This window comes from Halalkalibacillus sediminis, from assembly GCF_002844535.1.
Classification (GTDB): Bacteria; Bacillota; Bacilli; order Bacillales; family Alkalibacillaceae; genus Halalkalibacillus_A; species Halalkalibacillus_A sediminis.
Map to the genome: position 1 here is coordinate 576,716 of NZ_PJNH01000001.1, position 57,671 is coordinate 634,386.

The 57,671-nt window shown below is 36.3% G+C and carries 64 protein-coding genes (2 of these 64 running past the window's edge); 20 read left to right on the forward strand and 44 right to left on the reverse strand.

The genetic code is table 11. The annotated features are described in order from the left end of the window. From CEY16_RS03005 to CEY16_RS03045, 9 genes are all read left to right on the forward strand, one after another. Window positions 1–967, forward strand: the 3' portion of a protein-coding gene (locus tag CEY16_RS03005) for an acyl-CoA dehydrogenase family protein (RefSeq protein ID WP_101330484.1). Its footprint begins 176 nt before the window's first position; the window shows 967 of its 1,143 coding nt (coding positions 177–1,143); its start codon lies off the left edge, out of view; the stop codon is at window positions 965–967. 86 nt (window positions 968–1,053) lie between these two features. Then, the gene (locus CEY16_RS03010; protein ID WP_101330485.1) at window positions 1,054–1,365 is read left to right on the forward strand and encodes an AMP-binding enzyme; all 312 of its coding nucleotides are present in this window, start codon (window positions 1,054–1,056) and stop codon (window positions 1,363–1,365) included. A gap of 13 nt (window positions 1,366–1,378) precedes the next feature. Further along, window positions 1,379–2,719 carry an acetyl-CoA carboxylase biotin carboxylase subunit gene (locus CEY16_RS03015; protein ID WP_101330486.1) on the forward strand — a complete coding sequence of 447 codons (1,341 nt, stop codon included), beginning with the start codon at window positions 1,379–1,381 and terminating at the stop codon, window positions 2,717–2,719. Window positions 2,720–2,734: 15 nt separating this feature from the next. Then, window positions 2,735–2,947: an acetyl-CoA carboxylase biotin carboxyl carrier protein subunit gene (locus tag CEY16_RS03020; RefSeq protein WP_101330487.1), complete on the forward strand. Its 213-nt coding sequence runs from the start codon at window positions 2,735–2,737 to the stop codon at window positions 2,945–2,947. Window positions 2,948–2,969: 22 nt separating this feature from the next. Then, the gene (locus CEY16_RS03025; protein ID WP_101330488.1) at window positions 2,970–3,869 is read left to right on the forward strand and encodes a hydroxymethylglutaryl-CoA lyase; all 900 of its coding nucleotides are present in this window, start codon (window positions 2,970–2,972) and stop codon (window positions 3,867–3,869) included. Between the two features lie 15 nt (window positions 3,870–3,884). Continuing rightward, entirely contained in the window at window positions 3,885–4,664 is a 780-nt protein-coding gene (locus tag CEY16_RS03030) for an enoyl-CoA hydratase-related protein (RefSeq protein WP_101330489.1), read from the forward strand. Between the two features lie 24 nt (window positions 4,665–4,688). Next, window positions 4,689–6,212 carry an acyl-CoA carboxylase subunit beta gene (locus tag CEY16_RS03035; RefSeq protein ID WP_101331125.1) on the forward strand — a complete coding sequence of 508 codons (1,524 nt, stop codon included), beginning with the start codon at window positions 4,689–4,691 and terminating at the stop codon, window positions 6,210–6,212. 69 nt (window positions 6,213–6,281) lie between these two features. Next, complete coding sequence (locus CEY16_RS03040; protein ID WP_101330490.1) at window positions 6,282–7,931, forward strand: FAD-binding dehydrogenase; 1,650 nt, start codon at window positions 6,282–6,284, stop codon at window positions 7,929–7,931. A gap of 142 nt (window positions 7,932–8,073) precedes the next feature. Continuing rightward, a complete protein-coding gene (locus CEY16_RS03045) occupies window positions 8,074–8,334 on the forward strand; it encodes a hypothetical protein (RefSeq protein ID WP_101330491.1) in 261 nt (86 codons plus the stop codon). A 118-nt stretch (window positions 8,335–8,452) separates the two neighbouring features. Here CEY16_RS03045 and CEY16_RS03050 read toward each other — a convergent pair whose 3' ends face one another. From CEY16_RS03050 to CEY16_RS03105, 14 genes are all read right to left on the reverse strand, one after another. Next, window positions 8,453–10,330 carry an AMP-binding protein gene (locus tag CEY16_RS03050; RefSeq protein ID WP_101331126.1) on the reverse strand — a complete coding sequence of 626 codons (1,878 nt, stop codon included), beginning with the start codon at window positions 10,328–10,330 and terminating at the stop codon, window positions 8,453–8,455. Window positions 10,331–10,507: 177 nt separating this feature from the next. Then, window positions 10,508–11,581, reverse strand: coding sequence for a nitric oxide synthase oxygenase (locus CEY16_RS03055; protein ID WP_101330492.1), 1,074 nt, complete (start codon window positions 11,579–11,581; stop codon window positions 10,508–10,510). A gap of 892 nt (window positions 11,582–12,473) precedes the next feature. Beyond that, window positions 12,474–12,968, reverse strand: coding sequence for a hypothetical protein (locus tag CEY16_RS03060; protein ID WP_101330493.1), 495 nt, complete (start codon window positions 12,966–12,968; stop codon window positions 12,474–12,476). 53 nt (window positions 12,969–13,021) lie between these two features. Beyond that, entirely contained in the window at window positions 13,022–13,216 is a 195-nt protein-coding gene (locus tag CEY16_RS03065) for a hypothetical protein (protein WP_101330494.1), read from the reverse strand. 119 nt (window positions 13,217–13,335) lie between these two features. Beyond that, complete coding sequence (locus CEY16_RS03070; protein ID WP_101330495.1) at window positions 13,336–14,016, reverse strand: hypothetical protein; 681 nt, start codon at window positions 14,014–14,016, stop codon at window positions 13,336–13,338. Window positions 14,017–14,176: 160 nt separating this feature from the next. Then, the gene (locus CEY16_RS15305) at window positions 14,177–14,347 is read right to left on the reverse strand and encodes a hypothetical protein (protein ID WP_202908590.1); all 171 of its coding nucleotides are present in this window, start codon (window positions 14,345–14,347) and stop codon (window positions 14,177–14,179) included. A 196-nt stretch (window positions 14,348–14,543) separates the two neighbouring features. Continuing rightward, window positions 14,544–15,017 (reverse strand): peptide-methionine (S)-S-oxide reductase, encoded by a 474-nt coding sequence (locus CEY16_RS03075; protein WP_101330496.1) that lies wholly within the window; start codon window positions 15,015–15,017, stop codon window positions 14,544–14,546. 27 nt (window positions 15,018–15,044) lie between these two features. After that, the gene (locus CEY16_RS03080; protein WP_101330497.1) at window positions 15,045–15,602 is read right to left on the reverse strand and encodes a 2'-5' RNA ligase family protein; all 558 of its coding nucleotides are present in this window, start codon (window positions 15,600–15,602) and stop codon (window positions 15,045–15,047) included. Between the two features lie 88 nt (window positions 15,603–15,690). Next, window positions 15,691–16,155 carry a GNAT family N-acetyltransferase gene (locus CEY16_RS03085; protein WP_101330498.1) on the reverse strand — a complete coding sequence of 155 codons (465 nt, stop codon included), beginning with the start codon at window positions 16,153–16,155 and terminating at the stop codon, window positions 15,691–15,693. A gap of 61 nt (window positions 16,156–16,216) precedes the next feature. Then, a complete protein-coding gene (locus CEY16_RS03090; protein WP_101330499.1) occupies window positions 16,217–16,975 on the reverse strand; it encodes an alpha/beta hydrolase family protein in 759 nt (252 codons plus the stop codon). A 30-nt stretch (window positions 16,976–17,005) separates the two neighbouring features. After that, window positions 17,006–17,518, reverse strand: coding sequence for a VanZ family protein (locus tag CEY16_RS03095; protein WP_101330500.1), 513 nt, complete (start codon window positions 17,516–17,518; stop codon window positions 17,006–17,008). Between the two features lie 51 nt (window positions 17,519–17,569). Beyond that, on the reverse strand, window positions 17,570–18,133 hold the full coding sequence (locus tag CEY16_RS03100) for a hypothetical protein (RefSeq protein ID WP_101330501.1): 564 nt from the start codon (window positions 18,131–18,133) through the stop codon (window positions 17,570–17,572). Between the two features lie 68 nt (window positions 18,134–18,201). Continuing rightward, complete coding sequence (locus CEY16_RS15105; protein ID WP_162297830.1) at window positions 18,202–18,366, reverse strand: hypothetical protein; 165 nt, start codon at window positions 18,364–18,366, stop codon at window positions 18,202–18,204. Between the two features lie 63 nt (window positions 18,367–18,429). Continuing rightward, a complete protein-coding gene (locus tag CEY16_RS03105; protein ID WP_101330502.1) occupies window positions 18,430–18,969 on the reverse strand; it encodes a DUF1572 family protein in 540 nt (179 codons plus the stop codon). 485 nt (window positions 18,970–19,454) lie between these two features. Here CEY16_RS03105 and CEY16_RS15545 point away from each other — a divergent pair, with 485 nt between their 5' ends. Continuing rightward, window positions 19,455–20,801, forward strand: a complete 1,347-nt coding sequence (locus tag CEY16_RS15545; protein WP_101330503.1) for an N-acetylmuramoyl-L-alanine amidase — start codon at window positions 19,455–19,457, stop codon at window positions 20,799–20,801. A gap of 88 nt (window positions 20,802–20,889) precedes the next feature. Here the strand turns inward: CEY16_RS15545 and CEY16_RS03115 are convergent, their stop codons facing one another. From CEY16_RS03115 to CEY16_RS03130, 5 genes are all read right to left on the reverse strand, one after another. Then, complete coding sequence (locus tag CEY16_RS03115) at window positions 20,890–21,519, reverse strand: TlpA disulfide reductase family protein (RefSeq protein ID WP_101330504.1); 630 nt, start codon at window positions 21,517–21,519, stop codon at window positions 20,890–20,892. Between the two features lie 15 nt (window positions 21,520–21,534). Beyond that, a complete protein-coding gene (locus CEY16_RS15010) occupies window positions 21,535–21,642 on the reverse strand; it encodes a TlpA family protein disulfide reductase (RefSeq protein ID WP_202908591.1) in 108 nt (35 codons plus the stop codon). Window positions 21,643–21,909: 267 nt separating this feature from the next. After that, window positions 21,910–24,348: a S8 family serine peptidase gene (locus tag CEY16_RS03120; RefSeq protein ID WP_101330505.1), complete on the reverse strand. Its 2,439-nt coding sequence runs from the start codon at window positions 24,346–24,348 to the stop codon at window positions 21,910–21,912. Between the two features lie 400 nt (window positions 24,349–24,748). Beyond that, window positions 24,749–25,051, reverse strand: a complete 303-nt coding sequence (locus CEY16_RS03125; RefSeq protein WP_101330506.1) for a hypothetical protein — start codon at window positions 25,049–25,051, stop codon at window positions 24,749–24,751. Between the two features lie 118 nt (window positions 25,052–25,169). Next, window positions 25,170–25,838: an HAD family hydrolase gene (locus CEY16_RS03130; protein WP_101330507.1), complete on the reverse strand. Its 669-nt coding sequence runs from the start codon at window positions 25,836–25,838 to the stop codon at window positions 25,170–25,172. A 172-nt stretch (window positions 25,839–26,010) separates the two neighbouring features. On the opposite strand from CEY16_RS03130, the gene CEY16_RS03135 reads away from it, so the two are divergent. Further along, window positions 26,011–26,436, forward strand: coding sequence for a hypothetical protein (locus CEY16_RS03135; protein ID WP_101330508.1), 426 nt, complete (start codon window positions 26,011–26,013; stop codon window positions 26,434–26,436). Between the two features lie 97 nt (window positions 26,437–26,533). On the opposite strand, the gene CEY16_RS03140 is transcribed toward CEY16_RS03135, so the two are convergent. Next, window positions 26,534–26,713, reverse strand: a complete 180-nt coding sequence (locus CEY16_RS03140) for a YfhD family protein (RefSeq protein WP_101330509.1) — start codon at window positions 26,711–26,713, stop codon at window positions 26,534–26,536. Window positions 26,714–26,839: 126 nt separating this feature from the next. On the opposite strand from CEY16_RS03140, the gene CEY16_RS03145 reads away from it, so the two are divergent. Continuing rightward, window positions 26,840–27,238 (forward strand): hypothetical protein, encoded by a 399-nt coding sequence (locus CEY16_RS03145; protein WP_101330510.1) that lies wholly within the window; start codon window positions 26,840–26,842, stop codon window positions 27,236–27,238. Between the two features lie 43 nt (window positions 27,239–27,281). Here the strand turns inward: CEY16_RS03145 and CEY16_RS03150 are convergent, their stop codons facing one another. The 3 genes from CEY16_RS03150 to CEY16_RS03160 all read right to left on the reverse strand — a co-directional run bounded on the left by CEY16_RS03150 (window position 27,282) and on the right by CEY16_RS03160 (window position 29,208). Then, window positions 27,282–28,124 carry a DUF3307 domain-containing protein gene (locus CEY16_RS03150; protein WP_101330511.1) on the reverse strand — a complete coding sequence of 281 codons (843 nt, stop codon included), beginning with the start codon at window positions 28,122–28,124 and terminating at the stop codon, window positions 27,282–27,284. A 19-nt stretch (window positions 28,125–28,143) separates the two neighbouring features. Next, a complete protein-coding gene (locus CEY16_RS03155; protein ID WP_101330512.1) occupies window positions 28,144–28,824 on the reverse strand; it encodes a SatD family protein in 681 nt (226 codons plus the stop codon). A gap of 177 nt (window positions 28,825–29,001) precedes the next feature. After that, complete coding sequence (locus tag CEY16_RS03160) at window positions 29,002–29,208, reverse strand: CDGSH iron-sulfur domain-containing protein (RefSeq protein WP_101330513.1); 207 nt, start codon at window positions 29,206–29,208, stop codon at window positions 29,002–29,004. 107 nt (window positions 29,209–29,315) lie between these two features. Here CEY16_RS03160 and CEY16_RS03165 point away from each other — a divergent pair, with 107 nt between their 5' ends. Beyond that, a complete protein-coding gene (locus tag CEY16_RS03165) occupies window positions 29,316–30,341 on the forward strand; it encodes a potassium channel family protein (protein ID WP_101330514.1) in 1,026 nt (341 codons plus the stop codon). Between the two features lie 88 nt (window positions 30,342–30,429). After that, on the forward strand, window positions 30,430–31,464 hold the full coding sequence (locus CEY16_RS03170; RefSeq protein ID WP_238378742.1) for a serine hydrolase domain-containing protein: 1,035 nt from the start codon (window positions 30,430–30,432) through the stop codon (window positions 31,462–31,464). A gap of 37 nt (window positions 31,465–31,501) precedes the next feature. Here CEY16_RS03170 and CEY16_RS15385 read toward each other — a convergent pair whose 3' ends face one another. Next, a complete protein-coding gene (locus CEY16_RS15385; protein WP_238378743.1) occupies window positions 31,502–32,575 on the reverse strand; it encodes a CAP domain-containing protein in 1,074 nt (357 codons plus the stop codon). A 140-nt stretch (window positions 32,576–32,715) separates the two neighbouring features. On the opposite strand from CEY16_RS15385, the gene CEY16_RS03180 reads away from it, so the two are divergent. Continuing rightward, a complete protein-coding gene (locus tag CEY16_RS03180) occupies window positions 32,716–33,084 on the forward strand; it encodes a carboxymuconolactone decarboxylase family protein (protein WP_101331128.1) in 369 nt (122 codons plus the stop codon). 193 nt (window positions 33,085–33,277) lie between these two features. On the opposite strand, the gene CEY16_RS03185 is transcribed toward CEY16_RS03180, so the two are convergent. The 7 genes from CEY16_RS03185 to CEY16_RS03220 form a co-directional block, all read right to left on the reverse strand. Beyond that, window positions 33,278–33,817, reverse strand: coding sequence for a hypothetical protein (locus tag CEY16_RS03185; protein ID WP_101330516.1), 540 nt, complete (start codon window positions 33,815–33,817; stop codon window positions 33,278–33,280). A gap of 110 nt (window positions 33,818–33,927) precedes the next feature. Beyond that, window positions 33,928–34,665 carry a metallophosphoesterase family protein gene (locus tag CEY16_RS03190; RefSeq protein ID WP_101330517.1) on the reverse strand — a complete coding sequence of 246 codons (738 nt, stop codon included), beginning with the start codon at window positions 34,663–34,665 and terminating at the stop codon, window positions 33,928–33,930. A gap of 184 nt (window positions 34,666–34,849) precedes the next feature. Continuing rightward, a complete protein-coding gene (locus CEY16_RS03195; protein WP_101330518.1) occupies window positions 34,850–35,227 on the reverse strand; it encodes an IolE/MocC family protein in 378 nt (125 codons plus the stop codon). A 924-nt stretch (window positions 35,228–36,151) separates the two neighbouring features. Next, a complete protein-coding gene (locus CEY16_RS03205; RefSeq protein ID WP_238378744.1) occupies window positions 36,152–36,616 on the reverse strand; it encodes an Imm30 family immunity protein in 465 nt (154 codons plus the stop codon). Window positions 36,617–36,821: 205 nt separating this feature from the next. Then, entirely contained in the window at window positions 36,822–37,064 is a 243-nt protein-coding gene (locus tag CEY16_RS15575) for a DUF4272 domain-containing protein (RefSeq protein ID WP_162297831.1), read from the reverse strand. Window positions 37,065–37,071: 7 nt separating this feature from the next. Beyond that, on the reverse strand, window positions 37,072–37,371 hold the full coding sequence (locus CEY16_RS03215; RefSeq protein ID WP_101330522.1) for a DUF4272 domain-containing protein: 300 nt from the start codon (window positions 37,369–37,371) through the stop codon (window positions 37,072–37,074). Window positions 37,372–37,722: 351 nt separating this feature from the next. Further along, window positions 37,723–38,055 carry a CHY zinc finger protein gene (locus CEY16_RS03220; RefSeq protein WP_101330523.1) on the reverse strand — a complete coding sequence of 111 codons (333 nt, stop codon included), beginning with the start codon at window positions 38,053–38,055 and terminating at the stop codon, window positions 37,723–37,725. A gap of 108 nt (window positions 38,056–38,163) precedes the next feature. On the opposite strand from CEY16_RS03220, the gene CEY16_RS03225 reads away from it, so the two are divergent. Then, entirely contained in the window at window positions 38,164–39,078 is a 915-nt protein-coding gene (locus tag CEY16_RS03225) for a glycerophosphodiester phosphodiesterase family protein (RefSeq protein ID WP_101330524.1), read from the forward strand. Window positions 39,079–39,116: 38 nt separating this feature from the next. Here CEY16_RS03225 and CEY16_RS03230 read toward each other — a convergent pair whose 3' ends face one another. Genes CEY16_RS03230 through CEY16_RS03240 form a run of 3 tightly spaced genes read right to left on the reverse strand, consistent with a single transcriptional unit; the run spans window position 39,117 to window position 43,500 of the window. Continuing rightward, complete coding sequence (locus CEY16_RS03230; protein WP_101330525.1) at window positions 39,117–41,168, reverse strand: penicillin-binding transpeptidase domain-containing protein; 2,052 nt, start codon at window positions 41,166–41,168, stop codon at window positions 39,117–39,119. 19 nt (window positions 41,169–41,187) lie between these two features. Then, window positions 41,188–43,140, reverse strand: a complete 1,953-nt coding sequence (locus CEY16_RS03235; protein ID WP_162297832.1) for a TRAP transporter permease — start codon at window positions 43,138–43,140, stop codon at window positions 41,188–41,190. Between the two features lie 30 nt (window positions 43,141–43,170). Then, window positions 43,171–43,500 carry an SCP2 sterol-binding domain-containing protein gene (locus tag CEY16_RS03240; protein ID WP_101330527.1) on the reverse strand — a complete coding sequence of 110 codons (330 nt, stop codon included), beginning with the start codon at window positions 43,498–43,500 and terminating at the stop codon, window positions 43,171–43,173. Between the two features lie 130 nt (window positions 43,501–43,630). On the opposite strand from CEY16_RS03240, the gene CEY16_RS15015 reads away from it, so the two are divergent. The 3 genes from CEY16_RS15015 to msrA (CEY16_RS03250) all read left to right on the forward strand — a co-directional run bounded on the left by CEY16_RS15015 (window position 43,631) and on the right by msrA (CEY16_RS03250) (window position 45,487). Then, a complete protein-coding gene (locus CEY16_RS15015; protein WP_143484586.1) occupies window positions 43,631–43,777 on the forward strand; it encodes a lmo0937 family membrane protein in 147 nt (48 codons plus the stop codon). A 450-nt stretch (window positions 43,778–44,227) separates the two neighbouring features. After that, window positions 44,228–44,635, forward strand: coding sequence for a DUF4362 domain-containing protein (locus CEY16_RS03245; protein ID WP_238378745.1), 408 nt, complete (start codon window positions 44,228–44,230; stop codon window positions 44,633–44,635). 321 nt (window positions 44,636–44,956) lie between these two features. Beyond that, window positions 44,957–45,487 carry a peptide-methionine (S)-S-oxide reductase MsrA gene (gene msrA, locus CEY16_RS03250; protein ID WP_101330528.1) on the forward strand — a complete coding sequence of 177 codons (531 nt, stop codon included), beginning with the start codon at window positions 44,957–44,959 and terminating at the stop codon, window positions 45,485–45,487. A 171-nt stretch (window positions 45,488–45,658) separates the two neighbouring features. On the opposite strand, the gene CEY16_RS03255 is transcribed toward msrA (CEY16_RS03250), so the two are convergent. From CEY16_RS03255 to CEY16_RS03275, 5 genes are all read right to left on the reverse strand, one after another. Further along, the gene (locus tag CEY16_RS03255) at window positions 45,659–46,084 is read right to left on the reverse strand and encodes a hypothetical protein (RefSeq protein ID WP_101330529.1); all 426 of its coding nucleotides are present in this window, start codon (window positions 46,082–46,084) and stop codon (window positions 45,659–45,661) included. 185 nt (window positions 46,085–46,269) lie between these two features. Next, window positions 46,270–48,258 carry a S9 family peptidase gene (locus CEY16_RS03260; RefSeq protein WP_101330530.1) on the reverse strand — a complete coding sequence of 663 codons (1,989 nt, stop codon included), beginning with the start codon at window positions 48,256–48,258 and terminating at the stop codon, window positions 46,270–46,272. A 174-nt stretch (window positions 48,259–48,432) separates the two neighbouring features. Next, window positions 48,433–52,014: a dynamin family protein gene (locus tag CEY16_RS03265; RefSeq protein ID WP_101330531.1), complete on the reverse strand. Its 3,582-nt coding sequence runs from the start codon at window positions 52,012–52,014 to the stop codon at window positions 48,433–48,435. Between the two features lie 30 nt (window positions 52,015–52,044). Then, window positions 52,045–53,100: a GGDEF domain-containing protein gene (locus tag CEY16_RS03270; protein ID WP_162297833.1), complete on the reverse strand. Its 1,056-nt coding sequence runs from the start codon at window positions 53,098–53,100 to the stop codon at window positions 52,045–52,047. 258 nt (window positions 53,101–53,358) lie between these two features. Further along, complete coding sequence (locus tag CEY16_RS03275) at window positions 53,359–53,595, reverse strand: indolepyruvate ferredoxin oxidoreductase subunit alpha (RefSeq protein WP_101330533.1); 237 nt, start codon at window positions 53,593–53,595, stop codon at window positions 53,359–53,361. A 146-nt stretch (window positions 53,596–53,741) separates the two neighbouring features. Here CEY16_RS03275 and CEY16_RS03280 point away from each other — a divergent pair, with 146 nt between their 5' ends. After that, the gene (locus CEY16_RS03280; protein WP_101330534.1) at window positions 53,742–54,929 is read left to right on the forward strand and encodes a M14 family zinc carboxypeptidase; all 1,188 of its coding nucleotides are present in this window, start codon (window positions 53,742–53,744) and stop codon (window positions 54,927–54,929) included. A gap of 68 nt (window positions 54,930–54,997) precedes the next feature. On the opposite strand, the gene CEY16_RS03285 is transcribed toward CEY16_RS03280, so the two are convergent. The 5 genes from CEY16_RS03285 to CEY16_RS03305 all read right to left on the reverse strand — a co-directional run. Beyond that, window positions 54,998–55,600, reverse strand: coding sequence for an alpha/beta hydrolase (locus CEY16_RS03285; RefSeq protein ID WP_101330535.1), 603 nt, complete (start codon window positions 55,598–55,600; stop codon window positions 54,998–55,000). A 119-nt stretch (window positions 55,601–55,719) separates the two neighbouring features. Continuing rightward, window positions 55,720–55,923 carry a DUF6501 family protein gene (locus CEY16_RS03290; RefSeq protein ID WP_101330536.1) on the reverse strand — a complete coding sequence of 68 codons (204 nt, stop codon included), beginning with the start codon at window positions 55,921–55,923 and terminating at the stop codon, window positions 55,720–55,722. A gap of 41 nt (window positions 55,924–55,964) precedes the next feature. Continuing rightward, a complete protein-coding gene (msrA, locus tag CEY16_RS03295; protein WP_101330537.1) occupies window positions 55,965–56,921 on the reverse strand; it encodes a peptide-methionine (S)-S-oxide reductase MsrA in 957 nt (318 codons plus the stop codon). A 23-nt stretch (window positions 56,922–56,944) separates the two neighbouring features. Beyond that, complete coding sequence (vrrA, locus tag CEY16_RS03300; RefSeq protein ID WP_101330538.1) at window positions 56,945–57,427, reverse strand: VrrA/YqfQ family protein; 483 nt, start codon at window positions 57,425–57,427, stop codon at window positions 56,945–56,947. Between the two features lie 77 nt (window positions 57,428–57,504). Beyond that, window positions 57,505–57,671 carry the end of a uracil-DNA glycosylase gene (locus CEY16_RS03305; RefSeq protein ID WP_202908592.1) on the reverse strand. Its footprint extends 496 nt past the window's final position, so 167 of the gene's 663 nt are visible here — the last part of the coding sequence; its start codon lies off the right edge, out of view; it ends in the stop codon at window positions 57,505–57,507.

Here is a 57,671-nt window from a genome sequence, read left to right on the forward strand (position 1 = left end):
CGGTGGATCAGGTGGAGACACGATCACTTATGCATTAGCAGTAGAAGAAATCGGTCGAGTATGTGGTAGTACTGGATTAAGTTATGCAGCAGCCGTATCTCTAGGCGCTAGCCCAATTTACTACTTCGGAACAGAAGAGCAAAAAGAAGAATTCTTAAAGCCTTTAGCTGAAGGTAAGGCACTTGGTTCATTCGGTTTGACTGAACCTAACGCTGGCTCGGATGCAGGTGGTACGAAAACTACTGCCAAAAAAGACGGAGATGATTTCATCATCAATGGTGAGAAATGCTACATCACCAATGCATCTTTTGCTAAGCACATTATTGTAACTGCAGTTACAGGAAAGAACGATCGTGGTAACAATATTATTTCAGCAATCATCGTACCTACTGACACACCTGGTCTTACAATCAACAGTAATTACGATAAAATGGGTGTAAGAGGTTCAGATACAGCTGAGATCGTTTTAGAAGATGTTCGAGTTCCTCAGAAGAATTTATTAGGTGATCCTGATAAAGGATTCAAGCAATTCCTTCACACACTTGACGGTGGACGCATTTCAATTGCTGCCCTTGGTCTAGGAATTGCACAAGCCTCACTTGATAAGGCATTGGCTTACGCAAAAGAACGTAAGCAATTCGGTCAACCAATATCCAGCTTCCAAGCAATTCAGTTTAAACTTGCTGATATGGCAATGGAAGTTGATCTTGCACGTAACGCGATCATGAAAGCTGCTTGGTTAAAGGACCAAGGAAAGAACTTCACAAAAGAAGCTGCAGTTGCTAAATTATACGCTACGGAAACAGCATTCCGCGCTGCTAACCAAGCAATTCAGATCCATGGTGGATATGGGTACATGAGAGAGTATGAAGTCGAGAGATATTTAAGAGATGCTAAGCTATTAGAAATCGGAGAAGGAACTTCAGAAATTCAACGATTAATCATCGCTAGACAACTAGGATGCTAGTTTGTTGAATAGGAAGTACCATGATTGAAGAAGGATAATCGCTGGCTGAGGAAGAAGTAAGAGAGAGGAAGTAGGGAGGCGTTACTATGATGCAACAGTACGGAAATGAAGTGGATCCCTATCAGTTAGAACTTCTATTGTCACAACACAGTAAAATTAAAGAAGCTAAAGTCGTTAACATCCCGGATCCACAGTCAGGTGAAATCATTATAGCTTGGGTGATCAGAGAGTCCTCAGATTTATCAGAGGCTGAGGTGCTCCATTATTGCAGAGAAGAAGTCAGTTCTTCAGAAGTACCTCAAGCTGTTTATTTTACAGAAGAATTTCCTATGACTGCTAGTGGAAAAATACAAAAAGTCAAATTAAGAGACGATGCCATTAAACGATATAGTAAATAATGGGGGTAGAAGTATGTTTCAAAAAGTATTAATCGCTAACCGCGGAGAAATAGCATCAAGAGTCATTCGTACATGTAAGCGCATGAATATAAAAAGTGTTGCTGTATACTCAGAGGCTGATGCAGAGGCTCCTTTTGTAAGTGAAGCTGATGAAGCACACCTGATTGGACCAGCAAGAGTCAATGAAAGCTACTTACAAGTGGAAAAGATCATTAATGTAGCAAAAGAAACAGGTGCAGAAGCGATCCATCCTGGTTATGGATTGCTAAGTGAAAATGTAGACTTCGCACGTCGTTGTCGTGAGGAGAATATCGTCTTCATTGGTCCAGATGCAGATGTTATCGAAAAAATGGGTAGTAAACTTGCGGCTAGAAAAAGTATGGAAGCTGCAGGTGTACCAATTATTCCAGGAACGAATGAACCGCTTGAAACGCCTGAGGAAGGTATAAAATTAGCGAATGAAATGGGTTACCCTGTCATGCTTAAAGCTTCTGCTGGTGGTGGAGGTATTGGGATGCAAATCGTTCATTCAGATGATGAATTGACGAAAGCGTTCGAAGGAAATTCTCGCCGAGCAGAGCAATTTTTTGGTGATGGCACGATGTTTATGGAAAAAGTGGTTGAAAATGCTCACCATATCGAGATTCAGGTGTTGGCTGATCATGATGGAAACACTTTACACTTATTCGAGCGCGAATGTTCCATCCAACGTCGTCACCAGAAAGTGGTTGAAGAAGCTTCTTCACCATTATTAACAGAACAAACCCGTTCTGAAATGGGTGATGCTGCTGTTCGCGCTGCCAAATCGATTAACTACAAAAATGCTGGAACGATTGAATTTCTAGCAGATGAAGACCAGAACTTCTATTTCTTAGAAATGAACACTCGTCTTCAAGTAGAACATCCAGTTACCGAAGAAATCACAGGGGTGGACTTAGTTGAACAGCAGTTACGAATCGCAAATGGAGAAAGCTTATCTTTTAAACAAGAAGATTTGAAGATCGATGGACATGCGATTGAGGTTAGAATTTATTCTGAAGATCCAGAGACTTTCTTCCCTTCACCAGGCACCATTACTGCATTTGAAGCTCCAACAGGTGATCATGTGCGAAATGAAGTTGCCGTAAAAGCGAACTATCAAGTGACGCCTTATTATGATCCGATGATTGCTAAGCTGATCGTCAAAGGCAATAATAGAGATGAAGCAATTGGACATTTGAAAGAAGCATTATCTGCTTATAAGGTGGAAGGTATTAAAACGAATATCCCACTTTTACAAAAGATTGTAGAAAATCAAAGTTTCAAAGATGGTCAAACCAGAACATCATTTATTGATGAACACATTAAAAAATAACTGGAGGAATTTAAAATGAGTGAAGTAATCGCAAATATGGCAGGAAACGTTTGGAAAGTAGTTGTTAAAGAAGGAGATAGCATCGATTCAGGGCAAGATGTAGTCATCCTTGAGTCCATGAAAATGGAAATCCCTATTGCTGCAGAAGCATCTGGTTCAATTAAAGAGTTGAAAGTTAACGAAGGTGATTTCGTTAACGAAGGTGATGTAATCGCAGTTATTGAATAAGTCATAAAAGGAGCGTTTCGACATGGAGTTGCCTTTAGATGTAACCATCAAAGAAGTAGGACCGAGAGACGGCTTACAAAACGAGTCGGATCAGATACCTACTGAAAATAAAATCGAATGGATCAATCAGCTTTCAAAGACAGGCCTACCCTATATCGAAATCACTTCATTCGTTCATCCGAAATGGATTCCACAGCTGAAGGATGCTGTGGAAGTTTCCAAACAGATTGAACGAAATCCTGATGTGACCTATGCTGCATTGGTACCAAATATGAAAGGTCTCGAACGTGCAATTGAGGCAGACGTAGACGAAGTGTCAATTTTCATGTCTGCGAGCGAGACACACAATAAGAAGAATATTAATAAATCAATTGATGAAACGTACCCTGTCCTTCAAGAGGTGGTAGAAGCTGCAAGAAAAGAAGGAAAATCAGTGAGAGGCTATGTTTCCACTGTTTTCGGTTGCCCTTACGAGGGTGCGGTCGATGAAAATCAGGTCATTTCGGTTTGCCAAAATCTATTCGACATGGGCATCGATGAACTATCTCTGGGAGATACGATTGGCGTTGCTAACCCGCTACAGGTTGATGCTTTCCTGAAAAAGCTGGAACGTTATTTCATGAAAGATCACATCGCCCTTCATTTCCATGACACTAGAGGTATGGCGTTAGCTAACACGGTGGCAGCTCTGCAGCTTGGCTACCATATTTTTGATGGATCTGCTGGTGGCCTTGGTGGTTGCCCTTATGCTAAAGGAGCTACCGGGAATGTCTCTACCGATGATTTGAATTACATGCTACAAGAAATGAACATAAAGACTGGAATTGATCAATCTGAATTATTGAAAGCTACCTCATATATTCAGGATTATGTAGAAAATCAATTGCCAAGTAAACAGATGAATATTTTCAAAAAGCAATAAAGGTGTGGTTAATACATGTCGACAGTTACATTTGAATTATATAACGACGAAATCGGGATATTAACACTGAATCGACCGGAAGCCGCTAACTCTTTTTCAAAACAGTTGATGAAAGATTTCAATGATCAACTGGATCAAATTGAAATGAATGACCAATTAAGAGCATTAGTCATCACAGCAGAAGGTGAGAAAGCTTTTTGCGCTGGTGCAGATCTTAAAGAACGTTCTGGCATGAGTGAAGAAGAAGTGGTGCAAACGGTCGGTCAGATCGGCCGATTGGTTACTAGAGTTGAAAGACTTTCCATCCCAACAATTGCTGCGATTAATGGTGCCGCGTTTGGGGGCGGCCTCGAACTTACCTTAGGTTGTGACATCCGAATCGCTAGTAAGAAAGCAAAAATGGGATTGACTGAAACTTCCCTGGCTATAATTCCTGGGGCAGGTGGTACCCAACGCCTTGCGAGACTGATCGGACTCGCGAGTGCTAAATATTATATACTTACAGCACAACGTTTCGACAGTATTGAAGGGAAAGATATCGGCTTGATCCAAGAGGTAGTAGACCCTGCTGACTTGAAAGAACGTGCCATTTCTTTAGCTTCTGACATTGCTTCGAACGGTCCTGTTGGGGTTCAAATGGCTAAAAAAGCGATTGATCAAGGCTTTGATCATGACATCGATACCGGATTGTCGATTGAAAGAAAATGCTATTTGAACACGATACCGACGAAAGATCGACTAGAAGCTCTTGAAGCATTCAAAGAAAAGAGAAAACCAAGATTTGAAGGGAAATAAATGAAAGGGTGAGACACTTTGTCTATGGAAATCAATCATGAAGAATTGCGTGCTCAAATAGAAAAGGGTGGCGCGGATAAATATCACGAAAAGAATGCAGAAAAAGGTAAAATGTTCGTACGTGATCGCTTGAAATTATTATTGGACGACGATTTAGATGTCGAAGATGCGTTTTTCGCTAATGCGATGGATGGATCGTTACCGGCAGATGGTGTTGTAACGGGAATAGGAAAATTGAATGGCCAAAGCGTATGTGTCATGGCCAACGATTCTACTGTAAAAGCTGGTTCTTGGGGAAAAAGAACGGTTGAGAAAATTATCCGCATTCAAGAAACCGCGTTAAAATTAGAGATTCCTATGTTGTACCTTGTAGACTCAGCAGGTGCACGTATAACGGACCAAATCGACATGTTCCCGAACCGTCGTGGAGCAGGAAAAATCTTTCATAACCAAGTGAAGATGTCCGGTCGAGTGCCACAGGTTTGTTTATTATTCGGACCTTCAGCTGCAGGCGGAGCATACATACCCGCTTTCTGTGACATTGTCGTTATGGTCGACGGAAACGCTTCAATGTATCTAGGATCACCGCGTATGGCTGAAAAGGTTATTGGTGAAAAAGTTACTTTAGAAGAAATGGGCGGAGCTCGCATGCACTGTTCAGTTTCTGGTTGCGGTGATGTCCTTGCTAAGGACGAAAAAGAGGCTATTGCCTATGTACAAAAATATATGACTTACTTCCCGGAGAATTTCAGAAGCAAACCACCGGTCGAAAAAGCTTTAGATACAGCTTCTTTCGAGAAATCAATTGAAGAACTGATTCCTGAAAATCAGAACGCTCCGTTCGATATGTATGAGTTAATCAATCGTTTGATTGACGAAGATTCTTTCTGTGAAATCAAGCGTGAGTTCGCTAAAGAACTGATTACAGGACTGGCTCGCATCAACGGACAAGTAGTTGGTCTTATTGCTAACCAACCTAGAATGAAAGGCGGCGTATTATTCCATGATTCTGCGGATAAAGCTGCTAAATTCATTCAATTATGTGACGCGTACAACATCCCACTTATTTTCCTAGCGGATATTCCTGGTTTCATGATTGGAACAAGAGTAGAACGTGCTGGTATCATCCGTCACGGTGCGAAGATGATCTCAGCTATGAGTGAAGCAACCGTACCGAAAATTTCAGTGGTTGTTAGAAAAGCATATGGTGCTGGTTTATACGCGATGGCAGGTCCAGCTTTCGACCCTGATGTAACGATCGCTTTACCTACAGCGCAAATTGCCGTTATGGGACCAGAAGCTGCAGTAAATGCTGTTTATGCGAACAAAATTGCTGAACTTCCAGAAGAAGAACGTCCAGCATTCATTAAGGAGAAACAAGAGGAATATAAAGAAAACATCGATATTTATCGATTAGCATCTGAAATGGTAATCGATGATATTGTGGAACCGAATGATTTGCGATCAGCATTAACGAAGAGACTAGATGCTTACAAATCTAAAAATGTACAATTCACTGAACGTAAACACGGTGTTTACCCAGTATAATTCACTGACCTCGCTTAGATGACACTTCATTTAAGCGAGCTTTTTTTATCTATCGGAGGTGTTGAAGAGATGAATGATGATGCAATTGTAATTGGAGCAGGACTTGCTGGATTGGTCGCCACTGCAGAAATCGCTGATAGAGGTAAAAATGTATTACTAGTCGATCAAGAACCTGAGGCTTCTCTTGGAGGGCAGGCTTGGTGGTCTTTTGGTGGCCTTTTTTTGATTGATTCACCTGAACAAAGAAGGATGAAAATTAAAGATTCCTTTGAGCTTGCTAAACAAGATTGGTATGGGTCAGCTCAATTCGATCGTTTAGAAGATGAAGACTATTGGGCAAAACAGTGGGCGGATGCTTACCTTAAGTTTGCTGCAGGAGAAAAGCGTAAGTGGCTTTACGATAAGGGTGTCCGATTCTTTCCAGTCGTAGGTTGGGCAGAAAGAGGTGGCTATTTAGCAGAAGGTCATGGGAATTCTGTTCCTAGATTCCATATCGTGTGGGGAACAGGGCCAGGAATTGTAGCTCCTTTCGAAAAAAGAGTAAAGGATCACATCATCAATGATCGAGTGACATATTTGCCTAGACACCAGGTAGATGCGTTAATAGTCAATAATGACAGGGTTTCAGGCATAAAAGGGTCTGTATTAGAAGATAGTCAGGTGGAAAGAGGAGAGAAAAGCTCTAGAACAGTTGTTGGTGAGTTTGAATACACTGCCGATCATGTGGTCGTTTCCAGTGGGGGAATCGGAGCTAATTTTGATGTCATCAGAAATAACTGGCCTTCGAGGTTAGGTGAAGCTCCCGAAAACATGATTTCAGGTGTTCCCGATCACGTTGATGGGCGGATGCTTTCGATTGCTGAAAGTTCTGGGGCAAATATCGTCAATCGAGATCGCATGTGGCACTATACTGAGGGAATCAAAAATTACGATCCTGTTTGGACGAACCACGGCATTCGTATTCTACCTGGACCTTCTTCCATATGGTTGGACGCTGAAGGCAATCGCTTTCCAGTTCCTTATCTTCCAGGGTTTGATACGTTAGGTACATTAGAAGCCATTTCTAAGACGGGATACGATTATTCCTGGTTCATTCTCAGTCAGGAAATCATAGAAAAGGAGTTCGCTTTATCAGGTTCTGAACAAAATCCTGATTTGACGGGTAAAAGTATAAGAAAGCTATTAGAACGTTTGAAAAAGGGAGCACCAGGACCTGTACAAGCCTTCATGGATAAAGGGGAAGACTTTATTGTATCTAAAGATTTAAGTGAGCTCGTAGAGAAGATGAATGAGCTTACTGGGAAGGATCTTTTAAACTATGAACATATTAAAAGACAACTAGAGGCTAGAGACCGTGAAATAGATAATAAGTTTACAAAAGATTTGCAAATAACCGCTATTAGAGGCTCTAGAAATTACTTAGGTGATAAACTGATTCGTACAGCAAAACCTCATAAAATCTTAGACCCTGCGAAAGGCCCGCTGATTGCAGTAAAATTGAACATTATCAGTCGTAAAACACTAGGAGGCTTGCAAACTAATTTATCAGGGCAAGTAATCAACCAAAATGGACAAGTTTTGCAAGGTTTGTATGCAGCAGGTGAAGCAGCAGGATTTGGTGGCGGAGGTTTACATGGTTACCGTGCACTTGAAGGAACTTTTTTAGGAGGATGTTTGTTTACGGGAAAAGTCGTTGGAGAATCGATAGGGAACAATTAGATAACCATAAATATAATATGTAAACTTATAGATCAGGCATTAAAAATTATGGCTTGGTGAAATAGATACTTCCCTAAAAAGGAAACATTTTCTTTCTAAATTCGTATTAAAGGTACAATGACAAATCGGGAGGAGATCAACAGTGAAAAAGTATATTCTTTTTGCCATTATTTTTATATTATTATTTTCAATAACGCAAGTATTGTCTGGAGTGCTTCTTACATTCTTATATACTCCGGATCTTAAAGAGGTTTGGAATATGAGTGATAACTCTCCTCGTGAGACTGTTATTACCAGTAGTTCTACTTCATTTATGCTAACTTTATTTATTGCCTTTTTGTCTGCTACTATTTCGTATTTTATCACGAATAAAATCACAAACTTCAAGAACAATGTTAAATAAGATCTAATACTCAAGGGATTTCTTGTTGGATTTATTTGGATTTTACAATTAAAAATGGGCATTGAAATGTTTTGCATTTCAATGCCCATGGACTGATAACTTATCCTTATTGTTACCTTTATTTCTTCCCGAGTTTACGAATGTCTTCAACGACTTCCGGATTCTCTAAAGCAGATAAGTCTCCAGCATCCTTATTCAGATAAGCCGCTTTTATTGCTCTACGCATTACTTTAGCATTCCGGGTCTTTGGTAAGTCATCAACAATGAACACAGTACGTGGAGCGATCGCCTTACCAAGACGTTCAATAGCATGATTAATTAAATCCTCTTTGAATTTCTCTTCGTCAGATGGTTGATTTTTTACAACTACAAAGGCGATCGGATTCTCACCTTTAACTTCATGTGGAACTCCGATCACACCAGCTTCAATTACTTGATCGAACTCGACAAAGATTGATTCAAGCTCAGCAGGACCAAGACGTTTACCTGCAACGTTCAACGTGTCATCAGAACGGCCAGTGATTGTATAGAATCCTTCATCATCATGAACGACCCAGTCACCATGGACCCATGTATCTTTATAACGGTTCCAGTAAGTATTTTCGTAACGCTCATTTTCTTTATAGAAACCGTTCGTCATGCCTACCCAAGGTTGCTTAAGCACGAGTTCTCCAACTTCGTTTTTAACAGGTTGTCCTTCGTCGTCAAAGACGTCTACATCCATACCAGGAAGTGCTGCATTAAAAGCAACCGGAGCTATTGGTTTAACTAATACGTTACCAAAGATCCCACCAGATATTTCAGTTCCACCAGAGTAGTTAAAGATAGGAATCTCTTTATTACAGATTTTATCGAATAACCATAACCATGGTTCTTCATTCCAAGGTTCACCAGTGGAACCTATCATTTTTAATGAAGATAAATCATTTTGAGTAAAATATGATTCATCCAAATTCATGATGGACCGTATCAATGTAGGGGAAATCCCAAGGTGAGTCACTTTATGTTGTTCTACCATTTCCCAAATTCGACTTGGGGTAGGGTAATCAGGGGTTCCTTCGAACATTACGATGGAAGCACCATTCAACAATCCTCCGTAAACAAGAAATGGTCCCATCATCCAACCCATATCTGTGTACCAAAATAGCGTATCTTTTTTACAGACATCCATACAAATACCTGCATCGTATGCTGACTTGATTGGGAAGCCATTATGCGTGTGTAAGGCACCTTTAGGCTTTCCAGTAGTCCCAGAGGTATAAATGATCATATAAGGGTCATTTCCGTTCGTCTTTTCAGTTTCAAAAGAAGTGTCGTCACTCTTTACCTCGTTCCAGGAAACGTCACGATCTTGCCACTGAACTTTTTCTTTTGTACGTTCTACGACGACTACATGATCAATTGAAGAAGACGATTCCGCAGCAAGATCAGCTTCGTCTTTCAAATTCACCGTTTTACCTCTTCTGAAAAAGCCATCAGAAGTTATCAGAAAGCGAGCTTCAGCTGCCTGGATACGTTTTGCTACAGCTTCTGATTTATAGCCTGAGAAAGCCGGAGAGAAAATAGCACCAAGCTTTGAAATAGCAAGCATCGCTATGGTCGTTTCGGGAATCATGGCCATGTAAATAGTAGCAACATCATTCTTCTTCATGCCTAGATCACGAAAACCGTTCGCAACACGATTCACTTCTTCTTGTAATTCTTTAAAGGTATAAGTGATTACTTCACCATCATCACTTTCCCAAATTAAAGCGTTTTCATTTTTCATGGAAGAATCTTCAGCCCATTTATCTAGTGCGTTGTGAGCAACATTCATCTTGCCGTCCACAAACCATTCAGGGTACATGATCCCTTTATCTAGATTCTGTACTTCTTTATAGTCTTCATACCATTCAATCCCAAGTGCATTCACTGCATGTTCCCAAAAAGCCGAGGTATCTTGGACTGTATATTCCAAATACTTATCATACTCATCAAATCCAGCTTCCTGCATCATTTGATATAAACGCGTATTCTCTTTATAAGATTGAGTTGGATTCCAAACTGCTTTTGACACAAAATCACTCCTAGTTCGATTGATTCTACGAATTTTCTGAATTATTCCGTGTCTATTATATCGTACTTAGTGGGCCTTGAGAAGGATAAGAAAAAGAGTCTGCAATAATTACAGACTCTAATAAGGTGGGTTTTGATAGAAGAAGTTCGGACATTTCACTTCATTCTTGTATTCTTTGTGGAAAATATGAGTAGTGGCGCCAGCTGTAGGGGGGACTAACCAAGTCCAGTCACCCGTTGGGCACCTTCCTAGTTTCTGTTCTTTATTTTCGAATTGTTTGAACTGCTTCGCAGCCGCATGGTGATCGACCATAGTAACTCCAGCTTTATTAAAGGAGTGAAGGACTGCTTCATTTAAAACTAGTAAAGTATGATCCTTCCAAAAACTTAAGTTACTAGACACATCTAGCCCCAACTGCTCCGCTATAACAGGCAAGAGGTTGTATCTATCGACGTCAGCAAGGTTCCTTGAGCCGATTTCAGTAACCATATACCAACCGTTAAACGGAGCAGCATTATATTGAATGCCACCGATCTCGAGTTCCATATCTGATAAAAAAGGAACTGCATACCACTTCAATTCCAGGTCCTTAAACCATTCATACCGAGGGTGTTCTAACTCAACTTCTTTAACGATATCCCTAGGAAGCTCAAACAACTTTGGCTCCTGGTCGTTAATCTGAATGACAATTGGCAATAAATCAAATGAACCCATATTCGGAGTCCAACCCAACTGAATACACTCTTTGGTAAACGGGACAGAGTGAGGATCTCCAATAACACCTTCATCAGTCTCGTAACCAGCATATCGAATGAGTTGATGGTTCCAAATTCGTACTTCATGATTGTTATATTTAGGAGAAAAGATAGTTGCTGTTGATCGGATTTTTCCACCATTTGTTGCAAACTTAATGTGGTTAATCAGTGACTGAAAGATTTCTTCTTCAGTAGTTAAGTTTCTTTCATCGAAAACGTGTAGGGAATCCCAAAACAATCTGCCAATACATTTGTTACTATTTCGCCAAGCAAGTTTTGCACCATAGTTGAGTTCTTCTTCTGTATGTTTATAGGTGTTAAAGTTATTAATTTCATTCGTTACATCCATAATACGCTTCTCTAGGGAGGAGGGGGCGTAACCCAACTCATTATGGTATTGCGCTATGAATTCATGTGCACGAACTATCAGATCCAATGTGTTCACTTCCTTTGGTGAAGTAAGGTAGTACTTAGCTGAATTCAACTTAACACTAACAGAAGGTAATAGAGGGAAAGAATGCGACGATATAATTACAATTGGAGATGGTAGACAGTATTATTGTTATGTAAACAACTAAAGGAGACTATAACATAATTATGTAAACTCAATGAGCGTATAAACGAGGGAGGCATTTTAACGCGGTCGATAATAAGTGGTTGAATTAAAATTCCTTTTTCAGCAAACATATTAAGAAAATTAATTCATGTTGATTCACGAGCATAACCCAGGAAATGTTCTATCTACAGATGGCTGCACAAACTGACAGCAGCTAAATTAGGTATAAAAATAAAGATAACTGCATACATTAATTTTCATCATAATTAGATCATTAATATAAAGTATCTAATGTCTAAGTGGATTAAGTTTTATCAGTAGCAATTGTTTGTTGAAAGCAACCAAATAGATCACTGAGGTTAAATAACATCAATTCAGTGATATTAAAGAGCAACTGAACAATCTGAGAAACATTTCATGCACAGACATTAACCTAGATTAATTCAAAAGCGAATGTGTAATAAATTATTTCGTGATTGATATGTTATTAAGTATAAAAAGATTAGCGATCCTAGATAAACGATAATAACGATATTTAATGTAAAAAACATTTTGTACAAGTTTCAATAATACAAACAAAGAAGCCTAAAGACTGTGGTTAAAGCAATTATTAACGTCTCTCTGTATTTCTATGTATAACTTCCGATAATATATATTATGTCTACTTATATAAAATCAAACATATCAAGAGCTTTCGCCACACGTTCCTATAATTTTCGTTATAAGGAACTTCCCCACGTTTCGATTGCCTTCAAATAGTTCAATAAGAATATTAAGAATTAATATTCTTATTTCTTAATGAGCTAATTACATACCTTAAAATTGATAAAGAAATTAATGCAATCATTGCATATACATTTATTCTGAGGATTAACTGGTAAGGTTGATAACGCTCACTATAAATTGATGTCCCAGACTGAAGGTTATTGTAATCAAAAACAGATACTTTTTCATTCATATAGGTAACATCTAAATTAAATGAGTGAGGAAATATAAAGGAAACTAAGAACAGTGAAATAAAAAACATTGCTGGAAATATTAATGCTTTTTTTAACAAAGAAGCTAATTTATTCTCACCTTTTTGCCATAAAAGCATAATGACGCAAAAAAAAGTAACAACAGTGATAGTTCCGCTCAAAATTAAGTAATTATATATTTCCATTAAAAGCAGCTTATTTAGGTTTACATTAACATAAAGCCCAATACTTAATGAGATAATTATAAAAACTGTTACAAATATAATAAAAATGAAATTTAATTTTTTCACTTTTTTGCTCCTCCCTTCTTCAACTCTCGCCCCAGTTTATTGAAGAATACACTTTAGAAATTATCATCAAAAGCTCCCAATCCACCAGATATTCCAAATTGAATTTCTATTTTTTCATCTTTAACATATCCCTTTAACTCAATGCTGGGGTTTTCAAATTCAAGTGAATCCGTATTGGCAAATACATCTTTTAAAGGTGCAAAAATTGAAAAGGTTATTGTCTCCCCAATATTAACATAATATTCCAAGAAATTTAGCGTCAAAATAAAAAGACGATCAATTTTATGATCGCCTGTTCAACTATTGCCCCTGATAGTTTAATAATAAAAAATATGATATAAATTAATTTTTAATATTGGAATAAAGATTATTGACTAAGTGAATCAAAATATTCTTCCTTGTACATTTCCTTATTGATCACCTCAATAAAATCTTCGTTACTAAAAAGTTTATCTGAGGACCATATTTTATGCTCTGGATTGGGATTGCTACTTACTTCCACTTTGTTATAATACGGAGCTATGTTTTTAGAAAAGGAATATTCGTTATGTAAATGAACGGCTATTGTATAATTTTTGGATTGCGTCATATAGATATAGAAATTTGGTTTGTTGACCGGTACTTTTTGTGGATCCACAGGCAATTGAATGTTTTGTGCAATCTCCTTATTTAACAACGACTCTAGTTCGCTCATATCTTCAAAAGGAGGGCCATCTCCAGTCGTATAATTTAGTTGTTCATCAGTAGCAATAAACGTATATTTCTGTTGCTCACTACCATTAGCTAAAGGGTATTGGCCTGTTATCATCTTATATTCCTCAAGATAATTTACTATTTCATACAAGTGATGCACCCTAACAATATCTGCATCATGTTGGTACCTTTCACTTGTTCCTGACTCTTCATATTTTTCTTTAGTTGCTTCCTGTTGCGTTGGTTCTTTTTCTAATTTACCTTCTGTATTATGTTGGTCATCACTAGTATCATTGGAGCAACCGCTTATTATGACCAACATTGAGAATAAAATAATTATCATCTTATACTTCATTAAATTTCTCCCCTATGTAATAAAAATAATGCTCACAAGAAAATGTGATTTTAAATTCGGCAATACCATAATAACCCGCTCTACCGAACCAGTAATTATTGGGACTAAACGATGAGACAGAGAAATGGAAGGCTATCAAAACAGACAGCCTCTCCTTTTCTTATTTTCTCTTCCTTTTATTTTGTTTCCCGTTTAAATTAAGAAACTCACTGTCTTTAGCAAATTCAGCATCATTTGCTGACTCTTTATTTCGTTTCGGCTCTGTATTGTACTTAATAACATTTCGTTGCTTACCTTTGTCTTTGTTTTGATTCTTGTTTTCTTCTGACATATCTATACCTCCTTAAATACCTTAAATATAGTATGTCCGTGTGAAGAGTTCTTATTAAAATCCTCAAACTTTCATTTTAAACAAGATTAAACCTAGCTCAGACATATTTATTTATCTCTAAACGGATGCACTCCATTCAAATTAGCACTTGATGTGGATACTACCTAACCTAAATGAATTGTATTTAAACAATAACCTATCTCTTATATTTACTTAATATTTCTTCTGGAATATGACAATAATCATCTGGGCATCTAGTTAACCGATCTTGATGCTCTTCTGCACTTCTCACATAGTTTGTAAGAGGTAATACTTCTACAACTATACGATCATAATCATTTCTCTTATTAAGAAAAACCTTCGCCTCTTTCAAGTGTTCAGGCTTCTCGCTGTACACTCCTGTTCTGTATTTCTCGCCAACATCTTGCCCTTGTTTATTCAAGCTGTAAGGATCAATGATTTCAAAAAAATATCCCATTAATTCACTGAGCGAAACAACTGTTGGATCAAACTCTGTTTTTACACATTCTGCATAGCCATCATAATCACCATTAAGTGTATGACTTGTTCCATTAGCTCTACCTGCTTCTGTAAGCGTAACTCCTGGTAATGTTTTTATAAAAGCTTGTACTCCCCACAAACATCCACCTGCAAAATATACTACTTCCATGTTGAAACTCCCCCTTGCTTAAAATTTCTATTTTCCAGACAACTGAAATCTTTTAAGAAGATTAACATTTATATCCTCGCTTGATTTTCTGTCCAGAGTGTAAACTGATAATGCATCAATGATGAATTCCTCTTCTATTTCCTTTGATAATAATTCATCAGTTTCTACTTTGTTTAAGGATGAATTGTTGCATAGAGTACAATGAGGATTGAAAGGGAATGAGCTTTCCGAATAATTAATATTCGATTTTACAAGTTGTTGGTGAATTTCACGGATTGGATTTTCATCTTGGAGCGTAAAAAAGAAAATGTCGGTATTGTTAAACCTACGAACTTTATCAAAATGAGTAATAATTGGTTTTGTCCCCGAAGTAATATCTCTAAGAGTTTGAAAAACCTTATGGGGATTTTGTTCATACTGCAATGCCCCTAATCCACTTGATCCAGCAATCGTTATTTCAACAGGTAGTGACATTGTATAATCATATTCGGACCTTATATCCTTTACTTTATCAGCGATATTTTCTGGTATATCTAATACTATGTATGTTGCATTGTTAAAGTTTCCACTTGACCACCCCCACAACTTATAGAACTAACCTTCCCCGGATCAAGGACAACTGTACCTGTTTAACTATTGAGCAGAGAGTGAAATAGCGATAAACAATCTACATTTACAAATTTTTAGCCATAATTAAACATGGGTTTTCTTTGCCCCAAATCTCTTTTATTTCTTCTAGTGGATAAAAACCAGTCTTAAAATAGAATTCTCTCGTATTCTTGTAATATTTATCTGGGTGGGAGTCACCCAAAGTCTTGACCATAAGAAATTTAATATTTTTATTTTTTAAATCATCTTCAACTGAATCTAATAATTCTTTACCAATACCACGGTTTTGATATTCTTTTAAGATTGCCATTACATAAACCTCAGAAGTATATTTATTATTAGATTGTACACCAATAAGTCCAACTGGTTGTTCTGAAATGTTATACACGTAAAACTCTGTATTTACTACGTTATTTACGTAATTGACAATTGCTTCTTCAATACCAAACCATTCTGGAAGTTGCCTTAGTATATAGTTTGTAACTCTTGACTTTTCTTCTTGATTTAAAACTTGTTTAATCTCTGTCACTCTAAAACCCCCCAACTAATTAACTACAATTTATTTCTCTGACTTTTTACATGAAATCTTCTTAAAATATATCAATTACTGAATTCCACGCTGTGGAGGAAGGATCAATGATTTTGAAATGTTCTATTTCTGGCAGCACAACTAATTTCACATGATCCTGTTGTTCTATTGCTTTGTTATAGTAATCCTTACTTAATTCAACCGAAACATGTTGATCTAATTCTCCATGAACTAATACCTGTTCTACATCCATGGGTAATAATTCAATCGGGGAGGCTAATTTATAACGTTCAGGAACTTCTCTTGGTGTCCCACCCATTAGTTCAGTTACAGGACTTTTAATACCTTTTTCATCATGTATTTCTAACATCTTTTTCAAGTCAGTTACTCCGGCTAAACTGATGACTTTTCGAATCGGTACCTCTAGATCTTTGAAAATATTGTCCGTATTTCTATGTAAAGCTCTTGAAGCTAACCAAAGTGCTAGATGTCCTCCAGCTGAGTGACCAATAATAATTACATTAGTTAAGTCTAAACGATGTGTTTCTTTTATGTTTGTTAGATGATTTACTGCATCGATCACATCATCGAAAGTACCTGGCCAACCTCCTCCTCTTTCACCTAATCTACGATACTCAATATTCCAAGTGGCATATCCCTTTCGAGTTAAGTCTTCTGCAATAGGATTATTTTCTTTCTCCTGCCAAAATCCACCGTGAATTGTAACGATTACTGGTGAAGGACTTTTACTCTGAGGTACCCGTAAGACTCCAAATTGAGAGTGATTTTCCCCATAAAATATTTTGATTTTATTAGACATCATTTCCTCCTCGATAATGTAAAGGTATTATTACACAATATTGCCAAGTATTTTCATTGCAAAAAAGCCTATCATCGTACCTAATGTATTCAATATAATATCATCAATATCAAAAGCTCTTATTGGTAGCGAAAGTTGGATTAGCTCGATTACTGTGGAAATAAGTAAACCCACTGATCCAATTCTTATTAAACTATTTAATTTACTGAATTTTAATGCAAGCATAAACCCTAGCGGTACAAACAATATAATATTACCGGCAATATTTCTTAATGGAACCATGGAATAGGAGTGGCTCAATAAGTCTTTAATACTTGAAAATGGTACGAAGTTATTTGATGGACGACTATATCTGTCAGGCATACCAATCTCAAGTGGGAAAATGGTCATTCCAATTATCCATAGAATACTCCCCAGTAAAAGTAAATTGATGATCTCTTGCCTTAAAACTATTTGTTTCTTCCTATAAAATGAGTGAACACCTATAATAATCACCCATAAAACTATGATTACTAATGCTGGTAAGAGAAAGTTTATCCTCAAAATTACACACCCTAGATAACAGTCTTCTACAAAGAAAAAGATTTTGTATAATTAGATTGTTCCAGTAGCTTTATTAAATAACCAGACAATACCTTTGCTACCGAAAAATAGTACAAACCCTAATGCTAATCGCAGTAACTTTTCTAAAAAGGAAAACAAAAGCTCCCCTTTAACTTTTTCATTCGCATACTCCATGCCTACTTCTTGAAAACTTAACCAACTTTGTGCCAAAGGAAGAAACGTCGGAAGTGTATGTACAATAAAAGCAAGGCCTACAACCGAAACTGCTGCTACCTGAAACTGATGTGCTGTCAATGAAGGTTGGTTTTGATCCGGGTCACCTTGATTTACTGAATTCTCTTGTTTAGGAAGAAAAAATCGACTTAATTTTCCGGCATATAACCAGATTACTATACTCATTCCTAACTGAACCAGAAAAGGCCCGAGCTGTAGTAATATATTAATAACATCCTTTTGAACCATTCCTTGTAGATTTTCATAAAAAATAGGTAAGATAAAAAAATTAGCAATATGTGATAAATCCATTAATGATTGAATTAAAATATAAACAGCAAGAATTCGTAACGCTATAAATGTAAAGTCTTTTGTGTTCATATATACCCCCCTATGAAGTGTGTTTTAATGAAAGCGTACTTACGCACTGTCACGCGTTATAATACACCTTATCGATTGCTCCTATCCCTATTCTTAGGAATAATTTGAATAGCTATATAAGTTATAACTACTAATATTCCACCCAATAAAGCTGGAACAATACCATTTGGATCTATAAAAGATAGAGCATAACCAATACTCATTCCTAAAATAATCAATAATAACAATAACATTTTTGTCTCCTTTCTTCTCTTTCAGCTTTTTTTACCATAACGACGGTGTTTACCAACATCAATCTATTTACCCTGGTGTTTCTCAAGCATTTCCTTCAAATATTCTTCGGATTTCCCTTTTGGGATACTGAGACTCTTCCAGTCATCACCTTTTATTTGCTTACCTATATATACCATTTGACCAACGTGAGATGCGTAATGTGCCATTTGCCTTTCAATAGCATCTAACACCAAATGTTTTTCTCCCCGGATGTATACTTCTTTTAATAAGTCTTGTTCACTTAAATCTGAGATAGTTTCATTTAATACTTTCCATCCCCTATCCCATACACTCATCATCGCGGCTTTAGAGTTTATATCATCGATGAATTCTGCATCTCGATTCCTATAGTCTTTTTCGCCATCTGATGTTAAGAAGTCACTCCACCTTGAGATCATATTTCCACTCAAATGCTTGACTATTATTGCTACGCTATTGGACTCACTATTATAATTCCAGTGTATTTCTTCATCCGAAAGTTGTTTTAATGTCTTATCTCCAAGGCTTTTTACACTATTAAATCTTTCTATTATGATTCTTAAATATTCTTGCCCAATCTTCATCTCAATTCTCCCCCCTCTAAAATGGGTATACTCAAATCTTCTTAACCAATATTAACATAATATTACAAAAAATTCAGATTATTAACTATAGATATTTTTCTAAAAAATTCTCGCTTATATATCTCTAAGCAAGCCAAACGGAAGTTCTGTAGCTGAGGGATTTGCTGCAAAGAAAGATGTACATTGATCTATTGTTGATCTTAAGTGAATCATAAGCCCAATCGTAGATTATCTGAATAATTTATAGCTGTTAAGCAGCCTCTATTCCTGATGGTCCGTCTCCAATTATCAATATATCTGTTTTCAAAGCTTATTACTAAATTTATTTTATCTATCCATCTTATATAGCCAAAAACAATCAGTCTTTTTGATATAATCTACACATTAATCAGTTTCCATAAAAAACAACATTGTCCCAGTCAAAGACGATTTTTTTTTCATAAATTGATAGTATAATAAAATTTTAATAGATTGGAGTTTATTAAATGAAACTTTATTTAGACCCAGGGCATGGCGGAGTAGATTCCGGTGCTCAAGGGAATGGCTTATTAGAAAAAAATATGAACTTAGATATAGCATTAAGAATACGCTCTATCTTGCAAAATGGTTATGAAAATGTTGAAGTTTTGATGAGTCGAACTGATGATAGGACTAAAAACTTGACCGAGAGGACCGATGAGGCTAATACATGGGGCGCTGATCATTATTTATCCATCCATTGTAATGCGTTTGATGGTAGTGCAAAAGGATTTGAGAATTTTATTCATGATAGTTTATCTGATTCTTCAATTACTGCACAATACCAAGATATCCTTCACGAAGAAGTAATGAAGGTTAATGGGCTAAAAGACCGTGGACAAAAAATGGCCAATTTCCATGTATTGCGTGAATCAATTATGCCAGCGCTCATAACTGAGAATGGGTTTATTGATAATGTGGAAGATGCTAACTTAATACAAATGGCATCATGGCGTGAAAAAGTTGCCCAAGGCCATGTTAATGGATTAGTGAAGGCATTTAATCTTCAGCCTAAATCTGGAGATAACGATTCAACTTATAGGGTAATTGCAGGATCGTTCAGTTTAAGGGAAAATGCTGAAAAGCGTGTGGCCCACCTTGAATTAAATGGCATTGAAGCGTTTATTGTTCCGATTATTATGGCTGGTCAACAATGGTATCGTGTGCAAGCTGGAGCATTTTCTATTCTAGAAAATGCAGAGGCACGTTTAGAGAAAGTAAAACAAGCAGAAATTGAAGATGCTTATATTCTAACCGAAGATGGTATATCTGAACCAATGGGTTACCCAATCTTAGGAAAGACACTAATATCCCCAATACAAATGAATCAATTTGTCAAAAGCATAAATCCTAATGCTAAGGAACTAGGTGCGTATTATCTAAAATTTGGTCAGTATTATGGAATCAGAGGAGACATAGCTTTCGCACAGGCAATGCATGAAACAAACTATCTTCGTTTTACTGGAGTAGTACAGCCAGAGCAAAACAATTTTAGTGGACTTGGAGCAACAGGATCAGATAATCCAGGGGCTAGTTTTGATACCCCAGAAGAGAGTGCACTAGCACATATACAACATTTATATGCATATGCTTCAACTGAACCATTACCAGATAAATATCCATTAGTAGATCCTCGCTTTAACCTAGTAACAAGAGGCTCAGCAACCACATGGCAAGCACTAAATGGTAAATGGGCTGTTCCGGGTGAGAATTACGGACAATCTATCTTACAAATATATGAAAAAGCGTTAGAAAACTCTATACAAAATTTAGAAAAAACACTGCAAGAAGTAAAAGAAAATAGTTCAAACTAAAAATTATTAACATTTAAAAAAGAGGGTCACAATTAATGGTGAACCCTCTTCTTTAGATTTCTTTGTACCTAAATAATCTAAGCTATATTCATTTATCTTGAGGAATGAAACAACCATCTGGCCCACAAACTAACCCTTGGTTTCTTTGTTGTTCTTCTTTCTTTAGCTCTTTATTTAATTGTTCTTTTTGCCAATCAAAATCTATATCTTGACCGAATTTTTCTGGATAACGAATATACCATCTTTGTTTTCGAATCGTAAAATTATCAGGATCCAACAGAATAGCGTCATCCAATTCTTTTAAGGCTTCTTCATCTCTATTTTGTTTAGCATATTCCATTCCAAGTTTAAATTTTGTTTGTGCAAGTTGAAGCTGAAGATCCGTTTGTTCATTTCTGGTCTGTCCTTCATCAAACTCAACTTTTTCTACCTCTTTGTTAATTAATTGTTCCACAGCCTCAACATGTTCATAGTTATCAACTGAAAAACCTTCTTTAATCAAACGTATGGTCCCTTCTTCATCAATAAAAATTCCATTTGGTACCATCTTAAAATTAAACATGTTAACTAGTGTATTGTTTTCATCTACAACAGTTGTAAAGGTAGTTCCCTCTAAATGGGGCTTAACTACTTCTGAGCCTTGACCGTCCACAGCAACTGAAAGAATTTCAAAATTTTTGTCCTTGTTTTGATCGTAAACCTTCTGCCAACCTGGCAGTTGTTCGCGGCAGCGTCACCAAGAAGCCCACATAAATATTAATGTGTTTTTTCCATTAAAATCTCTAATCGAAACTTCTTTTCCATCAACATTTTTTAGCCTAAGATCTTGCACTTTCTCCATTATCATCAATATTCCTCCTTTGATAAAACATCTCATTACTTATCAATAGTATAGATTCTATACTAGTAAAAATAAAATATTTATTTTTAATAGCGTAAAATCGTTTGTGTAGAATTCTTGAGATAAAATAAATAGGATATATATCCTCGACGTTAATGACTGTATAAAAATTTAATCTGAAGTGAATTCCTAATTTAAAAAACCTTACCCCGATTGAGAACGAAGTAAGGTTGAAATAGTATCAATATATCAAACTAAGAATTCTAATTAGTCTTTTGTCACTAAATATGCTTTGTATTCAGAAACTCCATTGCTTTCAACATATACACCTAGTACATAGTCTCCATTTGGAAGTTCACCAGTTCCATCTACACTACCATCCCAAGAAAACTCATGAATAGGAGCAGGTACATTAGTAAATTCACCGATAGTACCTATAAAGTCTCCGATAGTACCGTTAGCGTTGAAAACATAGACATCATATGCTAAAACTTCAGCTCCAGCTGGTAAATATGAACCTACAACATATTCCTCTCCGACATTTGCAAAATATGCTCCTGTTACACGAGGGTAATCTGGTTCACCAACGAATAAAATTGTTGGGACATCGACAATCTGTTTCCCATCGCTGATTTCAATGCTTCCTTCATAGTAGCCTGGATCTAGTTTTGAGGTATCCACCTGAACTTTGAGGTTCACATCTTCTGACTCTCCTGCATTAACATTCAAGTTTTTACTCGTCGTAACTTTTATCCCTTTAGGGTTTCCTTCAAATTTAACATCGAAGCTGTAAAGAACTTCTTTATCTGAAAGATTCTTTAATTCAAAGCTTTGTTTCTCAACCTGTTTACCACTATCTTTTATAAACTTACCAAATGAGTGGCTACCCGGAACTGCAAGTGTGTCAGTATTTATCGCATCTAATATACGGATACTTCCAGCTCCTTGTGAGTTATGAGGGTAGGATTCCCCTGTAGCAGGGTCGATTAAATCTACTGAAGTATTCATTAACGATGCCTTCACTTCATCCACACCCCAAGTTGGGTTTGCTTCTAAAATCAACGCAGCAGTTCCAGCTACATGAGGTGCTGACATACTTGTACCTTGATAAGCAGCATAACCGTGTGGATTTGCAGGGTCATGTGTAGGAATCGTGCTTGTGATATTCACTCCAGGTGCGGATACATCAGGCTTAATCATCCAAGTATCTGTCACTGGTCCACGTGAAGAAAAGTCAGCCATAATTTCTGGCAAAGTTTCACTGAAGTTGATGTCGAAAGTAACTTCATTATTACCTTCTGCTAGCTCAGCCAATATTTTTGCTCCGTCTGAATCAGACAATTTAATTGTAGGTAAAGCCATTCCTGGGATTTCAAAAGGAATATCTCCCTCTACATGGTTATATATTATTGCTCCTACTGCTCCTTTGGCCTTTGCATTTGTGGCCTTTTCAACGAAAGCGATAGCCCCACGACTGATAAGTGCAACTTTTCCATCCAGGTCAAGGTTCTCCATGTCTTCAACTGTCCCAATGCCAGCGTCAACATATTCTAACGTTTCACCATCTAATGCTTCTACATTTTCTTTAAAGCTATATCCCATCAATTCTGCAGACGAGTAGGTTACGTCACCAGATGTTGAGATGGATGTTTCATATCTATCATAAGGTAACTGAGTAGCTCCTACTGAAATGGCCTCGCGCGAAGTTCCTGGTGAACCAACTGTCCAATTATCAGGACCAGAGTTTCCATTAGAAGTAACCGCAACTACCCCTTCTGCCATTGCCCAATCAAGAGCAATACTTGTCGCCCAGTCAGGGTTATTCAGTGTATTACCTAAAGATAAGTTCATGACATCTGCACCATCTTGGACAGCTCTTTCAATACCAGCTACTACATTTTCAGTAGTACCACTTCCTCCTGGTCCAAGAACACGATAAGCTAAAAGTTTAGCATCTGGTGCTATACCTGTTACTGTATCGCCTTTGGCTGCAATGGTCCCAGATACGTGTGTACCATGAGCAGTAGAACCTCCCGCAGGATTACCTACTTGTGTTTCTTGAGGATCGTCGTCATTATCTACTAAGTCCCATCCTTTATAATCTCCAAAAGCGTGGGCAAGGTCCGGGTGAGTGTAATCAACACCCGTATCAATGACTGCCACAGTGATTCCTTCACCTGTAAAGCCAGCATCCCATGCATCATCTGCTCCTATATATGGAGCACTATGCATCATTTCAGGATAGTAAGCATCCGGATCGATGACTTCACTGCTAACCGCATCGACCTTATATTCAACATTAGGGTAAACTGCTTTTACACCTTCAATAGTCGCCAATTTTGTAATTTCATTAGCTGGTAATTCTACTGAGAATCCTGAAAAGACATAGTCATATTCCCGATTCACTTTAGCATTTTCAGACTTGCTTTTTAAATCTGAAATTACTTTACCTCGTTCTAATTTCAATTTAGCTTTGGTTTGTTGCTTTCCTTTGTGTTTCGCTTCAACGATAGACTCTTCTTGGAGCTCTACAATAACTGAAGTCGGGGCATCTGAAGCAAGTTCAAGGTCACCGAAAATTTCGGCGGTTTTCAATCCTTCTTTAGCTTGCGGCTTGCTCTCACCGAAAGCGCTCATACTAAAAGAAGACAATATTAGTGCTAGTGCCATCAAAAAGATAAACGGTTTTGAAAATCTTTTATACATACTTTCACCTCTCCAGTTTTTATATTCAATTTTTGTACATTTTCCTACTGATCCACCTCCACCTTTTGTACAAAAATACTTTCATTAGACTTTATATAAATTTGACACTTCTACACGAACAACCTGCTAGACTTATTCCTTATTCCTTCGACTAAATAATGAAGGATTCCCTAAAAATTTCTTTTAATCGTGACAAATATATTTAAGTTCTTACATAATCTTATAACCATGAACAATAATCGCCTTTTAGATTAAGGACTTTGGAACGGTTTTGTAGACAAAAAAAGCACATTACCTTTTGGGTAACGTGCTAATAACTTTGAAAATATTATATTTTCGGTCAAAACAAAACCACCCTATTGGCTAGGGTGGTCCTGGTTGAAAATGTATTTTACCGTGTTTATTTAACGCCGACTTTTAATTGTTCGATCAATTTACAAACTGCATCTTTCATTTCGTCGCTGATCCAATCTACATCTCTTACAAAAACAACTTTGTTTTGAATGTCTTCGTCATCTACTACGACATCATCATGGTTTAATTCTCTACCTCTTTTTAACTTGAAATGACCTATATTTTCTTCTGCTTTATTCCCGTAATTCGTCACTTTTGCAATAACCATCTGTTTTTCTATATTCTCAGTGATTTGGGTGACCTTATAGCTATGTTCGTTAGTGTAATGCTGAACATTCAAATTGTTCATATTATGTAACCTCCACTTAGTCTTTCATAATTTTTAATCAGTGAATCATGTTATTCAGTAAATTTACTTAGAAAAAACCCTCTAATTAAAAGAGTATTCAACAGACTGGCACTATATTCTAATTTCCGAAAACTGGCCATCCTTTCTGCTGAGCCAACTTTTCCATATTTTCATCTGGGTTTACTACTACAGGGTAGTCCACCATTTCTAATAATGGTTCATCGCTTTTACTATCTGCATAGGCCCATAAAGTAACATCTACATCGGCCACATTTTGAGAAGATAGCCAGTTGCGAACTACTACTGCTTTTCGATCCCCGTTTACAATCTCACCCATACGACCAGTGCAATAACCTTGTCCATCGTACTTGAGCTCGGTTCCAATTATATCGACATCTGTTAACTCGATAACTTCTGTGAATGCATTTAAAAAGGGCATCAAAGCACCGGAGACAATCAAAATTCGATCTCCTTCAGATTGATGTTTTTTAACCTTCTCAACAAGTGGGCGGTTTACTTTTTCTAAATCTCCACCTGCTAACTGGTCAAAAAAACCTTTTAATTCCTGATGTGATTTTCCCTTGAACGACTTTACAAATCCACGAAAAAACGTATGTTTCGCTTTTTCTTTTCCGCTAGTCGCTAAAGCAATTAGAGCTTTCAAGATACTACTACCTACTACTAACCATTGTTTGAATTTGAATTCTTTCTTTGCTACATCAAACATGACTTTGAACGAGTTACCTTGATACAATGTTCCATCAAAATCCACTGTAATGACTCTCAAATTAACACCTCTTTGAAAATTACTGCATCCTTTATTCTATTTTAGCATAGTATTGGGAAAAAATCCTTCTTATAATTGTTTACATAATGTTTTTATGATAAACATAATTAATTCATATTCAATTTCATATGAATCCCGGCTATAGGAAAGACTAGTCGTGAGGTGATCAGTCATGATTCGAGTGTTAACTATACTTTTTTTAGTACCGTTATTTATACAACACGTTGTGTATGCAGAAGAGCTTCCAGATATTGAAGTCTTCGATATTCAAAATGAAGAAGTTGTTCAAACAATCCCGAACAGTGATGAGCTACAATCTTATGTGGCGGGTTATGTAGAAACGATTGACGGAGTTTGCACGATGATCAACCCTATTCCGAGGGAAGGATTTATGATAAAAACACTGTTCCCCTCCCCTCTTCATGTTACAAATCAGTGGATCGACGATCAGATCGAAACAGTTATCATTATTCTTCCTACAAGTGATGAACCTTATTTATTGATGCTTAACGGTGAAGGACGACCGTATGTATTTAGTTTCAACGCAGATATCCAAGACTTTTTAGATAAAATCGACTTTGATCCCTATAACCAATAATTAGAAGGCCCTTACAATAATATGTAAGGGCCAGTTACTTAATTGAAGCTCTGCTTTTAATCCTCAGATGAACTAAGGATTATTAAACAGGGTTTTATTAGTTCTGACGCTTCCTTGCTCTCTCCTCTGCAGCACGACTTCTTTCTTGAGCCTCTTGATCGTCTAGATTTGCTAGTTCATCAGAAAACTCAACGTCTACGCCATCAGAAACCTGATTTTTTGGGGTTTGGCGAAGTGGATCGTTCCTCTTTCCGTTCTTATGCTCATCTCTTCCCATGGATTTTCACCTCAAATCTATTGGTTTGCTTTTATTATGTGCAGTAAGTGTAATCATAATCATGTAACGTATGAATAAATATCTTCAATCATAAGGTTTAGTAATAAAGTGATTGGAGTGTCGTATATGAGTGAAAATAAGGTTGAAACAAGCTCTATGGAAGAATCAGTTGCAAGGTTCTACTCCCTTAAACAAGAAAAGAAAGCAATTGATGAACAGTTAAAAGAATTGAGGAAAGAAATTGTAGCGTTTCTAGATGACCAAAAAGGTGAAAATACAGAATGTCGCCAACAAATCGGGGAGTATCAAGTTCGGCGCCAAATTAGAAAACAAGAAAAATTCGATGACGAAGCTACTGTGGAGAGGCTTAAAGACTTAGGACTCGAAGAATTTATTGAAGTGGTTGAAGCTCCTGATATTGATAAAATCAAATCAGCGCTAGAATTGAGCTTTATTAAATCAGAAGATCTTGACCAATGTCTCTTCACCAAATTCACACCGATCATCTCTGTTGATAAAAAATGATCCACCCTCACTTTAGAAAAATTAAAGTGGGATGGATCGTTTATTAACTATTGATTAGAAGTTTTGCTGCATAGCCGATCGTTACAGCAATGATGATGCTTAATAAAGTTCCGATCAAATAATATTCTGAAAAACGCTTGTCTTCGAATTGTTTGAAGCGGGTAATCGACTTGATCGCAAGTACAATAGTAATACCCATGAACGAGTTGCTGAACACAAGAATCATGATCAACAGTCGTTCTAGCATTCCTATATATCGGCCTGTCTGATCCGTATTGTCCGGATAAGAGGTGGTTGATTTTGTCTTGATTCTTTGAGAAGACTTCTCTTTGTCGGTCTCCTTTACTTCCACCTCTTCTTCTGTAATCTGTGTCATCGAATTAGGCGGCGTTAATTTACTCAGTATGATATTCATAAAGTATGAAGCTACACTTGTGTTCAAAATAATTAAAATGGCTAAACCAATTAATTTATCAAAAGTACTGAATTGTATGGTTAGTTCTACATCTGTTATGAATGGCACAGCAATAAAGATGACAGCTATATGCAACAACTGATCCCCTATAAAAATAAGCGACTTCAACTTTTGGGAATGGACAAGCTGTTTGATATGGTACTTGGCCCAGTCGATTACATAATGCGAAAGTGACACTAATACTATTACCAATAGTGTCATCCATATTGAAGGATGTTCTATTCTATTGTCGATCCATAACCAGGATAGGATGAATAGTGATGATAAAATAAAATGAATGATTGCATGCTGCAATAAAGCTTTATGTCTGATTGAACTGGAAATATCATTCCGCTCCCTGACTTGTCTATTTGTTTGAAGGACAAAGTCAGCGAGTAAATGTGCCAAGATTAACAAAAGTAATATAGACAAGGTATCCCCCCTACTCTAGTTATTTCTCCAGTACCTTTTGATGATAGCTCAATAATTCAGTCAATGCGTGCTCTGACTGGTTGACAATTTCAAAATTTGCAGCTTTCAAATGATTCGAAACGCTCGTTTTAGGTGATTTGTAACCTAATCGTTCACCGATATCTTCATACGTACTTTCAGGATACTCTTCGACTAAGTCAACAATTTTCTGTTGTTTTTCACTTCTCTTGATAGAATAATGCTGAATCAAATGATAGAGGCTATTGACCGATTGATAAGGAAACTCATCACTGTAGAAAAATGTTTTATTTGAATCAGAAATTTGCCAGATCTTTGCTTCTTGATCTCCTTCTTTAACAAAATCATCTCTTGCTTCAATCGCATTGACTATCGCACTTCCATTAGAAACATTTATGTTCTGTTTATCTTCAGTGTCGATCCGACCAAAGCCACAACCGATATAGAAAGATAATTCCGTGTTCTTGTGTATTTGTTTGATAATCATATAGGCATCTGCAAAAGACCTACATACACCGAGCAGTTCGTCGCCCATTCTGATATCGAAAGGAATACTTAAGCTTTCTTTGAATTGTTCATTAAGCTCTCTTTTAAGCTTATTTAATGACTTTTCTACCTGCTGAAGCGGGTATTCCCTAGACTTTTGAACATCCAATGCTATACAAGCATAACGTTCGCCCATCGGTATTTCGCCTCCTTTCAACTCATAATGTACATGTAAAAATCATGGACTCAACATAAGTACATGTTTTTTACGTGTACATAAATAATAACATACTAGGAGTAAATTACAAATTAGACGCCGACATTATATTGTCGACGCCTAATGTTAGTGTAAATATGTAGATCTAGCTTTAAATTAGACTCTACTTTGGTCTGTGAATTCAATCTGCTTATGGGCTCCGTCGCAGAAAGGTTTATTTTTAGACGCTCCACAACGACATAAAGAAAAAGCTGGTTTTGTCTCGTATTCATTGCCTTCAGCATCTAATAATTGAACGTCACCTTTTACTAGTATTGAACCGTTATCTCTGACTTGAATAATTGGTTTGTTTTGTTCAGTCATAATGATTCCTCCCTTTAAATTATGTAGGATAGCTTGTATTATTATAACGTAAAACAGTTCAAATGTATGTGCGATAACTGTAATTTTCTAAAAGGAGAATTAAGACGATGATTATACGAATGTTGATTCAAAGAGTATCAAGGATACAAAACAGGCATATATACTCTGCTTTATTAGTGTTATTTATTTTCTTTTCAGCATATCTTATGCGCTTGATCGAACCAGAAACATTCGATTCTTATTTCAACTCACTCTGGTGGGTGATGACAACTGTGACTACTGTAGGATATGGAGATGTATCTCCCACAACCACTGCAGGTCAAATTTACGCGATGACAGCTGTTTACATAGTAGGTATTGGATTGATGGGGTTAGTGATAGGTTACATTGTTGACGCATTTCAAGTGTACCGTAAAAAGAAGGAGGAAGGTAAATTGGCTTACAAAAGTGAAGGACATTATATAATCGTAAATTATACAAAGCGCTCTAAAGAAACGATTGAAGAATTATTACACATTCATGATGACAAAGAAATCGTGATTATTGATGAGGATCTTGATAAAAAACCTTCAACAGACGATCGCATCCATTTTGTATCAGGAAATCCAGCTGAACACCGCACATTACACCAATCCAACATTAAGAAATCTCATGCCGTATTGATATTCGCCCCTGATAATATGAAAAATTATAGTTTAGCTGACGGGCAAACGTTATTAATAGCGACTACTATTGAAGGTTTAGGAAAAGAAGAAAATTTTGAAGTATATACAATCGCTGAAATTTTAAATGACCAACATATAAATGCGTTTCAACACGCGGATGTAGATGAATTCGTCACCCCTTATCATATGAGTGCTCGTTTAATTGCTAAAAGTGCGAGCTATAGAAGTGCCAGTGAAGTATTTCGACAACTCACTTCTTCAAGGTATGGAAATGATATTTACTCCATTCGAAAGAAGAAACACTGGAAAACATATAGAGATGCTTATCAAGACCTTCTTGAATCGGGGGCCACTCTTTTGGCTAACGGAAAGGAAGTTGGGATCGCTAAAAAACTGAACGAGCCTATCCCAGAACAATCAGAGTTGTTGATCGTTTGCGACCAAGAGACATATGAGGCGATAAAATAAAGGTATTTTTGCGTAAGTAGTTACAGTAAATCAGTTTTCGTGGAGAGTCGAGTAGTATTATTAATTGGAAGGTGGTATGTGGAAGCTAATGGATACTAAAAAATGTGATAAAATCTTTAATCAAGCTATAAAATCAAAGCAAGTTCATGAATTCGTACTATTTGTTGAAAATTCAAATGGAGACTTTTCGTACAAGAATGAATATGGAGATAAAAGTATAGATTCTCCATTACTTATGGCTAGTATCACAAAGATGTTTACAACCACTTGCATTTTGATATTGTTGGAACAAGATAAGTTGTCACTAGATGATAAGGTATCAAGGTTTGTCGACAAAAAGAAATTGAGTGAACTTCATATGTATAATGGACAGGAATATTCTTTTGATTTGACCATTTCTAGTTTATTATTCCAAACTAGTGGCCTCCCAGATATCTTTGAAGAAAGAAAAGATAGCCTTAAAAAACGCGTCCTTCAAGAAGATTTTAATATTAATTTTGATGAAATCATAAAGTTGACCAAACAATTGAAACCACACTTCGCACCCGACGCGATTAAGAGAGCATATTATGCAGATGTCAATTTTGAAATACTCGGAGAGATTATCGAAACCATTACTGCTTCCTCACTAGAAGATGCTTTCCAGTCCTTTATTTTTAAACCATTGGGACTTGAGAAAACATATTTACCTCAAAACGAACATGATTTTATTCCCAGTATTTATTATAAAGAAAGATACATTTCCCGTCCGAAATTTATTAAAAGCTCACGTGCTAGCGGTGGAGGTATTAGCACAGCACGTGAATTAATGATTTTTCTCAAAGCCTTCTTTCGAGGGAAATTTTTTAAAAAAGAGGTTTTTCATCAACTAAATAAATATAAAAAGTTACAAACTTCCATGTATCCTATTCAATATGGAGGTGGCTACATGCGAATACCATTAAATGGCCTTTCAACAGTTTTTGTTGGAAAAGGAGAGTTAGTTGGGCACTCTGGTTCAACAGGATCATTTGCTTTTTATTATCCTCATAAGGATTTGTTCTTAGTAGGAGATGTAAATCAGTTTGCTAACCCTGCATTACCAATACGATTGGCAATGCGGATTGCTCTATCGATTAAATAATGATTTGGGTAAGCTGATGTTGATATCTCCTACCTTTTTACCTTCTAACAAACATTTGTGTCCAATACGTTCTGTAAGGCCCACCTTGTGTGTAACCTACTCCAATGTGCGTCAAATCTTCATGTAGAATATTCGCCCTGTGGCCATCACTATTCATCCAGCCTTCCATCACTTCTTCAGGTGTACGCTGCCCTGCAGCGATATTTTCCGCTGACCCTGAATTAGGAATGTCAAACTGGTTGATCATTTCATGTGGTGGTCCATAATTGGGAGACTCATGAGCAAAATATTCACTATCACGCATATCTCTCGACTTCTCTCGAGCAACATTCGCCAACTCGAAATCGTACTTCAGAGGTTCCAATCCGTGTTCTTCACGTCTCTCATTCACTAAATGAAAAACTTCTTTTTCAAAAGATTGAATGTTTTCCTCTGGTTGATGTTCAATGAAATAGACAGTCCAATAATGGCCATATTCTCCTCCCTCTTCATAACCAACTCCTACATGAGTGTAATTTTCATTAACCACATAGTCAGAGAAATCTTTGGACATCAATTCTTCAAAGACTTCATCTACACCCTCTTCTCCAGCAGAAATACTCCCGGCAACAGAGTGGTACGGTATCCCGAAGCGGTCCATCAATTCTTTGGTGCCTCCGTATTCCTCCGATTCCAATGAGACATAATCATTGTCGACCATGTCGCTTGATTTGGTTCTAGCAGCGACGGTAAGCTCGTCAAGCTGTTCAAACTCTTCCAGTGATTCTTCTTCTCGTTTTTGATTAATTTTGGCCACCAATTCTTCCTCACGGTCGACGGTTTGTATTTCACCATTATAATCCGCTTGAGTCATCGGATTCGCCTTATCACCGAACGGTAAATAATACGAAATCATTTCTAATTCTTGCTTCAATCTTGAATACAAGTTTTCATACGTTTCAGCCTCTGTCAGAGGATCCAATGTTTCTAAGATCTTTGCGCCTTCCTCTTCAAAATTTTGAGGAATCTCTTCTGTTGAAAACTCATCAAAAGCCTCTGTCTCAGTATATAAATAATAAACCGAACCGATTAGGACGGTCATAACCAATAATAGTCTAAACAATTTGTTCACCTACTTCTCCACTCTCTTACCTTTATTCTACTACGCTTAATTACGAATAAAAAAGTCATAGGGCCTAAACAGTATGTATATTTTTTGACGATTAATCAACGATAATAGAAGAACATATTGATGAGGTGAGCAAATTGGAAATGAATCATGAAGAACCAAAGAATTTTTTTGATCAATCCGTCTTAGATTATAAAGAAGGTACGAACTATCTGAAAGAAAAGTTACCGAAGATGACACAAGGATACTTTGACTTTACGAAAGCTTGTTTTGAACCAGGAAACCTTGATGAGAAAACAAAACAGCTCATGGCGATCGGGATTAGCATTTATGCCCAGGATGAGTACTGTATCATTTACCACACGAAAGGTGCTGTAGAGCACGGCGCTGAAGAGCAAGAAATTTTAGAGACAATTGCTATAAGTGCTGCTCTTGGTGGCGGCGCTGCTTTCGCCCAAGGTGTTACACTTGCTATGGATACTTTCCACCACTATTCTAACCAACAACATTAAATTTAAGAAGCGTCCCTTATTTTAGTAAGGGTTCCGTTGTGAGGTGCAAAATGTTAAATCGCAGTTAAAATCGTAATGCAATTCACAAAGGAATTCACAATAGAGATCACATCAAAAAGGGCTTAGAAAATTTTCTAAGTCCCTTTTTGGTGCGATTTTTCTTCTTCAACTAACGTCTCCATTAGTTTAATAACTATTTTCCATTATAATTTAATAAATGAATATCATTAATTTCGAAAGTCCATTCTTCACTTTCCTTAAGGGCTTCTTTAGTTAACCTATAATGGACATATTGCCCAAATTGTTCACCTCCACCTCCACCTCCACCTCGAACAAAACCAACCTCTTCTCCTTTATCGTTGTAAGTTTTTAGTTCGTATGTACTAGAATAAGAATTTTCGTTATTCAATCGAAAAAGGCTAAGCATTGTTCCACCTTCTGGATTAAAATTACCTTCAACCCCAACTATTACAAATATCTCATCTTCCTTTTCTCTTAATTCACTTAAATAAACTTCAGTATCTTCAATTTGGGTGACCTTTTTGGGTTCTTTAAGTCCATTTAAAATGTCATCAGATTTTAGTGTGAATGTAATTTTATCTTGAAAAGGAACCGTTTTAGCTTGAAAGTCATCTAAACTCTTCCGTATATCCGAAATATCTTTTTCAACATCACTTACTGTTGAGCACGCGGTTGTTATGAATAATATTAATAGAACAAATAAAAATCGCATCAATATACCCCTAAAAATAATGCCAAAAAATTCCTCTCTTACTCAAACTAAACTGCCTCTTTACCTCAATATCGCTCTTAAACTAACGCCCCCTTTAGCTTAATAAGAGCTTAGATATATTGTAAGTGTTGTTCACCATAAAAGTTTTTCAAAATAAACTCCTTAGCGGGAACATTTAGCTTTTCGTACGTTAGTAAAAATTCTTTGTTATCATAAGGCACTTCAATAAATATAGTGTCTATTTGACCTGATTTACCCATATGTAATTTAGCATATGGTGCAAAAGGTTTATGATTACACCCTAATGAACTTGGATTAAGATAAAGTCTATTTTTCGACTTAAAGTGATGAACTATATGGTGATGCCCAAAACAGACAACATCTGCATTAACGGTTTTATAAATTTCATCTAGTTTTTCCAAGGTGGGTTGTGTATCAATTGATTCAAATTCATTTTTATCATTTAAGTGATAATGAACAAACAAAAAATCTAATTCATTTATTTTTTTGTGTTGTTTTTTTGGAAGGCTTCGTAATTTAGGAATATATTTATCATCTAACCCTGTTGCAATCCATTTATGGTGCTCTTTTTCTTCACCAACACTTTCTGGTTCTTTCCCCTCAAGTATATGAAGTACAGCTTCATCATGATTTCCCTTTACAAATGATATATCCTTACGAGAAAACAACATTTCAAGAACTTCATTAGTTTCATGACCAATACCTATTAAATCACCAAGACAATAAATATGTTTAATTTGCTTATCTTTGTCGATATCATTTAATACAGCCCTTAACGCTGCACTATTACCATGAATATCAGTTATAATTGCAATTTTACTTTCCATTAAACCACACCTATTTTTGTCTTATTATAATATTCTTCAACTAAACTACCCTTTAATTGATCAACGCGAAAATTCCTTCTTCAACTATTGCCCCCGTTTGTTTAAGTACACTATTTCACAAACTTTTTAATCTAAACACCTTTTTAATGCAACCATTCGTTCTGCTCGAACAAGTTATTTGTGTTTACTTAGATACTACTTTTAATTCTTCATCTATAACTTTAGTAGCTTCGTAAATTATACCATCGTCGTAATTCTTTATATTAAAATAACCATTGTAATAAGCCCATATTTCTTGATGATTAGAGTATTCCTTAAATCTATCCAGTATTTCATTAAACAAGATGTTTGCTTCCTCTTCTGTTGGGGTTCCTTCAACCATAATTCTGAACTTAACGTCTTTTTTACCATCAAATGCTGATGCAGTTGTTTCTATTTCCTCTAATTGTCTAAAGTAATCTTCAGATTTCCCTATGGTTGAACTAATGTCAATGTCAGGCTGTTGACTACAACCCACAATTAAAAATAAAAGAATAATAGAAACAAGGCTTATTTTCCCCATAAAATACCTCCCCCTACATAATCATCATCAAAAAGTACATTCTAACATTTTTTTGGTATATTTTTCTTTACTTATCTTGTATGAACTTGCTAGTTAGTTCAAGATCTTCTAAATCAATGTTAACATAATATTCCAACTATTTATCACATAAAATAAAAAGACGATCAACTTGTGGATCGCCTTGTTCAACTATTGCCCCCATATAGTTTAAGTATATCGTTTCACAAACTCCTGTTTTTCCTGCGTTCCATTGATTTAGAATATCCAAAACAATCTCTAAATAGTTTCCTCCCTATATATTGCTGAAATTTATTGTATTTAAATCTGTAATATTCGTTCCAATAGCTAATCATTCTGTTATAGCTTTTGCAAAACGAATCATTATTTTGAAGACAAAACTTTTTGATCCGTTCTGTGTCCTGGTCTTTTAAGATTTCATAGGTCATTTCTAATATTTCTAAGACATATTCATCACATATTTTTACGATGTATGGAATTGACCAATCTTCATAATCCATCAAAAGCAATGAATTCATATGTTTTTGTCGTACAAAACCGTCACAACTTCTTGAGTAAATGCAATGCACAATCATTTTTTGTTGTTCATTTAAACTGTCTATAAATTCATCTGAATTATCAATGTAATAAGTACGATAAGGAAATTTAATCACGTTATTGTCTTGAAAATACTCAACAGTATCCTCTGATACTCCAATAGTGACATTATTATTGGTCTTTTGCGAAATGAGTTTAACTATTTTAGTCACATCATCTCTCAAATTGATTGGAAACCCATCGTGAAAAATACAATCACATCCCTGCTTTGGACTTCATTTGTGTTGTTCAAATATCCTGCCCCATTAGTGAATCAAGGAGCAATATCCTTATTCAACTAATGCCCCTATTAGTTGAATAAGAAATTTCTTATATTGAACTTAAAAACCTATCTGCTGATTCTTCAAACCTTGAAGGATTTTTATGTTTTATTTCAGTTACAATTTCTGCAATTAAATTCTTGGTAGTTGTTTCACTCCTTGATACAACATCTATATATACTTCAAGCGTGGGTTTATGATTTAAAATTCGTTTATGTAAAGTTTTAGCCCATTCTTTTGCGTGAGGAAACATAAGTGGTACTGATTTAGCTAATTCCTTTAAGGTGTCGTATAAGGGATAATTTTGGTCGAATGATTCAATTGCATGGATTAAACCAAACATAATCTCATCATGTTCTGTACCATCATGAAAACGAGCACATAGGTATTTAATACAGTTTATATCTCCAACACCTACAATGCGTGTAATGGCTTCTTCAAAATCATTAATATCCTTATCACTTTTGAGTAAATTACTATTTTTTAGCTTTTCTATCTCTTGGTGAATATTCAAACCATACATCTCCCTTTTACTTCAATCATTGACTCTTATAATTACAGTAAGTTTAAAGTGTATTTGGCTTTTCTTGTTCAACTAATTGCCGCCATTAGTGCAACAACGATGTTATGTACTTAAAGCTATTTCATCCCATTCTTCTTCAGGTGTAATAACCCAGTCAAGTGCCTTTCTTCTTTCCATAATTGTACTTTCATCAAACTTACTGAAGTTTACCCCCCTTTAACCTAGTATCTACACAATACCAATGGACTCGATAATAAAAATCAGCTTGTTGATAAATTTCCTTCTCGTTTAGTATTAAAGTTTTGGCTTTTAATGTAGTAAAATTCTGTGTTTTCCTTACGTCAGGAACCATTTGTATTAAATCATCGCCTACTGGTTCATCAACTTTAAAGTTCTTGTTTATACCTAGCACCCAAACTAAAGCCCAAAGGCTTTCCACGTACCATTTAATCTTCAAAATCTCTTCTGAAGGTTACTTCTTCTTCATTCTTATCTAAAATACCCCTTTCAAACTCTGTGACATATGAATATATACCCTGTTCTACAATCCATTCACTAACAACGGATGTTGGAGCTTGATGTGCGATATACACCATACCAGCCATTATAGTTCCTCTTTTAATAATTTCATCGTTACTTCGTACACCCCGGTATTCAAGTATAGGTAAGTATTGGTTAATATTTGCTCCATATTTTTTAATTCTTTCTTCTGACCTTTTCTTTATTTGGTTAAATTGGAGTTCCACAAACTTCCCCCTTAATAACATTTTCTTATTCAACTAAACTGCCCCGTTACTTTAAGTACAATTGTTCACAAACTTTTATATTCTCAAATTTATTTTAACATAATTTTCTATTTAACCTTGACGTAAAATAAAAATCACAATGGATTCTCACCTACTACAATATTTATTTCAGTCCTGTGAATAGGAATGTGATTTAGAGTGTGTTTATAATAGCTAAACTCTATAAAAACCTGATATTACAACAAAATAAAAGACGTGAATTCAAATGCGAATTCACGTGTGAAATAATATGTGTTTCCGTCTGTGTGCATCTCTGAACGGAACCCGATATTTTAGGACGCTTTTATTTTTTCAATCGATATTAAAATACAAATGATGATGCAACTGACAATTCGGGTTGAATGAGGTACCACACTGATGACACTTCGTAGGATCTTTTAAATACGAACTGATAGTCAACTCTTCCCCGCAAGTTCCACATAATATGGCCTTTTCATTCAAATCTTCTTCATTCCACTTATCGATTGAATGGTCGGCTTCTTCTTCATGGCAATAGTAGCATGGATAGTAAGTATCGCAACATTTGAACCTGATTGCGATGATATCAAGTTCACTATGATAATGAGCACATCTTGTATGTTGATCAATTATCTTACCTTTCACTTCAGTTCCTTTTACCTTCATGTCATATCACCTCATATTCTTAACTATACACGAACCATTCATTGCAAAAAACCTAATTTTTCTCAAGAGTGGCTATGGTAAAATAACTATGAGAAAAGAGGTGAATAAATGGAGAATAATAAAATCAAAAAATGGAATAAGATTGGGTTATCCACCCTAACAATCTTGGGGATTTTATACATAGTGTTGAATTGGTTACCATTACATTCTGTCGAGGTTAAGCCTTTTTTCGATCAAGAGGATCCGTTAGTAATTGCTCATCAAGGAGGCGAGCATTTAGCGCCTTCGAGTACGATGGAAGCCTTTGAGAATGCAGTTGAATTAGGAGTTGATGTTCTAGAAACAGACCTCCATATTAGCAAAGATGGCTATTTAGTAGCTATCCATGACCCGACTGTTGATCGCACTACTGATAGTTCTGGTTTAGTGGCAGAGATGACATTAGATGAGTTGAAGTCATTAGACGCAGGTTATTATTTTAAGGATGAACAAGAACAATTCCCATTTAGGGACCAAGATGTTCAGCTGATAACTGTGGAAGAATTATTTGAAGCATTTCCCGATATGAAATTTGAGTTCGAAATAAAAGATACAAACCCTTATGATCGTATGGAGGAAATTTCTGAACGACTAGCATCGTTGATTACAGAACATCAAATGAAGGACCAAGTCTTAATAGCATCGTTCGACCAAGAAATATTAGATACCTTCAAAGAGTATGCACCTGGGGTGGCTTTAGTAGGTGGGCGCCAAGAAGTTACTAAATTCGTCGTTTTTCATAAGTTTTTTGTAAGGAATTTATACCGGCCCGATGTCGATGCAGTTCAAGTTCCTTTAGAGGAAAGTGGTTTTGACCTGACATCTGAAAATATAATAGATGGTGCTGATCGTATTGATCTTCAGCTGCATTATTGGACAATTAACGACCAGGATCAAATGAGAGACTTACTTGAAGCTGGTGCTGATGGAATATTGACGGACCGACCTGATCTTCTTTTAGAAGTAATAGAAGAATTAAAATAAGACACAGCCTCATCTTGGAAGCTGTGTCTTTTTGTGACTTAATTGTTTTGTGACTCATAAAACTCTTTGACTAAATCCACGGTATGTGCACTTCCGCCGCGATCTTCAACTCCTTCAATCACCATTGAAAGAACGAATTCTGGATTCTCCTGATCATAGCTAACAAAAATTCCGTTTTGGACTCCTGAAGTGTCCTCAAAACTTGTTTTCAATTCCGCTGTACCTGTTTTACCTGCGATCGATCTTCCTTCTAAATTAACACCTGTAGCACTTCCATCAGTTACTACCTTCCTCAAATTATTTTGTAATAAGGAAGCTTGATCTGCTGTAATCATTTCATCCATCCATACTTTTGACTCTTGGTCGAGTAAGAGTGTTGGACTCATAAGAACGCCGTCGTTTACTATGCCACCATAGAGAGATGATAAATGAACAAAATTAATCAACATTTGTCCCTGACCGTATGAAGTGTCAGCTAATAAGACTTCATTATCCAACTCTCCATCATTTGAAATCTGAGATGTCGTAACAGGGTATTCAAAAGGTAACGATTCTGAGAAGCCTAATTCAGTCATTTGTTCCTCAAAGGTATCTGCACCAATATCTACTCCTAACATTGCAAAGTAAATGTTGTCTGAGTAAGTGATGGCACGTTCTAAATTGATTTCTGAATGGGGGTTACTGACTCTCGTTACTTCGTAATTCCCCCATGAATCGTTGTTTTGCCATTTATCAGATTCGATTGTTTTCATCTCATCCGGATCCAATTTACCGGTACGGAAACCAATTGTTGATGTAATCAATTTCATTGCTGATCCTGGTGAATAAGTAGAAGAAAAACGATTGATCAAGGGGCTTCCTTCATCTTCTGAAATCTCTTGGTATCTCGAACTAGTCATTCCAAGCACGAACTCATTAGGATCAAAAGCTGGAAAACTAAGTAAGGACATCACTTGACCGTTTGTAGGATTCAAAGAAACAGCTGTACCTCTTTCCTCTTGTACCAAGTTATAGAGACGTTCTTGTAACCCCATATCAATGGTGATTTGTATAGATTCACCAGAAGTAGAATCGTCTGCAACTACAGTTTCTTCAGCCCCATCAGGCTTTATCAAGAAAATTTCAGCGCCCTCTTCCCCTCTTAATTGGTCTTCGTAGAGTTGCTCTAGTCCTCTCTTACCAATAACATCGTCCGAATCATACCCTTCTCCTTCTAAATCTTCCAACTCTTCTTGTGAAACCGGGCCGACATAGCCAGTCAAATGACCCGCAACTTTACCGTAAGGATAGACCCGACCAACTGAGACCTGTGAAGTAACCCCACTAATACTTGTGGCATCATCTACAACAGATTCATCTTCCAGCATGAGTTTTTTGATTGGTACGAAATAATGATCTTGAACCCAGCTTTGGTTGTACTTATTTTGAATGTATTCCTCTGAAACACCCAAAATTGAAGCTAATTCAGGCAATGTACTCTCATCGAAGTTTTCTAATACGACACCAACTTCAAACACTTCCCCGTTAGTCGCTAGTAAGTTCCCATTTCTGTCTATAATTTCACCGCGTTGTGCTTCATTAATTCTGTACCTCACTTCATCTTCATCCTGTAGGTTAGGTAAAATGAATGAAGTATCCCATTCTAACTTCCATATCGCATCTTCTGGTGAAGGTTCCCCTCCATCTTCAGTACTTGGAAAGACTTTTTCCAAATCGATATGTTTTTGATAGTCAATTGGGCCTGCAAGAGTTTCAAATGAAATTTGGATTGGGATTTCATACGATTCCATCGTTTCTAACGTTTCTTGATCCAACTCTTCTCTATTATTAATAGAGATATCCAACTTATCTACTTCAAGGACTTCATAGAGGTGTTCATACCTTTCAACAAAATCCTCACGCGAAAAATCGGATAATGTCCTATTTGTTAAATGATCTTCAAACATTGTCTCAAATTTTTGTTCTTCCCAAAGCGAAATATACTCTTCGGTTTTATCATATGGATTTGCAAACTCTGGTTCGTCCTCCTCCTCAGGAGAACAAGCAACAAACAATATTGAAATAAGAACCAATACTAAAATTTTCTTCAAAAATATTCCCCCCTAGAGATTAACCAGTTATATCCATTGTACTATATTTTCTCTTTAGATAAACAATGAAAAACACTAGCAATCCAATACCAACAACATTACTAATTACATGAGGGTAAATTAATAATAATCCTATTACGATAGAGGCAAGTCTTTCTTTACTACTAAATTCAACCTTATAATAACCGACTGCCCCGATACATAATGCGGTCAATCCGACAATAACTGTCAGTAATACCCATAGAATTGATAAAGGATTCGCTGGTTCTATGAATAATAATTCAGGATAAATAATGAACAGATAAGGAATTGTTAATGCCGGTAGTACAATTTTTGACGCAAATATACTGGTCTGGGTCGGTGTCGCCCCTGAGATCCTCGCAGATGTATATGATGCAAGTGCAGCTGGGGACATGATGTCTGAATATAAAGCAAAGTAGAAAACAAATAAGTGTGCTCCAATACTCGGTTCCCCAGTCAAAGTAATAATGGGAGCTGCCAAAGCAGCGACTAATACGTATTTAGCTGCAGCGGGCATCCCCATACCTAAAATAATGGAAAGAACCATCGTAATGAACAAGGTGAGTAAAGTAAGATCTTGAGTAATAAAAGAAATACCATTACTCAACTTGTTAGCTAAACCAGTTTGTACAGTAATACCTACGATGATGCCTACGACAGCAAGCGCAATTATTACAGTCAATGCGTTCCTAGCACCGTCAATGCATGCAACGACCATTTCCTTTAAACCGAATGCACGATTATGATCGACCAAATCATTGATGAAACCAACTATTATAGTAGCAAAAATAGAAATCATCATCACTTCTACTATAGGTTGTTCTAGTAAGAGTAGTATGAAAAATACTATTAAAGGTGCTAAAACATATGATTTTTTCAATAACTGCATAGAACCCATTGCGTCATGTTCTCCAGTATCACTTACACCCATTTTTTTAACTTGGAGATGGATAATGATGAAGACACTTAAAAAGAATAACAAGGATGGGATCAGACTTGCTTTGAATACTTCTGCCAGAGTCACCCCACCTATCCATTCAACAATTATGAATGCACTTGCCCCGAGGACAGGTGGCATGATTTGAGAACCCGTAGAAGCAGCAGCTTCCACAGAACTTGCAAATTCTCTTTTATAGCCTTTCTTAATCATTGACGGGATGGAATGAGATCCAGACTTAATTACATTGGAAGTAGAGCTCCAACTCAACGTACCCATGAACATACTTGATAAGATAGCAGATTTCGCTTCTCCTCCAGTAGTTCTACTTGTGATTGTATCTGCAAGACGAATGAAATAATCGCCTACTCCAACTTTCAGAAGAAACGCAGTAAAAATAAAGAATAAAAATATATCGGTGGATGCCACCTTGATTGGTAATCCCAACATACCATCAGTTGTAAAAAACATGATCCTAATCAATGTATCGACATTGAGCCCACCATGGTGAAAAATACCCGGTAAGTAATCACCGATAATGGCATAGATCAAGAATGCCGTTACGACATAAACCATCGTCCACCCAAAAATTCTACGACTTGCTTCTATGACCAGCAGTACTGCAATGCCTCCGATTAACAAATCCAGAGACTCTAAAAATATACCTTTACTGATCAACTCTTTATAATAAATCGCCCAATAAATTCCCACCACGACACTAAGGCCAGCTAATGCTATGTTTAAAAGCACTATGGAAGCTTTTAAAGAGAATTTTTGTTGATGATAAAATTTGACCGGTATCAATAAATAGATTAAAAAGAGAGCGAACCCTAAATGAAGAGAACGCTGTATGTGCGGTGGTGGCGGTAAAAATATGGTCGAATAAATTTGATACAATGTAAAAATTCCAAGAACAAATGCGATTAATAAACGTAAGGACCCTGTAGGCTTTTCAAATTCTGAATCATTAGCTTCTAACGGTTTTCTTGGAATGTGATGAGTATTATTTATCAATAAACTCATCCCCTTTTTGAAATTGTTTTCTTACTGTCTATATTCCTTTAAAATATTTTGGAGTTTAAGAGCAAGAGTTAAATCTCCATCAACTTTGATCTTACCCATCATAAAAGCTGAAGTAGCATTTAGTGTTCCATCAATCAGCTCTTCAAGGTGTTTACCCTTCAATCTCAATGTGCAATCAGTATTTTCAATTAATTCCTCCAAAAGTTCTACACGATTTTGTTCGAATTTAACACTATAGTTTTCTTCTTGATCTTTAATTTCAAATCCATAAAACGCATTTAGACTTGATAAGTGTGTAGGATTTGAATTCATAGCTTCTACTAAACGTGTTAGTTTTTCATGAATGGACATATCTCTCCCCCTAAAAATAAATACTTATTCTAATATATCAAAAATCCTCTGCATTGTACGAAATGTTTTCTTTAAAGAATTCAAGGGTATAATATTTTTATTATCAGTAATTTCAAGAGAGGTGATATCAATGCTTTGGACGATTGTAGCCATTATATTAGTAATTTGGTTAATTGGGTTTTTATTAGACGTTGCAGGAGGTCTAATTCACTTACTATTACTCATCGCTGGTATTGTATTTATCTTCCAATTAATTAGTGGTAAACGAAAACTTTAGATGAAAGGTCCCTAGTTCGCTGTAACGGGTTCAGTAACGGGAGAGAAAACAATAAATAACACACTAAAAAGGAGTGCAATTCGCATAGCGTTTCGTACTCCTTTTTTTATTGATATAACAACATTTATCTGTTTTTAACACCCAGATTGACACAGTAATTAGCAACCCTTTTAACAGATGTACATAAATTTATGTACAGTGTACATTTAAGGTGTGAAAACAAGTGTTAAAAGCTATGTTAATTCAAATATGATATGGGATGCCAATAATGAGTTGTTCTATTTTTTTGGAAAGGTTTTCTGAAATTTCATGTTAAAATATAGATAGAAAAACAGAATGTGCTTATTCAACTAACGAAGCAGTTTAGTTCAACAGCAATATTTTGAAACTAATAAAGTTTTAACTCGTCTAATTCGATAAACAGATTTAAATTATGGAGGGGGTAAAATTGTGAGGGGATATTTAATACTCGTATTTATAATACTTTTACCAATGTTAATTGCCTGTCAACAAGTGAGAGAAGGAGATGTCACGGTCAATCAAGGTGGAGAAATAAGCAATTTAAATGAATTTAATAACTTCATTGAAAATGTTGAAAATGAAGATAAAGACACAGTACGCATAGTAAGATATACTACTGAAGGGGACCCTATATTCCTTACTTTAGAGTATAACGGAGAAGATATTAAATACACTTATGATAATTCACAAGATGAATATGCAGGTTCTGATAAAGGAGAAAAAAGCACAACTTGTGCAAATCTTGAAAGTAGCAACACTGAAGATGGAATTGAGTACCATTTAAGCGACTGCTCCTCTGATTTTGGAAATTACTTTAACTTTAAAATCCCAAAATAAATTTCTCGCTATATTAAAAACAAAAAGTGTTTACTCCACTAACGGGTGCTTTAGTTGAAGAAGGAAATTAAATATCACGTTAAAAAAACGCTCAGAATATTTTCTGAGCGTTTTAGTTTGCTATTTATAATGCGAAATGGGGTGCGAAATGTACACAAATTATTGTGTTATTTCTAATGTTATTAGCAGTTTTCTCTCCCAAAACTGAACCCGTTAAGTTCGCTGGGGACTCTTTTTAATTTGAGTGCTCTTTCATTTATTATTGATAGAAAGATTGATATAATACGATTTCAATCTTATACATATAAAGAGGTGTATCCCATGACAAATAACAATAAATCTGTTGCGACCTTTGCAGGAGGGTGCTTTTGGTGTATGGTCAAACCATTCGACCAGTGGGAAGGCGTGTACTCTGTAATTTCAGGCTATACTGGTGGTGAAATAAAAAATCCATCTTATGAACAGATAAAAACAGGAAATACTGGACACCGTGAATCCGTACAAATCACTTACGACCCTGAAAGAATCAGTTATGAAACAATCCTTGATCTATATTGGACGCAAATAGACCCGACCGATCCAGATGGTCAGTTCCAAGACCGAGGTCCACAATATCAAACAGCCATTTTTTATCATGATGAAGATCAGAGAATGCTCGCTGAAAAAAGCAAAGAAGAACTACAAAAAAGTGACCGTTTCAATCAACCGATTGTTACTGAAATATTGGAAGCATCAGACTTCTACCCTGCTGAAGAATATCATCAAGACTTTTATATAAAGAATCCAGAAGAATATAAAAAAGACCGTGAACAATCTGGCAGAGACGAGTTCATTGAAAGGAACTGGAAGTAAAAAAGCAATAATTTATGTAAATGGAGCACCTAACAATCGTTCAGGTGCTTGTTTTATGTAGATGATTACATTTCTGAAAGACTCTGATTAAAGTTCAATGTTGATATTGGGTTCAAAAATACCCTCCCATTAGAATGTAAGATTTGTTTAATAATACTGACCTTCTAAACATTACTCTACTAATTTTAGAGTGATTTCTTCTTTCCGTTTAGTGTTCTGTTCCCCTTCTCTCCATTCAAATATAACGAAAATATCGTAACCCATTTCGTTTAAATTCCAAAACCTGTAATTTCCAAAAGACATCTCCACTGTATCGTTGTTGGAAAGTTCCCCAGTATTTTTTGATACCATCGCTCTATCACCGTTATTATCCATTTTAATCACGGAAGATCTTATATCATTTTCCCCTATGTAGGTAAAAATCGCATTTGCCTCTTCATAAATACCATTTGTTTCTTGAGCTAACTCACCATTAAGTGTTACCAACCATTTTTTCGATTCACCTTCGAAAGTAAACCCCCGTTGGCTACCTTCACTTGTACAACCAGATAATATGAAAACAATAAACGTAAATAACATTATAACTTTGACCTTCATATTATATTCCTCCTAAGAAACTCGACCCTTACTTAATATATATTCAATTGTCTAATATTCTTACTCATACAGTTGTTGTATTTAATGTTGATAAAGAAAAATGGAGAGACTCCTAAAAAAAGTAGCCCAATTAAGAGGTACAGATCATTGTACTCTCAAAACTGTGCTACTTTTTTATGGACTTTCTATGCTAAATAATCGTCGAACCAACCTGTTATATGGTTGAGACGCTCAATTCTCAAATTAGGTTTTCCTGTTCTGGATAAGTTGTGATCCGACTCTGGGAATCGAACAAACTTGGTTTGCTTTTTCTGATATTTGAGAGCGATATATAACTGTTCTGCTTGTTCTACTGGACAGCGGAAATCTCGTTCGTTATGAATAATTAGTAAAGGTGTCTGCATTTGATCCACATATGCAATCGGTGAATGCTTCCACATTTTTTCAACATCATTGAACTTCGCTTGGATTTGCCAGTCTGTAAAGTAGTATCCAATATCACTCACACCTCTGAAGCTGATCCAGTTTGATATGCTTCGTTGTGTGACGGCTGCTTTAAAGCGGTTTGTATGGCCAATGATCCAGTTAGTCATGAACCCACCATAACTTCCTCCGGTCACACCTAAGCGATTTTCATCAATCCAAGGATTTTGCTCTAGGATATAATCCACGCCGTTCATTATATCCAAGTAGTCTCCGTTACCATAATCCCCTCTAACAGCATCTACGAATTCTTGACCATAACTATGACTTCCTCTTGGGTTCACATACAATACAGCATAGCCTTTAGCTGCGATAACTTGCATTTCATGGAAAAACGTATTTGCATAAAATGCGTGTGGTCCCCCGTGGATATTAACAACCATTGGGTACTTTTCTCCATCTTTGTATCCCGCAGGCTTCATAAACCAACCGTGAACCTTCCATCCATCTTTGCTTGTATATTCAATCGTTTCTGGTTCGACTAGATCAACAGAATCTAAATATTCCTCATTGACATTTGATACTTGTGTCAACTCTCCATTTGTAACATCTAAAGTATAAATTTCACTTGGATTTGTTAATGTACTTATAGTAAGTACAGCTTTTTGACCTGAAGCCAGATCGAAACCATTTATATGCAGATTGTCTTGAAGTGCTGGATAGAGTTCACCATCAAGGTTGCCATAATATAAGTGCACACTCCCTTGATTTGATACTGGGAAGTAGAAATCTTTATCACTGCTCCATACTGCTCCTTGGAGAACAGTTTGTTGTAAGAAGTCTCCTACTACATAATCACCCACTGGTGCATCAAGTGACTCAGTCAGACAAGTAGTAATCTTGTTATCCAAGTCATAATGATAAAGTTCTGCATGAGTAGCATTCTCATATTCTCTTCCCATATGAACAAATAATAAATGTTTTCCATCTGGAGATTGGGTGAATGATGAAGCATACCCCTCATCCGTAGGTAGCTCCTCAGATGTTTTATCTTCTAAGTTATAAAAGTAAATGTTCTGGTTGAAATTGAAGTCTTGGTCTCTTTTCTCATCTGTTGAATAAATAAATTTCTTACCATCGGATAACCAAGTTTGGAAAATATAATTCTTTTCACCCTGTAATAGAACCTCAGATTCCTCAGACTCTAAGTCCAACAACTTGATTTGTTGGAACTTCACTTCAAGCAACCCGGCGCTGTCAGCTTTATATTTCATGCGTTCGATAACAGTCGGCTTCGGAAAGTCTTTATCATCTTCATCCTTCTCTTCTTCTTCATCATTAGATTGTAATTTTTCAAGAGTAATAGAAGATTGATATGCGAGCTTATTGCCATTTGGCGAAAAGGCTGCTTGACTTATTCCTGAGTCCTCGTCAGTCACCTGCTTAGCTTCTCCACCGAAACGCGGAAGAATGAAAGCTTGATTCTTCTCTTCTCTATTTGATAGGAAAAGAATCTTATTACCATCTGCTGACCACCTAGGTTGAGTGACGGTTTCCTTACCGAATGTTAATTGTTGGGTTTCATTTGATTCTAGGTTTAAAAGAAATAAATTAGAAATGTACTTATTTTTCTTTTCGTCTATAGTCGTTTGAATAAAAAGAGCTTCTTTACCATTTGGTGATACTCTTGGATCCGTAACGGATTTCAGTTCGAAAAGGTCATCAGTTTTTGTAAATCGTTTAGTAGACATAGTTTCCTCCTAGAATTTCTTTTAATAGATTGAAAGAATATAATTTTGACTTCCAGCTTTAATAACTGAAAGAATTTCCTGAATTTATAAACTTTTGAAGTTATAAATTATAAGTTGAAGCAAATCTTTAAAATTGTCAAATAATTATAACTAAAAAACAAAGCGCCTCGACCATTAGTCAATTGACGCTTTATTGGATACTTCCTGTAAAAGGTTCCGGTACTTAGCAATTAATTCATCATTTTCAAAGAAAGATTTCTTAGACTGTATTAACCTGGTTTGTTCCTCTAAAATTTCTTCATATGCTTCTGATATTGACTTTTCGAACTTCTGTTCATATGCTTTAATGAAAATCTCTTCAAAGAGCTGAGTCATATCTTTCACTTCACTATCAATCAGCTGGCTTAATTGTTCAAATAAGTCTTTTATTTCTTGATTTTCGAAAAAACTTTTCTTGTCTTTGAATACGCTAGCTACCTGAGTTAATTTTTCCTCATTTAAATTGGAGAAAATCTTAGGTGGCTCAATCGAGTCAACTTCTTCTGCTTCGAAATAAAATGCAGAGAAACTCGTGTTTTGTTCAACATAAGAATTTGCATCCTCAACAAACGATTTTTTAGCCCGATTGAAAGTAGCATCTAACAGAATATTGGTTGATTGGAACTCATTACTTAAGTTTTGTTCCAATTTAATAATCATCTGTTTGATCGCTTGTCTTACTTCAGTTCTACCTTTTTTGCCATTGGATTCGATGGTCGCAGGATTGATGGATTCCTTCATATAATCAGTTAACTGAATAAGTGTACGTTCATGAACGTAGTGATTCAACTCTTTAGTTTGTTGATGGATTTCATTGAAATAAACAGTCAAATCTACTGATTCGTACCACTCTTTAAATCTAGCTTGATCATTTTTCATTTCATTGAGAATTTCTGCTTGTCTTTCTTTATCTTGAGTGGACTCCTCAAGAATTTTTTTCAAGAAGCTTTTCAACTTATCCATTTCAAACCGGATTCTTGAGGTAAGCAACATTTTTGCATCGTTTTGAATAAAGTCATCAAATCTATTAAAGAATGGCACTTGATTGGATTTCTTCTCCCCACTCAATAACTGCTTACTAGAAACCGGATATACTGCAGGATTTGTAATTTGGTATTGATTCAATTGTTGTTCTAAATAAGTTTGAACCTGCTTAAGTTCTTCGTCTGATTCTGCTAAATCGGCCGCATTCAAGATAAAGAACATCTTATCCATTGAAAAGCTGTTCTGTACTCTTCCTAATCGAAGTAAAAATTCCCTATCAGCTCTGGCAAATGCGTGATTATAGTAATTGACGTAAATAATGAGATCTGAGTGCTTTACATAGTGCATGGAAACATTCGTATGTCTCGCATGGACAGAATCAGCACCAGGTGTATCAACAAGTGTTACACCTTGTCTCGTCAGTTCGCAGTCGTAGTAAAGCTCAATTTCTTCAACAAAACAAGAAACAGTTTCATCCGTTACGTATGTTGAGTAATTCTGTATATTTACTTGAATCTCTTCACCTAAACGTTCTTTTGAACGAGAATATCCCTGGAAGAATGCATTCACATATGAAGCTTCAGATTTAGATAACTTATCTTCAAGTTTGTGCCATTTCTTCTGTAAGAACCGATACATTCCAACAAGACTGTCAGATGGCTGATCCTTAACAGGTTCTAATATCTTCTCAAGCTGCTGTTGCATTACTTCCTCTGACTTGAAAGATACGATAACTTCTTTATGAGAATGATCAATATTGGGCGGACAGATCTTATTTATGGCTGCAGTAGTCGGGTTTGGAGACACAGGTAATAGTTCTTCCCCAATCCAAGCGTTAGCAAATGAAGATTTACCTGCACTGAATGCCCCAAATAAAGCAACAGTGAACTCCATTTGTTCATATTGATTAATCTTCTGATCGATTGTTTCATAAAAATGACTTAGTTGCTCCGTTGATTTCATTTGATCTTTAAGGTAACGAGCTTGTTGCACAAGAGCGTCAGGGTCCCTATTGCCAGAGAGTTCCTCCCTCTCCCCTTGACTTTGCTTAGTAAACTCGTCTTTCGGTTGTTTACTGTTTTCTAAAATATAATTCAGATCAACTTGTTTATACTCACTGTTAATTCGCTCAATGTAAGTATTAATTTCTTTTTCTTCAGTAGCCTTAGTATCGAATGTCAGATCGTTTAATCGATCTAAAAACTCTTCTTTTTGTCGCGTGTTTTGATCGATTGTCTCAGCTTTACCAATTTTACTCCGGATTTCATTTAGAACAGTCTTGCGCTCTTCAATTTGAGACTCCAACTGCAAGCCGAGTTGATCGCCGATTTTCTTAATTACTGGACTAAGATCATTTTTGATTTCTCGAACACAGTATTGTTGCAAGTCTTGTGTGAAACGCAGGACATAATCAGAATTAATCTCAGCTGACGGATTTAAAACGGTTTTTAAATCTGCTCCATTCAGGGAAAATTTAAAATCTTGAATTTCCTGGACGATTACTGAGTCTTTAATCACATATTCTTTTATGTAGCCCATGAAGAATTCACGAATGTGCCAAACCATTTCTGACTGGATCCGTTCATTGATCTTATTAAGAAATTGAGACTCACGGAGTTCTTTTTCCTCTTCAGTCTTTTTCTTCGAAGTGAATAAAGAGCCGACTTTAAATTTGTGGTGATTCGACTCCAACCATTTTTCGGCAAGCTCTCTTGTATCGAATGTCATCAAATAAGCATTCTGTAATAAATTCGAGACTTCGGAATGCATTTTCTTGGCAGCTGATTTTTTGAATTCCTCTAATTCCTCAATGGCACTCAAAATTTCCTGCTCTTCAGTTTTAAGTGTGTCTAATGATACCTCAAAAGAATACTCCTCAACTTCAAAACGAGTATCTACGTATTCACTAATACACTTCTTAACTTCGTGTTGAGTTCTTTTATCAATAATAGCTCTTTTATTTGCCATTACTGAATCCAACTTTGAAATTAAGTCATTTACTTCATTTCTAGGGTGATCGTCACTTTTTAAAGTAGTAAAATAGATCGAATCTGGCTTCAAGCCCCACTCATCACAACTGTCGTATAGTGCTTGTTTATATACCTCGAATGGAAGCTCACTTTCATTATGTTTATCCACCTGGTTAACTACGATTGTGTAAGGCACTTGATTATCTTCTAGCCTACTTAAAAATTCAAAATTGATTTCCGATTGCACATGGTTATAGTCCATAATGTAAACGAAATAATCGATTAAATGAATACTAGCTAATGTGCGATCGTATTCTTCGTCATCAGAAGAATCAATGCCTGGTGTATCCATGAATGATACATTTTCATCCAATCGTTTCAATGGTTTTTGGATGGTCACTGTACGGACATCTTGACCATTTTTTGAGAGTGCATGTATTTGATCCACATGTAAATGATCCTGTTCAATATAATTTCCATCATTCAGCTGGTACCTTACTAATTCATCACCACTTGAAATTTCTACGATATTTGCACTTGTCGGTATTGGACTCGATGGAAGTAATTGCTCTCCTAGTAAATAGTTGATCATAGAAGATTTACCTGCAGAAAAATGACCTGTAAACCCGATGGTCATCTTATCGTCCGACCATTTTTGATATATTTGGGCGATCTTATGCAAAGTACTTTCATCACTTTGTTTATTCAGTTCTTTATAAAGGTTATTGAAATTGATCGTTTCTTTTTTTACAGTAGTAGCCATTATAATCTTCCAATCTGAATGTTTCTAAATCTATCGCTCAAATGTTTCATCGAAAACAGCACGATTTTTCCCATTTTCTTTTGCATAATAAAGGTTACGGTCAGCGCGTTTGAGCATAGATTGTTTTGTATCAGTTGATTGATATTTAGTCACACCATAACTCAATGTAATCTGGTAATCTTTTAACTCAGGAATCATTTGAACACTTTGTTCGAAATGTTGGTTCCAATTTTTGATTTGTTTTTCTAAAGCTGACTTTTCCGTTTCAAATAAAATGATCGAGAATTCTTCTCCTCCGTAGCGGAAACAATATCCTTGGCTTTTAGGTAGATTCGTTTTAAATGTATTTCCTAATGTATATAACACTTGGTCACCTAGTGTGTGTCCAAATCGATCATTAACTTGTTTAAAATCATCAATATCAATCATCATCATTGAAATATTTTTTTGAGTTGAAGTAAGTTTTTCCAATGTGTTCTGAAAAGAACGGTGGTTATATAAATCAGTTACATAATCCTTTAACGATTGATCTTGATAATTCATTTTATCTTGATAGTGAAGTCGTTCGCGATAAGCAAGAACGCCTGCAAAAAAACCGATAATTATGAAAAACATCGTATTGAATGCGAACTCCCACACTAGTGAAAACTGATAAAATTGCTCGAGGCCTATTCCGATTGCTGCATATCCAAGCGCTGACGCTACAATAGAAAAAGATAAGCCCTTTACACTCCAATAGATTGTAGCATGCATAATTAGCAGAAAAACAACTGGAACAAAAGGACTCTCGATACCACCTGAAAGTGCAATCAGCCACATAATAGCTATGTAATCACAAATTATTCCGAACTTCATAATGTTTCGCTGAATACGTTCACGCTTCAATCTGAAAAACAAAAAAACTTGCGTCATGAACATATAGCAAAAAGCAAATACAATCAAATAGAAAAATGTATTGGTATTAAAGTTCAACTGACTAGAAAAAGGTTCCAAGTAGAATAATGCTGCTGAAATAGCTAAAAAGAGCCAACGGATAATCGAAAATAGCTGCTCTGTTTGAAAATCGTTCATATATATCTTTGTCATATGTCTTCTCCCTTGATTGTGAAAAATAAGTTTCATGAGAAAAACTTGGCTTTTCGCCAAGTCCTAATGGCGAAAGCCTTTGTTTTTCACATACTTTAACCCTTTAATAAAGTTAAACATTCTTAAAGTAAAATAAAAACTCGCCATCCAGCGAGTTTTGGCGGCCTATGTATAGTACACTAATTAGTCCTATTTGACTTTGCTAGCGCTTATTTAAAAAGAGGCTGAATACAGTGCACTCAGCCCCTACTTTATGAATTACTCTTGGAAAAATTTACGATTAATTTCAATGTATTTCTCTTCTTCTTCTGGTAGTTCATCCTCATGATAGATTGCTTCTACAGGGCAGACAGCTTCGCATGCTCCACAATCAATACAAATATCTGGATCGATATAGAACATATCTTTTCCTTCTTCTATACAATCAACCGGACAAACTTCAACGCATTCGCCAGCTTTTTCATCTTTACATGGTGACGTGATTACAAATGCCAAAAGTAAACCCTCCTTCATATTATAACTATATGGTTATCATACCATTAAATAAAAAGAAACTCCAAATGAATATGCATATGATTTTACGAATTATAAGGAGAATTTTTGACATTTTGAGTTGAACTTTGCAAAAGGAGTAGATAAAAATGATCATTAAGATCCAACCAGGCACCACGATGTACAATATTGCTGTAGCTTTTCAACTACCACTCGGAATCGTAATTGCCTCTAATCCAAACAAAGACCCAAATAATTTGTCCATCGGGGATACTCTCCAAATTCCAGGGTATCAAGCTGATACTCGTTTAATTAATGCTGGCGATACCTATTGGTCCATTAGTCAACAAGAAAATACTGATATAAACCAATTGAGATTGGCTAATCAATACTCGCCAGAAAATTTACCTATAGGGCGTAACCTTAATATACCTAAAATGGTCAGAGGGACGATCGTACAAACAGATCGAATTTATTCATCTTCATTGATGGAAGAACATCTTAAGGAGCTTGTGGAAGTATATCCATTCTTAGATCTACGTGTGATTGGGCAGTCCGTAATGGGTAAGCCAATCTATGAAGTCAGGGTGGGAAGTGGCTCCAAATTGGTTCATGTGAATGGGTCATTCCATGCCAATGAAGCAATTACCACTAGTGTGATCATGAAGTTTATCGAAGAGTATGCCGAAGCTATAACAACCAATGAACCTATACGAGGTAACAATATGATGAATTACTTTGAGAATGTAACCCTCTCCCTTGTACCGATGGTGAATCCAGATGGAGTTGATTTGCTTGCTGAAGGAGTTCCAAGTGAACAAGAGTACAGAGATTTGGCACTAGAGATCAATAACAATAGCACTGATTTCAGCGGATGGAAAGCCAATATTAGAGGAGTAGATTTGAATAATCAATACCCCGCTAATTGGCAAATTGAACAAAACAGAAAGCCTAAACAGCCATCACCACGAGATTTTCCTGGAAACGCACCATTAACTGAACCAGAAGCAATCGCAATGGCAGAACTGGTTGGCAGGGAAAATTTTGATCGCGTTCTAGCTTTGCACACACAAGGGCAAGTTATATTTTGGGGATATGAAGGTCTCGAGCCACCAGAATCTCAGGAAATCGTTTCTGAATACAGTAGAGTGAGTAGCTTTGCCCCTATTAGATATGTCGATAGTCATGCTGGGTTTAAAGATTGGTTCATTCAAGAATTTCGTCTTCCAGGTTTTACAGTTGAGCTTGGAAAAGGAGTCAATCCATTACCTTTTAACCAATTTGACGAAATGTATGAACAAATGCTCGGTATCTTTCTTGCGAACAGTTACATTTAAAATTCAGAAAATTAAAGCTGTATAAGGGGATATAAAAGCAGTAGCAATTTCGCTACTGCTTACGTCTATTAGTATAATTTTTCATACCATCTTTTAGCTTCATCTACTTCATTTTTAGTTAATTGATGTCCTTGGTTATCCCAAAATAATTCTACCTTTGCACCTGATTGTTCTAATAGGTCTTTCAAGTCTTTAGATTCTTGAGGTGAACAAATGGGATCATTCTCCCCTGCCGCAATGAAAACTGGTGTTTCATGTTGTTCCGGAAGATCGATTCCTCTCCTAGGGACCATCGGGTGGTGTAGGATCGCAGCCTTCAACACCTTTTCATAATGAAAAAGTAAGCTTCCGGCAATGTTCGCACCATTTGAATAACCGATTGCTATCACATTGTTTCTATCAAATCCATATTCTTGACTCTTTTCATCTAAGAAATCTTTTAATTCTTCCGTACGTTCGATGAGATCCTCTTCATCGAAAACTCCTTCGCGTAGTCTCTTGAAAAAACGAGGCATACCATTTTCACTCACATTACCACGAACACTAAGTACATGAGCATCAGGATCAATCATTTCAGCAAGTGGGAGAAGGTCTTTTTCGGTTCCACCTGTCCCGTGTAACAATAGAAATGTAGGTTTGCCTTCTTTTCCTTCTTGGAATATGTGATGCATGAAAATCATCCCTTCAAAAATAATATGATTATATCTTGAATTCAAACTAATTATAGCTTTTGAATTCTCTCAGGTCAAAAAAGCAGCTTTCACTAGATAATGAAAGCTGCCTTTAAATGTTATTTTTCTTCGAAATATTCTTTGTAAAAGCCACCCATTTTCCCGGTGTCATCTACTACGAAATAGAATTCATCAGATTCATTTTTAACATCATATACCTTACCAGGTGTTAGCACATTCTCGACTGTGAATTTCTTTGCATCCACATGCACACAAGTGATCTGTTTCGTCGTTGGATTATCATACCAAGTTTTATGAATCATCTTTCTCTTCCCTTCATTATCTTAATCAATCGTTTGATTTGTTATTCGAACAACACTTTATATTTTCCGTAACCCTTTTCTTCTAGCTCGTCTTTCGGGATGAACTTCAGGGCAGCGGAATTAATACAATATCTCATGCCGCCTTCCTCTTTAGGTCCATCGTCAAAGACATGTCCAAGATGAGAGTTTGCGTAATTGCTTCGAACCTCTATTCTTCGCATACCAAGTGAGGTGTCCATATGTTCTTCCACTTCAGCAATGGGCTTAGTAAAGCTTGGCCAACCACAACCCGCGTCATACTTATCGGTTGATGAAAAAAGTGGTTCACCGCTGACGATATCAACGTATATGCCGTCCTCTTCGTGATCCCAGTATTCATTCTTATAAGGTGTTTCGGTCGCATCTTCCTGCGTGACCTTATACTGAATGTCAGTTAGTTGCTCACGGAGTTGTTCAACATCAGCTTTGTTATTCTTCCAGTGTTTATCAATAAATCCTTTTCTTCCAGAACCTTTTTTATATAGTTTATAATGAAATGAATTCTTTTTATAATAATCTTGGTGTTCATCTTCAGCCCTGTAAAAAGGTTTTGCCTCTTCGATTTCAACTACAATATCATCTTTGAACTTTCCACTTTCCTGTAGTGCTTGCTTAGATTTTTCAGCCATAGATTTTTGTTCTTCGTCATGATAAAAAATCACAGGCTTGTATGATCCACCTCTGTCATTGAACTGACCGGAGTCATCTGTAGGATCAATCTGTTGCCAATAAACTTCTAGAAGCTTTTCGTAAGGAAATATATCAGGATCATACGTGATTTGTACTGCTTCAACATGTCCCGTTGTTTCTGAACAGACTTCTCTGTATGTCGGGTTCTCAGTATGTCCTCCTGTGTATCCAGATGTGATTTCATGTATTCCTGGTCTACGGTCGAAAGGCTCAACCATACACCAGAAACATCCACCTGCGAATGTTGCTACTTTTAACTGCTCTGACATAATAGACACCCTTTCTATTTAAATCATATATAGAGTTTCGGAGCAGGAACTTCATTACCCTTTTTTGGTGATTCTTTTTTATAAGAGGGTTTTGCATTCTTTACTTCTTCATTTGGAGCTGTCTGCGATTCTTTATCAGACGCTGTCTGTGATTCTTCATCAGAAACACTTTCACCACTCTGATCGTCTTGCTCCATCATAATTTTCACCATATCAATAAACATAGGTGCATTCTTAATCATTGGTCCATATTGCTTTACATAAGGTGTGACCTGCTGAACCAATTGTAACCCTTTTTGAACGTGATTTAAAGTTTGGTGAAAGGTGCTATAGGTCGACGGTGAATACATTGCACCAAACTTTGAAGGTTGTTGCATCAATAGTGAACTTTGTGGTCGTCGTCCTAGGAACCGACCAACGATGTTTTGAATTCCACTTGGTCGCTTCCCCAGTTGCGCTGGTGGTTGAAATCTGTACATTTGTTGATTTTGATAAGGGTCAAACATGTCTTAACGCCTCCTTATATGTATACTATAAGTTACGTTATAGACATAGCTCACGTATAGGCTACTGCTCGTATAATTTATATACACCATTCGATTGGAGAAATTCCATGCTCGAGTAGATATTCATTAGTCTTTGAGAAAGGCTTACTTCCAAAGAAACCTCTATGAGCAGAAAGAGGGCTAGGATGAGGACTATGTAAAATGACATGACGGTTTTGGTCGATCATATTACTTTTTTTCAAAG

Coding starts and splice junctions, on each gene's coding strand:
- CEY16_RS03010 (WP_101330485.1), top strand. CDS start 1,054: ATGATGCAACAGTACGGAAATGAAGTGGATCCCTATCAGTTAGAACTT.
- CEY16_RS03015 (WP_101330486.1), top strand. CDS start 1,379: ATGTTTCAAAAAGTATTAATCGCTAACCGCGGAGAAATAGCATCAAGA.
- CEY16_RS03020 (WP_101330487.1), top strand. CDS start 2,735: ATGAGTGAAGTAATCGCAAATATGGCAGGAAACGTTTGGAAAGTAGTT.
- CEY16_RS03025 (WP_101330488.1), top strand. CDS start 2,970: ATGGAGTTGCCTTTAGATGTAACCATCAAAGAAGTAGGACCGAGAGAC.
- CEY16_RS03030 (WP_101330489.1), top strand. CDS start 3,885: ATGTCGACAGTTACATTTGAATTATATAACGACGAAATCGGGATATTA.
- CEY16_RS03035 (WP_101331125.1), top strand. CDS start 4,689: ATGGAAATCAATCATGAAGAATTGCGTGCTCAAATAGAAAAGGGTGGC.
- CEY16_RS03040 (WP_101330490.1), top strand. CDS start 6,282: ATGAATGATGATGCAATTGTAATTGGAGCAGGACTTGCTGGATTGGTC.
- CEY16_RS03050 (WP_101331126.1), bottom strand. CDS start 10,330: ATGATGCAGGAAGCTGGATTTGATGAGTATGATAAGTATTTGGAATAT.
- CEY16_RS03070 (WP_101330495.1), bottom strand. CDS start 14,016: ATGAAGTATAAGATGATAATTATTTTATTCTCAATGTTGGTCATAATA.
- CEY16_RS15305 (WP_202908590.1), bottom strand. CDS start 14,347: ATGTCAGAAGAAAACAAGAATCAAAACAAAGACAAAGGTAAGCAACGA.
- CEY16_RS03075 (WP_101330496.1), bottom strand. CDS start 15,017: ATGGAAGTAGTATATTTTGCAGGTGGATGTTTGTGGGGAGTACAAGCT.
- CEY16_RS03090 (WP_101330499.1), bottom strand. CDS start 16,975: ATGTCTAATAAAATCAAAATATTTTATGGGGAAAATCACTCTCAATTT.
- CEY16_RS03100 (WP_101330501.1), bottom strand. CDS start 18,133: ATGAACACAAAAGACTTTACATTTATAGCGTTACGAATTCTTGCTGTT.
- CEY16_RS15105 (WP_162297830.1), bottom strand. CDS start 18,366: ATGTTATTGTTATTATTGATTATTTTAGGAATGAGTATTGGTTATGCT.
- CEY16_RS03105 (WP_101330502.1), bottom strand. CDS start 18,969: ATGAAGATTGGGCAAGAATATTTAAGAATCATAATAGAAAGATTTAAT.
- CEY16_RS15545 (WP_101330503.1), top strand. CDS start 19,455: ATGAAACTTTATTTAGACCCAGGGCATGGCGGAGTAGATTCCGGTGCT.
- CEY16_RS15010 (WP_202908591.1), bottom strand. CDS start 21,642: ATGGAGAAAGTGCAAGATCTTAGGCTAAAAAATGTTGATGGAAAAGAA.
- CEY16_RS03120 (WP_101330505.1), bottom strand. CDS start 24,348: ATGTATAAAAGATTTTCAAAACCGTTTATCTTTTTGATGGCACTAGCA.
- CEY16_RS03125 (WP_101330506.1), bottom strand. CDS start 25,051: ATGAACAATTTGAATGTTCAGCATTACACTAACGAACATAGCTATAAG.
- CEY16_RS03135 (WP_101330508.1), top strand. CDS start 26,011: ATGATTCGAGTGTTAACTATACTTTTTTTAGTACCGTTATTTATACAA.
- CEY16_RS03140 (WP_101330509.1), bottom strand. CDS start 26,713: ATGGGAAGAGATGAGCATAAGAACGGAAAGAGGAACGATCCACTTCGC.
- CEY16_RS03145 (WP_101330510.1), top strand. CDS start 26,840: ATGAGTGAAAATAAGGTTGAAACAAGCTCTATGGAAGAATCAGTTGCA.
- CEY16_RS03155 (WP_101330512.1), bottom strand. CDS start 28,824: ATGGGCGAACGTTATGCTTGTATAGCATTGGATGTTCAAAAGTCTAGG.
- CEY16_RS03160 (WP_101330513.1), bottom strand. CDS start 29,208: ATGACTGAACAAAACAAACCAATTATTCAAGTCAGAGATAACGGTTCA.
- CEY16_RS03165 (WP_101330514.1), top strand. CDS start 29,316: ATGATTATACGAATGTTGATTCAAAGAGTATCAAGGATACAAAACAGG.
- CEY16_RS03170 (WP_238378742.1), top strand. CDS start 30,430: ATGGATACTAAAAAATGTGATAAAATCTTTAATCAAGCTATAAAATCA.
- CEY16_RS03180 (WP_101331128.1), top strand. CDS start 32,716: ATGAATCATGAAGAACCAAAGAATTTTTTTGATCAATCCGTCTTAGAT.
- CEY16_RS03185 (WP_101330516.1), bottom strand. CDS start 33,817: ATGCGATTTTTATTTGTTCTATTAATATTATTCATAACAACCGCGTGC.
- CEY16_RS03190 (WP_101330517.1), bottom strand. CDS start 34,665: ATGGAAAGTAAAATTGCAATTATAACTGATATTCATGGTAATAGTGCA.
- CEY16_RS03195 (WP_101330518.1), bottom strand. CDS start 35,227: ATGGGGAAAATAAGCCTTGTTTCTATTATTCTTTTATTTTTAATTGTG.
- CEY16_RS03220 (WP_101330523.1), bottom strand. CDS start 38,055: ATGAAGGTAAAAGGAACTGAAGTGAAAGGTAAGATAATTGATCAACAT.
- CEY16_RS03225 (WP_101330524.1), top strand. CDS start 38,164: ATGGAGAATAATAAAATCAAAAAATGGAATAAGATTGGGTTATCCACC.
- CEY16_RS03240 (WP_101330527.1), bottom strand. CDS start 43,500: ATGTCCATTCATGAAAAACTAACACGTTTAGTAGAAGCTATGAATTCA.
- CEY16_RS15015 (WP_143484586.1), top strand. CDS start 43,631: ATGCTTTGGACGATTGTAGCCATTATATTAGTAATTTGGTTAATTGGG.
- msrA (WP_101330528.1), top strand. CDS start 44,957: ATGACAAATAACAATAAATCTGTTGCGACCTTTGCAGGAGGGTGCTTT.
- CEY16_RS03255 (WP_101330529.1), bottom strand. CDS start 46,084: ATGAAGGTCAAAGTTATAATGTTATTTACGTTTATTGTTTTCATATTA.
- CEY16_RS03260 (WP_101330530.1), bottom strand. CDS start 48,258: ATGTCTACTAAACGATTTACAAAAACTGATGACCTTTTCGAACTGAAA.
- CEY16_RS03265 (WP_101330531.1), bottom strand. CDS start 52,014: ATGGCTACTACTGTAAAAAAAGAAACGATCAATTTCAATAACCTTTAT.
- CEY16_RS03270 (WP_162297833.1), bottom strand. CDS start 53,100: ATGACAAAGATATATATGAACGATTTTCAAACAGAGCAGCTATTTTCG.
- CEY16_RS03280 (WP_101330534.1), top strand. CDS start 53,742: ATGATCATTAAGATCCAACCAGGCACCACGATGTACAATATTGCTGTA.
- CEY16_RS03285 (WP_101330535.1), bottom strand. CDS start 55,600: ATGCATCACATATTCCAAGAAGGAAAAGAAGGCAAACCTACATTTCTA.
- CEY16_RS03290 (WP_101330536.1), bottom strand. CDS start 55,923: ATGATTCATAAAACTTGGTATGATAATCCAACGACGAAACAGATCACT.
- msrA (WP_101330537.1), bottom strand. CDS start 56,921: ATGTCAGAGCAGTTAAAAGTAGCAACATTCGCAGGTGGATGTTTCTGG.
- vrrA (WP_101330538.1), bottom strand. CDS start 57,427: ATGTTTGACCCTTATCAAAATCAACAAATGTACAGATTTCAACCACCA.